This window comes from Acidithiobacillus sulfurivorans (genome assembly GCF_018853815.1).
GTDB classification, from domain to species: Bacteria; Pseudomonadota; Gammaproteobacteria; order Acidithiobacillales; family Acidithiobacillaceae; genus Acidithiobacillus; species Acidithiobacillus sulfurivorans.
The window spans coordinates 115343-166306 of the sequence record NZ_JAAOMP010000036.1 but is presented as its reverse complement, the minus strand read 5'-3'; the positions used below and the strand labels follow the sequence as shown (position 1 = coordinate 166306).

The following is a 50964-nucleotide window of genomic DNA, read 5'->3' as shown; positions in this document are numbered from 1 at the left end:
CTTGTAGAGGCGGCAAACGCTGAATCAGTCCACAATCCGGACAGACCTCCACCCCGTGAGGCGGGTCCAGGGCGGCATCGGGAATCCCAATCAGAGTGGTGGTCCACTTCATATCGTTCATGTCATAAAGCTGCTCATTAGATAACCCAAAAGGCCGGGCGACTGGCCAAAAAATTCTGGTGGTTAATGTGGTTTGTTTGAAGCATTTGCAGAATAAGCATTTAGTTTATTTATAAGCGCACTAAAACCTTCCCGCTTTAAGAGGGTGGTTAATTCAGCCTTTTGCATAGCCAGACTGCTCACACCATCCGTAACCACGTTAATAATCTGCCAACGACCATTGTGTTGACGAAGCAAATAGGCAAAGGTATTCTTCTGCCCTGAATCAGGAGAGATTAAGGTCGTTTTAACTATGACTTGATGACTATTCATACTGCTGGAAGTGGGTAAAGTAAATCGCTGACCAGCGTAGCGATCAAAGTGAACCGCATAATTTGCAACAGAATAGTCTTTCAATGATTGTAAAAATTGATGTCGTTCTGGTGTAGATAATTTATACCAGGAACGACCTAGACTATAACGTGCAATTTCAGTAAAATTAAAACTTTTACTAACTGTCCCATATAGTTTTCTGTAGCGTTGTTGAAAGCTGCTATGCGGACCTAGTTTCATTGTGGCAATGAGTGCATTATTAAGATGGATAATAACCATTTCTGGCGCACTTATTTTGTTCGCCCATGCATCACTATTACCAGATATAAAGATGAGGATACAAGCAGCAATTAAGCGTGATTTCTTAAGCAAAATAGAAGAGTACATAAAACGCCTCCAACAAGTAGGATTGATAGGGCTTGACGCCCATTTTAAGTCAGTAGACCAAGCATATCGCGAGACAAAATAGTAATAAAGCTTTGCACACGAATTAATTGTAAAGTTATATGATAAGGTGTTTAAATAATTTTTAAAACTCGTTACCCACTCATTCTAAAAAAATAGTTGTATGTTTTATAAAAAAAGGCAAGCATAGTAATCGCCCATGCAACCAATGCTAAAAAAAAGAAAAGTGTTGCCACAGGAAGCAAAAATGAGAAGTCAAATAATTTTTCGATATGTAACGTACATAAAGAATACATACCAAGAGGAAAAACCATACCCCAATAGGACGCATCGTAAATGAACTGTACCTTATGCACAACAAAACGCCACCACCCTAAAATAATTAGTAACGGGATCCACCAGGTTGCAGCTGACCAGAACAATAGTGTAAAACCATTTATAAAAGGAATGAGAACGTGTAATGAGGCAGAATTTTTTGAGCACGTTGCAATCAATGAGCCAGCAAGAGTAGAGATAGATGCTGCTCCCATGTTGATCCAATAGGTAGGCGCTAGATCATTTGCAGAAAATTTAAGGAAAACCATACGATAGAATATAAATAGTATAATCAGAATATAAAAGGCGTCTCCCAGAAGCCATAATGACAAATCAGTAAAATTAAAGCATGGAAAACGGGATAGACTTTTTTTTAATTCAAGAACAGAAAGCAAAACAGCGATGGATTGAATGGACACGGTAATGAGTAACCATGACCCGCCAATTTCTTTCTCAAAAGAAGGCTTTTTAATTTTTGTAATGAAGCCAAAAATTAAACCATAGTTTAATATCAACCATAATATCCCCGCGAATCCTAGTAGGATAATACCGATTAAATCCTGGTTATCAAGAAGAATAAATTGACTGCCAAGTATTGCAGAACCAGCGACTATAGTTAAAAATCCCGTGCCGCGCCCAAGATCTCTAAAATCATCCATTATAATCTCTGGAAATTTAATGATGCGCATAGTAAGCATTATCCATAAGAATAGATAGATTATTACGTTAATCCAGAGTAATACATTGGGAAGAGTGGTAACGCCTATAATTTTTGCTGATAAAGCGATAGCTCCTGTTGCCATGACAACGGCAAAATATCCTGGGGCAAGATACTGTATAATTGATATAACTCTATGATTTCTTGAATTGACCCTATCTGTTTTCATTAATGCTCCTGTTTAGGGGATTCAAAAAATATGCTCTATAATCAAAGGTATTTTTCTTTTTAGTTAAATTTATCGCGTTGGAATGCCATTTGACTTAATTCATCCAATGCTGATTTTCTGATTTTGCTCGCTTGCTGCGCGCTAAAACCAAAAATCTCACCAATTTCTTTATTATTTAAAGGCCCTAGTGGATTAATGCCGAAGTACAGCTCCACAATCTCCCGTTGAGGCGACGCTAAGTCATTCATCCATCTATGCACCATAACCTCGAATTCTTTGCTTTGACATTGATCTTCAATGGATATTGTTTCGTGATCAGCAATCACCTCCTCAAGATTTTTCTTATCGTTTGGATCAGTTGAGTAATTTAAAGGGATAACCCGTTCATTGAGATGGTTCTGAGCTTCGTTTTTTGTTTCTTCTGTATCACTGTTTGAATTTAGTGTGGCGCGAAGCTTTTTGATAATATAAATAGGCAGGCGAATCATGCGGGACTTGTCCATAATGGCGCGTTCTATGTATTCTCGGATCCATATCGTGGCGTATGTCGAAAACCTGTAACCGCGCTCCGGATCGAACTTTTTGGCGGCGTGTAACAATCCCAGATTCCCTTCTTCGATTATATCCAACAACGTAAGACAGTTTTTTTCCCCATATCTGCGGGCAATCTGTACAACCAGGCGGAGATTCGACTCTACAAGCTGCTTCCAGGCCTCATAGTCTCCCTGTTGAATAAGCCGACCTAACTGTATTTCTTCCGTTTTCGTTAAAAGGCTATGGTATGATATTTCCTTGAGGTAAGTTTGAATGGCACTTTGAGGCTTATACGTCTCTGGCCCATATTCTGAATGCGTACAATGGTGCTTTGGCTTGGTCATACCAAGAGTTATTTCGGCATCCAACTCGTTCATCCTTTCAAGCTCCTGCAGATTTCAGTGGGACTGACCTTCATCTTGCCGCATGGTGAAGGTCTTACCGTTCATAACTCATTATTAAAACACTTTTTTCTATCTTCTTTCAGCTGTCCAGTAAATCGTTTGGATCTGGGTGTTGACCGAGATGAGATACAATACCGTAGATCATTCTTGAACCCTCCTCCCTCGACACCATACCTGTGGCCTACTGCTCACTTTAATGATATTTTCGATCTGTGGGCAAACGTGTATTTTTGTGATCCTTACCGGAGAAATCGATAATGGTAGACGACGAACAGCTCCTTTCCCTCTTGGCCGTCGCACAGTACGGTAGCATCAGTGCTGCAGCAGATCACCTCAATCGCGGTCAGTCTGCCATTTCTGAGCGGCTTCGAAAATTGACTGAGGAGGTTGGTGAACCGTTATATACACGCGAAGTCAATGGGGTAAGCCTGACTCAGGCAGGTGCACGTTTGATACCGGATATCGAAAGACTTCGCAGAGTTTTGCGTGACATCGAAAGTGTCATCAAACGTCGCAAAACGCTTGCTGAAGGCAATCTGAATATTGTTTCGACCAGCCTTATCACCAATTATTTTTTGATTCCTTACCTATCACGGTTTCGACTTGAATATCCACACATTAATTTGCATATAAAAAGTGGTGAAAGATATATGCATGATGTTGCAGCTGGTGATGTGGATTTATTTTTTTATGAAGGAAATAGCGATATTCCGGAATTGCCTGATTATTTTGATAGCATTCCCTGGCAGGATAATGAAATAGTTCTGGTTACTCCTCTGAACCATTCTTTAGCGCAAAGAACGGATCTCACATTTGAAGAAATAAAAGACTACTCTATTATCTGGCGAGAACCTGGCTCTGGCGTTCGTAATGCTGTGGAAAAGGAGTTCAAAAAACGTAATATCATTTTAGAGCGATATATTGAGGTTGCTGATATTGAGTCAGTCGGTTCTTTGGTTAGTGCCAATCTGGGTGTGGGTTTCATGAGTAAAAAAGTACTGACGCTACGCTCGGATTGGAAGGTATCCACGGCCACGCTGGAAACTCACGATATGATTTGTCTCAATTTTATGGCTGCACCATTACCCGGTAGACGTTCGAGGATTCTGGATAAGTTCCTGGAATGGATTCAAGATCCAGCAAAAACAACCTGAATCTGCTCGTGCCCTTCATCTTGTAGTTGACTTTTCTCCATGTACTCTTGTCAGTTTGATTTTACCGATTAGATAATTTTTTGTTAAATGAATTTAGTGTTTGTGTGGGATTTTTTGCTTACTGATAGCAATAAACGGATTTTTACTTTTTTTACGGCTTTATATTTGGACAAATACGTCCCACTGGAAAATATTATAACTCACACAATCATTTCACACTGACATAGTTAGCACGTAAATAGCCTTGGGTTTTCTGAGCCAGCTACAGCTTGCGAGCACTGTGCAATGCCATAACTTCATGATCTATTTTATATCATGTGCTTTCGGCAAAGTGTACTACAATTAAGCTGTTCGTTATTTAATTTTTTTCACGAGGTTGTCCATGTCGGCTGTACTCTGTAATCTACCTGCCTGGCGACGTTTACAAGAGCATCGCCAGTCTTTGGAACATGTCACTCTGCGTCAGCTTTTTCAGGAAGACCCCCAGCGGGCCGGGCGTTTTTCGGCAGAAGCCTGCGGCATTTATCTGGATTACTCCAAGCATTTGCTGCGTCGGGAAACCCTGAATCTGCTTTTTGATCTTGCCCACAGTCGTGATCTGGAAGCGCGCCGCGACGCCATGTTTGCCGGGGAAAAAATCAACCATACCGAGGGAAGGGCCGCATTTCATGTGGCTTTGCGGGCACCCAGGGGTACGGTCATGCGGACCGAGGGGGTGGACGTTGTCCCTGAAGTGCATCAGGTGCTGGAGCATATGGCCCGTTTTACCCGGGCCATTCATGAACAGTCCTGGCGGGGGGCCACCGGTCAGCCGATTCGGCAGATTGTGAATATTGGTATTGGCGGTTCTTACCTGGGTCCGGAAATGGCCTGGAAAGCCCTGCGTGCCTACCGTAATACTGATGTTCATCTGCATTTTGTGGCTAACGTGGATGGCGCGACGCTCAGCGATGTGACGGCGCATCTGGATCCTGCAGAAACCCTGTTCATTATTTCATCCAAGACGTTTACCACGCTGGAAACCATGACCAATGCCCATGCCGCCCGGCACTGGATTGCCTCTGCTTTGGGCGAAGACGCAGTTTCCCGGCATTTTGTGGCGGTTTCCACCAATGCTGAAGCCGTCAAGGCCTTTGGTATGGATACTGAACATATGTTCGGCTTCTGGGACTGGGTGGGGGGGCGCTATTCCATGGATTCGGCTATTGGCTTGTCCACCATGCTCGGCGTGGGGGTGCAGCATTTTCAGGAAATGCTCGCCGGTTTTCATGCCATGGATATGCATTTCCAGAATGCGCCGCTGGAAAAGAATCTGCCGGTGTTACTGGGCCTTATGTCCATCTGGTACAACAATTTCTGGGGAGCGCAAACCCAGGCTATTTTACCTTATGCTTATGATCTGGCACGTTTTCCGGCCTATTTACAGCAGCTACAAATGGAAAGTAATGGTAAAAGTGTCGATGAAGCCGGGCAACTGCTGTCCGTAGATAGTGGTCCCATTATCTGGGGCGAGCCGGGAACCGATGGACAACATTCTTTTTATCAGCTGATTCATCAGGGTACGCGATTGATTCCCTGCGATTTCATTGGTTTTTGTCATCCCCTCAGTGCTTCAGCAGAACCGCATGAATTGTTGATGGCGAATCTGATTGCCCAGGCAGAGGCTTTGGCTTTTGGCAAAACGGCGGAGGAATTGCGTGCTGAGGGCGTTTCCGAAGCGCAAGTTCCCTTCCGCACGTTTGCCGGAAACCGTCCGAGTAGCGTGCTTCTCGTGGATGCCCTGAGTCCGTATAGTCTGGGTACACTGGTTGCTTTGTATGAACACAGCGTATTCACTCAGGGGATCATCTGGGGCATTGACTCTTTTGATCAGTGGGGTGTGGAATTGGGTAAGGTGCTGGCTCAGCGCATTGTTTCTGATATGCAGGGTAAAACCCAACATCCCCATGATGAGTCCACATCGACCCTGCTGGAACGCTATTTGCGCCGACGTGGGCACTGATTTTTGTATTGCGGTTTACCTGCGATTGAACGGTTCCTTTCCCGAATCCCTCTTAATTGCTGATTGATAAAATGGATATTAACTCCCTGTAAACAGTCAGCACATCAAAACCCACCGATTTTGTGCGCGACGCTCCAAAAGACTGCCATCGGGAGCAATTTGCGCAATAGTGAGCCAGCGATTATCAACAAGCTGGCCCAGAATCGTGCTATTCCCGATGATGCGATCCATCACCTCCGTTGGCGCTTCAATGAAGGCAGACAAACGCAATGGCTCGTGCTGAAGCCCTCCGTTACTATCCCGCAAGGACTGTTCAGAAAGACCGATACGAAGATCCCCCCCGTTCCCTTCCAGAACCCCGATAGTGCCTCCCGCCACGTTATGCAGCACCTTGTTCCCACAGCCCTGGCGCTGGTTATCCACAATAGAGCCGTAATACTGTGTTAATCAGCGTCATTCATTAACCATCTTTCAGCATCAGGTTTTTACCATCTCATATTGCGAAATATAAATCATTAGTGCATTGAAATATTTTGTATATTAGAAGAATACTGATGCTTTCAAGGGTGAACGATCCAGACGCCAATTTCTGCTGAAAACTGGCCAATCACTGGCGCTGTTTGACAACATGTATTGGAATGAGGGGTTTTCGAGGTGTCCGTCAGCAACTGCGCAGACATTTTTGCCAGTTATGCCGGACCAATATCTGGATCCATATCAAGTGGGTCACCCCATTCATGCCGGACCTCACCACGTGTTTTGTTTGGGATACCGATTCCGGTGAATAATTCTTGAAATGGTTTTAAGTCCCCAGATATAGACGACATACTAGCCAATGACTCCATAATCTTGCCGACTTCCCTTTTGCTCATTGTCGCTACAACCATCTTATCCTCAACATTAACCTGCATGAGATGCTCCTTGCCAAAATGACTTTGGTTGACGGAAATTATTTTCCATGGAAAGTACAGCCTCTGCGGAAAGATAGGCAAAATCCAAAGTAGACCGATTAAAGTCTCCAGCCTTTTTGAGGAGTGCATCAGACACCTTATCCGCCTCAGACTTGGTCATACTTAATCGATAATTACCATCGCCCAGTTTTTCTAGCTTCATCAAAATCTCCTTACATGTAGATACGCAAAAATATCCCTAAAGCTATCAGGGGTAGACCGTGAAATATAGATAAAGTTCTGTCGTGGTGGATTTCCTAATGAAATCGAGATCGTGCCCAAGAACTGAATGAACCTATCAGCATTTGCTCTAGAATGATTCTGTAACGACTCTATTCCAGTCAATATTTCATTGGGTTGGCCTACGAGGCTGAACGTATGAGGCGCCTAACAGCCGCTACAGAGATGAGCCTAGCCCTACTGGAAAAATTTCATCGCTTGTATTGAAGCGATAAGTCATGGGGGACTTTCACCCTTACGCGTGGGATCCAGGATCCGTCGATAACCTCAACGTAATAGATTGCCATATCAATAACTATCGTTATGTCTTTACAGACAGTAACATTACAATCACATACAGCACTAGGGTTTTTGGTTGCCACCACGAGGAGGACACCCGTGAATTTGCAACGTCACAAAACAACCGGCAGCTCCTTTTCAACATCCGTTGAGCCATCGCTTCAAAGTGGTCAGGTGTTGCTCGACTTTGGGATCAGCGAAACAGACTGGACGAATCTCCTTGATCATAGGGGCAACAAGACGAAGGCATTAGCCTGGATAGAATCCCGATTGCAGGAAGTGTGCACTTTAAGTCGTGAAGCACAAAAAAGCTATTTGCATGTGATGCTTAAAAATTTGTTGATGGATAGCGATAAGCAATAAATTGGCCCCTTTTTGACCCTGAAGGAAATTAAAGAGTAGTGGCAAGGAAAAACTATCTGTAAGTTCAAAAGGCAAAGATGAAAGAGAATATCGAAGAATCATCTGATACTGATTCCATACATTGCTATCTGAGAGAAATCCGTCGACAAGATTTAATGACGGCAGCAGAAGAGATTGCTCTTGGCCGGCAGGTCCAGGCCGGAGACATGGATGCTAGAAACATGATGATCGTCAGTAATCTCCGTCTGGTGGTCAATTTAGCCAAGCGTTACGTACGACATGATTTTCCCCTTCTGGATTTGATTGAAGAAGGGAACCTGGGGCTGATGCGTGCGGTTGAAAAATTTGATCCCGAAAAAGGCTTTCGTTTCTCGACTTATGCTACCTGGTGGATTCGTCAGAGTATCGAGAGAGCCATAATGGATCAGGCACGCACGATCCGTATCCCTGTTCACGTTATGAAAAAACTCAGCGCGATCTTACGCAGCACTCGGGAATTAGAGACTATTTTACAGCGTACACCTACGCCTGAAGAAATAGCAGAATCTATAAAATGGCCAGTAAGTGAAATTCATGAGTACCTCAAAAAAGACGTGCTGATGACATCCCTGGATACGCCGCATAGTCATGAAGACAGGGCCAGCTCTCTGGCCGACATCATTCCTGATCCTAGCAGTTGGACAGAAGAAGCTTTAACTACGCGTGATTTGTCATCACACGTTCATCAATGGGTGGGGCACATGCCAGAAAAACATCGGCAAGTGATTTTCTGGCGTTTTGGTCTCGATGGGACAGACGAAAACAGCCTTAAAGAAGTTGGGGACCGCATGGGCGTCTCGCGAGAACGCGTTCGCCAGATCCAATCAGAAGCTTTGGAAATATTACGAGACCGCATCAAAGCGGAAGGGCTGACTGCAGATATGCTGTTCGACTAAGTTTTGGGAGATGCAGAATCCCCTAGGCTTGAACAACGGTATCTGACACCGTGAAGGTGAGCGTTGCTCTCCTCTCCCTCGCTGAGAAGATATTCATCCTATTTGGATGTTGACTGTTGCAATTTTATGATGAAAAGCGGAGAGAACGTCTATATGAAGTCTCATGTTGTCGTTCTTGATGGTAATTTTGCCGGCCTGGTTCAATCCAGAAAGTGAGCGAGCTATGTGGAGAGTCGTTGCGTATCACCATTATTGATCGCAAGAATCCGCTGCGAGCCTTATGTAGGACGGACGTTTGATGATCACTTGTACTATCCTTTGTATATCGTAAGCCCAAGGATCCCGATGCTCAACGGAGTATACGGGTGCCAATTATATCACTTAAGCACAAAACTTATCCTTTTTATAATGTTCCTTGAAATCCTCAATACATCCATCCAGGAGTGATTAAATGGAATCAGTCAGTAAGGCACCGGCAGCACAGTGGCGTCATCCGGTATGGTCTACCGCCCGGAAGTCCTGTGTAGGGACAGCACTGGGCAGCAGCAAGCTATGGTTCACCACCGGCAGCGGCATCATTACCGAAGTGTTTTATCCGCGCATTGATATTCCGCAGGTGCGTGATCTCGGATTTATCATTGCCGATGATCAAAGCTTTTGGCAGGAACTGAAAACCCTGCCAGAGCCGGCTCTGGAACTGGATGATCCGCAGGTACCGCTACCGATCATCCGCCATCATCACGCGCGTTTTGACTTTACCATCAAGGTCTGTGCTGATCCTGACCGCGATGTGCTGCTCATCGATTTTCAGCTGGAAGGAGATTCCAGTCTCCGCCCCTATCTGTTGTGTTCAGCGCGACTCGGGGAAGATGCCGAAAACAATCGGGCCTGGGTCGGTAACTGGGAAGGTCGCAAGGTACTATGGGCAGAACAGGGTCCTTTCGGACTGGCTCTCGCCTGCCGGAATTCTGCCGGTTACGCGGCGCTGGAACGCTGCAGCGTTGGGGAAGTCGTCGCCAGCGACTTGTGGCAGGATTTTCATGAGCATGGACGCATGCTCTGGGAATACGGGGAAGCCGGACCCGGTGAAGTTGCCCTGGCCGGACAAATGCCCCGTCAGGGTACTCTGGCTTTAGGACTGGGCTCCAGCAAAGAAGCCGCCGCGACCAATGCCTGGAGCGCGCTGGCGAATGGTTTCCAGGCCACGTCATCCAGTTATACGGATTTGTGGCAGGCCTGGCACAAAAAGCATCCCCGCCCCCGCAATTTCGCCAGCAAACTTCCCGATACGGCCAAAACTCTTTATGCCCGTTCCAAAAATATTCTGAAGGTCCATGAAGACCGGACTTTTCCCGGCGCGCTGGTCGCCAGCCTTTCGGTGCCTTGGGGTGAAGCCAGTACCAGTCGCGGCGGCTATCATCTGGTCTGGTCCCGGGACCTGGTCGAAAGCGCCGGAGCCCTGGTCGCCATGGGGGCTACCCGGGAAGCCCGACAGGTGCTGACTTATCTCATCAGCACCCAGCAGGCTGATGGTCACTGGCTACAAAACCAGTGGCTCGGTGGCAAACCATTTTGGCAAGGTGTTCAACTGGATGAAACCGGGTTTCCCGTTTTACTGGCCGCGCTGCTCCGCCAGCATAAAGCCCTGGAAGACATTGCCGTAGCCGATATGGTCCAGCGTGCCCTGCACTTTATTGCCCACGAAGGCCCGGTAACCGGACAGGATCGCTGGGAGGAAGATGGCGGCGTCAATACTTTTACGCTGGCAGTCGCCATTGCGGCGCTGGTAGAGGGTGCCGAATTACTGGGCGGTAAAACCGCCGAATGTGCACTGATGCTGGCGGACTACTGGAATGCACGGCTGGAAGACTGGACTTTTGTGAAGGATACGGATCTGGCCAGACAGTATCAGGTACCCGGTTATTTTGTGCGAATTACGCCGGAAGATGTGCTGGTTCAGGATGGCGCCAAAGATGAGTGGGTGTTGATCAAAAATCGGGCGCATGATCCGCATCTTCCCGCCAGCGAGCAGGTAGCCAATGATTTTCTGCAACTGGTGCGATATGGACTGCGCAGCGCAGCAGATCCTCACATTGTTACCTCCGTCAGGGTGATGGATGCCCTGCTCAAAACCGACACCCCCAGTGGTCCGGTATGGCATCGTTATAATGGCGATGGCTACGGAGAACACCAGGATGGCAGCCCTTTTGATGGCACCGGAATTGGTCGTGGCTGGCCATTGCTGGTTGGAGAGCGCGGCCATTACGCGCTGGCCGCTGGAGAAAGCGCCCTGCCCTACATTGAAGCCATGGCCGCCATGACCGGGAAAGGTGGCCTACTCCCCGAACAAATCTGGGAAGCCGACCCGATTCCGGAAAAAGGCCTGGAACCGGGCCACCCCAGTGGTTCCGCCATGCCACTGGTCTGGGCCCACGGTGAATATATCAAACTGTGTCACAGCTTCATAAAAGGGGAGCCCGTAGACCGGCCTGCAGCCACCTGGAAACGCTATCAAGGGAAAAAACCGGATATTGACTACCGCCTTTGGCGCTTGCGGCAAAGGCCCCGGCAATTACCGGCAGGTCAGGAGTTACGTGTGCTGCTTCGCGCTCCTTTTACGGTTCATTGGGGTATTAATGGCTGGCAGGATGTGCAGGATCTCCACTCGGAAGACTGGGAACTGGGTCATGTAGCCATTTTGCCCCTGAAACCGTTAAGCGAGGGAGAAAGTGTTCAATTCACCATCCGTTGGCAGGAAAGCGGAGACTGGATCGGAGAAAATTTTCATCTGGATATTACAGGAGCTTTGGCATGATTCATCTTGATTTGCAGGGACGACGGGCCTTAGTCACGGGTGCCAGTGGTGGATTGGGACGGGCTATTGCGGAAACCCTGGCGGCAGCGGGCGCAGAAGTGGCGGTCCATTATCGCAAGGGCAAGGATGAGGCCGATGCCGTAGTCGACAGCATCAGCAAGGCAGGCGGCAAAGCGCAATCATTCCAGGCAGACATCTCTGATCCGGCCGCAGTGGAAAAACTGGTACAGCAAATCGAGCAGGCTTTTGGGGGCCTGGATATTCTGGTCAACAATGCTGGTATGGACGGGCCGCGTGCCCTGGTGGGAGATGATGACCCGCAAATCTGGGAGAAAGTACTGAGCGTTGATCTGCTCGGTCCTTATTATTGTGCCCGGGCAGCCATTCCGCGCATGGAAAAACTCCAGGGCGGTGTCATCATCAATATTACTTCGGTGCACGAATTCATTCCCTGGGAAGGCTATAGTGCCTACACCAGCGCCAAGGCGGGATTATCCATGTTCACCAAAACCCTGGCCCAGGAAACCGCAGACAAAGGCATTCGCGTGGTGGCCCTTGCCCCGGGTGCTATTCAAACACCCATCAACGAATCGGTGTGGAGCGATCCTCAGTCGTTGAAAGATCTCGACAAAAAAATCTCCATGGGTCGCCTCGGCAAGCCCCGGGAAATTGGTAATGTCGTGGCTTTTCTGGCGAGTGATCTCGCCAGTTACATCACCGGCACCACCCTTGCTGTAGATGGGGGCATGTTGATTTATCCGGATTTCCGCCACGGAGGATGACACGATGGATGCCGATGTCATTATTATCGGCAGCGGTGCGGGTGGCGGAACACTGGCCCGTGCCCTGGCGGACTCTGGTTTACAAATTCTGATTCTTGAACGCGGCGATTATTTACCCCGTGAATGGGGAAACTGGGATCCCCAGACAGTTTTCGGCGAACACCGCTATCATACCGATGAACAGTGGCATGATCAGGACGGCAAAGCCTTCTCACCGGTCACCGGCTATCATGTCGGCGGCAACACCAAGTTTTACGGGGCAGCCGTTTTGCGTCGCCGCGCCAAGGATTTTGCGCTTCGCCAGCATCAGGGTGGCGATACCCGAGCCTGGCCCATCACGTATAATGATCTGGCACCCTTTTATGATGAGGCCGAATCCTGGTATTTCACGCACGGCGAGGCCGGTGCCGATCCTACTGAAGCCCCCCGCAAAGCTTATCCCTACCCCCCGTTTCCCCATGATGAAGATATCGCTTTGGTGGATAAGGCTCTGCGCGAGATGGGCTATCACCCCTTTCCCCTACCCCTGGCACTCCACCGTTTGGCCGATGAACCTGAACAAAGCCCCTGCGTGCGCTGCCCGACTTGTGATGGCTTTCCCTGTATGCTCCATGCCAAGGGTGATGCGGAACTGTGCGGTGTCCGCCCCGCATTGCAACACAGTAATGTCCGGATGCTGACCGGCCATCGGGTGCGCCGTCTGATCCATGGTAAAAATGGCAAAACGGTGGAATCTGTCGAGACTGATCAGGGAAGCTTTAAGGCCCGGCTGGTGGTTTTGGCTGCAGGAGCGGTCAATAGTGCGGCTCTCCTGCTGGCTTCTGCGTCGGAAAAATATCCTTCCGGACTGGCTAACCATAGTGATCAGGTTGGGCGCAATTATATGTGCCATCTCAATAGCGCCTGCATGGCCATTAAACCGGGTCGGGAAAATCGCAGCATTTTTCAAAAAACCCTGGCTTTGAACGATTTTTATGAAGACTCCGGAGACCCGGACTATCCTTATCCACTGGGGCATATTCAGGGGCTGGGAAAGGTCACACCGGCCCTGCTCCATGCGCAGCGGCCGCTCATGCCGATTCCCATCAGCGCCTGGACGGCCAGTCATTCCGTAGACTGGTGGCTGACCACCGAAGACCTGCCTGATCCCGACAACCGGGTGACTCTGGATACCGATGGCAACATCTGTTTGGCCTGGAACCCCAAAAACCGCGAAAGTCATCGGCGCCTCTGCCAGAAATGGCGGGAGATTCTGCAGAAAGCCGGGTTCATGGGCGTATTTTTTCAGGCCATGGATATTTCTGCCACCGCCCATCAGGTCGGAACCTGCCGCTTTGGCGAAGATCCTGCCGACAATGTTCTTGATCCTCATTGCAAGGCGCATGATCTGGACAATTTGTATGTGGTGGATGCCAGCTTTATGCCCTCGATTAGTGCGATCAATCCCTCACTGACCATCATGGCCAATGCCTTGCGCGTCAGCGCGCATATTATTCAGCATGCCAAAGGCGCCCTATGAAACGCGGTCTCAGCGCCGTTTATATTGCCGGTTTTTTGCAGGGAGCTGCTTTTGTGCTGATTCCAGCACTGGGTACCACCCTGCGCAGCGCACCTTACGATATGAGTAATGCTACTTACGGCATGTTGTATTTTCCGGAAATCATCGGCGCCATATTGGCGGCTTTGAGTGCGGGGGCCATTCATAAACGCCTGGGCAGCAAGGGGCTGTTTCGTCTGGGAGCCCTTATCAATGCCGTTGCCATGGCTTTACTCGTAGCGGCTTTTTTCAGTACCGGGCTGTTCGTTGTGCTGTTACTGCTGGCTGAAACACTGATGCTCGGTATCGGGTTCGGCTTGACTAATGCCGCCATCAATCGGGCTGCGTCCCTGCTTTTTGCGGGCGCTGCGGCGGCGGCCGTCACCATTCTGAATGCCGTTATTGGCGGAGCAACTGCGGTCTCGCCCATGATTCTGACTGGTGCGCAAAGCTGGTTGAGCTGGGTGGCCTGGCCTGCCCTCATTCTTTTGCTTTGGTTCGTTCTCCTCTTATTTCCACTCGCGGAGGATACAGATACGCACGAACTGGGCGGCTTACGTGCCTGGCGACGCTCCATGATGCCCTTCGCTTTTGCGGTGGTGATTTATGCGATCTGTGAAGGCAGCTTTGGCAGTTGGGCCAATGTATTAGTCAGTGTCGACCATCACCTTCCCGCCGCGACCGGAGCCCTGGCACTATCCCTGTTCTGGGGAGGTATGACCGTTGCCCGCTTCATTTTGGGCAGCATTCCCGACCGCTTTCTTTCCCGACGCTGGGTTTATCGCCTGGCACCTATCGGTTTGGCGGCCTGCTTTATCATCATCCCCCATCTGCTCAGTGCAACGGCGCTGTTACTGGCATTTGCCCTCGCCGGTGCGGCTTGTGGTATATACTACCCCTACAGCATGGCTTTCGGAGTAGCCGCACACGGCAAAGAGGGCACGCAAATGGCTGGACTATTGGTTGGAGCGCTGATGATTGGCGAAGGCATCGGCTCTACCGGACTGGGACCACTGCAACATTTCATTTCACTGAATCAGATTTATACTTTTTCCGCCCTATGGGCGATCCCACTGCTCTGGCTGGCCTGGCGCAATAGCCGGCAGCACCAGGAAACTTCATAACCATGAGGCAGAATTCAGAGAAAATAGTGATTATCGGTGCAGGATTTGGCGGATTACATGTTGCCAGGCGTCTTGCCAAATCTGAGCACCAGGTATTGGTTATAGATTGCCACAATTATCATCTATTTCAGCCACTGCTCTATCAGGTTGCCGTAGGTGATCTGGAAAGCAATGCTATTGCATCTCCGCTGAGGCCCTTGCTGAGGGCACCGAATATTCGCTTTCATTGGGGCTGCGTTGAAAAAATCGACTGGAATGAAAACAAAATACATTGCACCGATGGCATTGAGATTTCTTGGGATAAATTAATTCTTTCCTTTGGAACCGTAACCAATTTTTTCGGAAACAAGGAAATTGCAGAGAATGCGCTTCATTTAAAAAATATAGAAGCTGCGGAGCATGTTCAAAGCAGAATTATTGCGGCCCTGGAAAAAGCCAGCTCATCTGTTTCTGAAGAAGAACAGAGGCGCCTGTTACATTTTGTCATAGCAGGAGGAGGCCCTACGGGGGTCGAATTTTGTGGTGCCCTGCTTGAATTGTTACGCATTATTATTCCTCGAGACTATCCTGAGCTTTCCCATTCCACATACCAAGTGACTTTGGTTCAGGGTGGAGACGCACTACTTCCTGGTTTTGATGAAAAATTACAAAAAAAGGCTTATGAGAAGTTGCAAAATCTTGGTGCCGATATTTTATTAGGAAAGCATGCAGATGGGTTTGATGGAAAAACAGTGCGGCTCGGAGACGTTCAAATACCAGCTGCAACGCTGATATGGACAGCCGGGGTCACTGCCCATCCTCTCATTCATCAAATACCGGGAAAAAAAATGCATAATGGGAGAATTCCTGTAGATCAACATTGCAGGCTAATAGATCACGCAAACGTCTATGTAATAGGTGATCTTGCCTATGGGGAAAATCAGGATAAGGTATGGCCACAAGTAGCCCCTTTTGCCGTTCAAAGTGCAGAACATGTAGCAAAGCATATAACTAGTGGAAAAAAGAGTGATCATCTTTCTCCATTCATCTACAAAGATCCAGGGAGTATGGCCGTACTCAAGGCCTTTGATGGCGTATGCCAAATACCCCGCTATCATCTGCAGTTGACAGGACTGCCTGCTTGGCTACTCTGGCTATTTGTACATCTCTACGGAATTATTGGTGGGCGAAACCGGATACTCGCATTATTGGACTGGGGAGCTGACTACATTCGTCACAATGCTGCAGTTACCTTGATTAGAGAAGATAAAAATAAATAACAATCAAAAAGTTAACAATAAAAACCCCTTTCAATGTATATACCGAAACATTGAAAGGGGATAATTTAACTTTTAAGAAAATCAGAATACCAGTTTTTTACGCCATTGCCCCTGTTCCATCATGGGTCCAAAAAGCATGTAGTAAGGCCCCTTATCCAAATGGGCAAGTACGCCCTCATTGTGAATCTGCCGCAACTCGTAATCCAGCATCGCATGGGCTATGCCCATATGTGCATGTTCAGGAGACTCCCATTCCATATGCACCAAGTACTGCGTTGGCTTCTGTCCCGGAATCAGTGGCTTATCAGGCACCTGACTGCCATAGTTGGTGTTGTACTCCGGTGGATTGGCACCCAGCGTGGCCTTCAGCATCCCTTTGGGATCAAACTGAAAGGATCCTATGGCAGAAACGCCAAACTGTTTCATGACCATCCAGCCGATCATGCCCGGAACATTTTCCTTCATCCAGGTGAGCGTCTCTATGGCGCCTTTTTCAAAAGCTTCCTCATGCCCGTCCATCACCCAATGGTCACCAATGGCAATACTCCGTTTTGCCGATAATGCCACTTTAGGTACGGGCTTCTGCTCTGCGAAAGACTTTCCTAAAACTGCAGGGATATCGGTCATACCCATAATCAGGGGGAGATCGGAACGAATGACTTCATAATAGGGTTCCCAGGGTCCCTCTATGACCATATCCAGACAGCTTCCACATAATTCAAAAATCTCCTTGAAGTTTTCATGATGCATCTCTTCATGCGACTTCACGTCTTTCCATACGGTGTACTGAAACATGGAAATAGGATTCAGGGTTTCATGCATATCTACAGCGCCACCACCATATCTTCCGGCCATGGGATGAATGCCCGTCTGCAATAATTGTTCAAAACCTAAAAACCCGGGATGCGAGGCCGTAGTGATACAAACCTTAGGCCCAACCTTCATCATGGTTTCATAACTTTCCGGCCGATTGGCTACTTTTGACTGATTGATGGCAATAATAGGATTTTTACTCATATATTCACCTCCAGTTGTTACTCATGGAACAATTTGGACAAGAAAATTACCGATTAGTTCATTAATAATTTTCACAATAAAGAGCGACAAGAAAACATTTAATCGGACAGCTTCTCTTTGAAGTCACCCCATTTTTCTTGTACTTCTCCTGCTTCCTTTGTGACTTTACCTTCAGCCTCTTGCTGAGCATTTCCGGTAATTTTACCGGCGACTTCTTTGACAGTACCTTTGACCTGTTTTACCCGACCTTTCACCTGTGTTTTATTCATCATAATCTCCTTTATGGATAGCGCCATTCATCCAATGAACGGAGCTATTATCGTGCTGCGTGGGCCAACATTTCCGAGCGTTTATTGATGCCATTCATCAGTGCATGGATCCCGCCTTTTTTCAGAGCACCCGTAAATTCGGCTTTCTGCATCGCCAGGTTGCTGACGCCGTCTGTCATTACATTGATAATTTTCCATTGGCCATGGTTTTGGCTGAGCAGATAATCAAACGTATTGTTTTTACCGCCATTGCCGGACTTCAACGTAGTGCTGACCATCATTCGGTGGCCAGGCACGCTATTGGAGATGGGGCTACTAAACTTTTGACCGGCGTAATGGGTGAAATGCGCGGCATAATTTGCCACAGAATAATGGGTCAGTGCCTGCACAAACTGCTTCTTTTCCGGAGCAGACAGTTTATCCCACGCGGTCCCCAGGCTGTAGTGCGCGATTTTTGAAAAATCATAGGCGTGGATCATTTCGGGATACAATGCGTGAAAACGACTCTTATAGCTACTGGATGGTCCCATTTTCATGGAGTGAATGAGCGCCATGTTGAGCTTGGCCACGACGCTGTCAGGCGCATTACCTGTTGACGCAATAGCGCTTCCTGTACCCAACATGAATATCGCTATACAAGCACCCAAAAACTTTTGGTTTTCGGTAAGTTTTGAAAATTGCATCCACATCTCCTTTATCATTTAACTACCATCAAATAGATGGAGCCTTTACGGCAGCCTGGACACCCAGCTTCTGGTTCAACAACGAGAAAAACTGTCTGGAGAGTGTCAAGCAGCGCTGATGATCCGCTAGCTTAAAGCAGATATTAGCGTCTGGATGGCTCATCTCTGAAAACCCTGAAATTTTTCTAAAACAAAAATATTTTCAACGATCTAATAATTAATTTTAGCGATATAGAGTGGTAAAAACCTGATGCTGACAGTTGGCAAACGAATGATGCTCATAAACACTCCTAATGGATTTATGTAGATTGCAGGCACCGGCTGGAGTTATTCAAGGGTCAAAATGCGTTGTTCTTCCGGTACCCTTTCCTGAAACAATAAAAAGATTAATCTTTGTGCTTGGGCAGAACACCCGCTTTTTCGAGATAAACGGGCAATACTGCCACCACGCGCATACCCCGTTGCACATCGGGATCTTTGAGCATGTGATACAGACCGGATAGTCCTCCGGCTTTGCCGGTGGCCTCATGTTCGGCAGCATCCGCAAGGGCGGCAGCCATTAATTTTCCGCTTTGCATCAGGCTCGCGGCGGAATTGACCAGCGGATTGCCTTCGCTTTTCTGCACGAATTGCCCCAGTAAGCTTTCCAGGTCAATAGTTTCAGCAAAAAGACCGATCTGACGACTGAGGTCTGCAACGCGCTGCAGGTTGCCGTCATCCTGCATCTGTTTCAGCAGGCGCAAAGCCTCGACAATGGTGGTATCAGCTGAGGTTTCCTGCCAGATATCACCCAGTTCCTTGATTTTGGCCACCACAGCACTACCTGCGGGCCCCTGAAGAAAGTCCATAAAGGCATTTATTTTCGGGATGATTTCGCCAAACATCTGCAGGGCAGATAACCATTCCGCCAAAGGCATTTCATGGAGTTTACTCAGCAGACCGGGGATGAAAGGCTTCATTAATGCTATGCTTTCAGTCACAAAAGCGGCATTTTCACGAATGAGAGACAAAAGACCGCTTTCACGCAGGACTTTAAGCGTATCAAGCAACTCTTCAATGCTCCCTTCCAGATCGTAGCTTTCATTCCATGTGCCGGCTTTGAGCGCCAGGTCCATGGGAAGGTTTCCTGCCGGGCTACCCATAAAGCTTTCGCTACCATGGGCAAGGTCGCCCAAGCGGGCAAGACCTGCCCATTGTTCTGGTGTGAGTTGAGGGGTGAAAGATTCTTGTGCTACCATAATGCATCTCCCTTGATTTATATCATGCCAATAGTAAAAGAGGGCCTCGCGGCCCTCGTTTTTCAGGCTGCGAAGAGTTTTTCGGCCAGTAATTTAGAAGCATCAAGCCCCCATTCCGGCATTTTACCTTTCGTCTTGAAGAAGAGATTTTTGTACTGCATTTTCAGCAAGAAGGGCATATGGCCCATTTTCAGAACCTGATCAGGACCACCAAACCAGCTGTTGGAACGAATATAAAAGGCCTGATTATTCCCCATGTCACCAATACAATAGACTACGGGTTCCAGAGGCTTGTCGGCTTCCGCCGGAGCCATTTTCCCCAGATCCTTGGCGATTTGCTTGGCGACAATTTCGCTTTGGGCGTGACCAATTCCGCCCAGCTTCGGCACCGTAATGGCAGCCGCGTCACCTGCTGCAAACACATTGGGATACTTGGGATTACGCATGGTCACATCGGTTACCACAAAGCCTTCATTATCACTGATGGGCAGTCCCTTCATGAAATCATGAGGAACCCAGTCCGGGAAAACCAGTTTTAATTCGGCTTCAATATTTTTACCACTGGCCAGTTCAATACCGTCCTTGGTTATCCGAGTAATATCTTTGGCTTCATTAACATAATTAAAACCCATGCCCCCGGCGATTTCGAGAAGCTTGCCCACTACTTTTTCACCAGCATCTTCAGCAATCAGGGAAGCTGGGGTAAACACCGTGACTTTATCGGGACCACCCTTGCCGTGCTGACCTAACCAGGTAGCCATGGACAACATGGTTTCCACGGGCGGGCCTTCACAGGCGGCTTCGGCAGTGGGGAAAGCATGACCACCATATAACTTGATGTCTTTGGTCCCATCGCCTTGATGGAAACGGGCAGAACCAATGGCTACCGGACCACCTTTGTATTCATGGGCCAGGAAGTGACGTAATTTGTTACCGTAGTAAAAATCGCTGACCGTATGGCCGTGTTCGGCAAAACCTTCGATTTTATCATAGGCCAGACGATTACCTACGGCGACAACCAGATAGTCATAAGACATGCTTTCGGGCGCAGCACCGGGACGCTCATTCGGTACAAAATCCACACGCTTGGCATCCGGATCAATGGCTTTGATTTCGGCCTGAATAAAACCAATATCATCTTCATCCAAAGTGCTCGGGATATCCATCGCCAGGGTTTTACTGGGATCGCGTCCCTCAAATACTTCGGCGGGCACATTAGGCACAAATAACAAGAAATTCTTACGATCAATAACGGTGATACGCACCGACTCTCCACACAGTTCACGCACTTTTTGTGCTGAAGCGAGACCAGCAAAATTACCACCAAGAACGACAACATGAGGCTTCATAGGTGTTCCCTCCGTTTTTTCGTCGTGAAATTGCAATAATCAACATCCAAATTGAATGAATGTCTCCTTATTGAGAGTAGTAGATAATCTCAAAAAATCAACAGTGCTTATCCGGTTGTCGCAGACATCCATGAGATGCTGAACAACCAGTTTATTGAATCTGTCCGAATCATTCCGTATACTCGCCTCTCGGTTAAGCAGTTGTGAATTTCATCAATTACTGCTAAGTTTTGCCAATCATTGATGCACTCGATGATAATAAAGAGCATCAGAATCAACATGGTATGACACTCTTGCACAGTTCAATCTGTAGAACTACTGCTGGAAGGCATTGATGTTAACAGACCCAAAAGCATTACCTTGGACAAGTTATTTTGATCTTTGGCAGCCATGCGCACGCTAATGGCTCAGGCTGAAGCCGAAGTCGCTGCCGTTGCCGCCATTTGCACCGAGGGCAATGCAGAGCAATGGGCAGAAGTCATCGCGCTGGCCCACCTGCCCGTTTTTCCACTAAGCGCCTGAACGCCTTCCCATGAAAAATAATGCCGTACATGTACTGACGCTGCGCCAGCGTTGTGATCTTGAGTTGCTGCTGACGGGCGCATTTGCGCCACTGACGGGCTTTCTGGATCAGGCCGACTGGCAATCCGTGGTGGAAAATATGCGCCTTCGGGATGGTACACTTTGGCCCATCCCTGTTGTGCTGGATGTAGATGATGCTCTGGGCAGCACTTTGCGTGCGGGTGACCGTTTGCGCCTGGAACGCAGCGACGGCACACCACTCGCCGCCTTGACGGTCTCGGAGTGTTATCAACCGGACAAAAAACTGGAGGCCGAGGCAGTTTATGGCAGCACGGACAGAAACCATCCCGGGGTAGCGGAGCTGTTTGACCGGGGTTCCTGGTATGTGGGGGGTACGGTCACACCCTGGGATGCCCAGACGCTCAGCCGGGCTGCTGCGGTGGAGTTTCCGCCTGAATATCAGACTCCCGCGCAACTGCGTGCCCAGTGGACGGGACAGCACCCGGTGGTTGCCTTCCAAACCCGTAATCCTCTGCATCATGCCCACATTGCCGTCACCCGGGCGGGTCTGGAGCAGGCCGGAACGGGTGCCAAACTCTTGCTGCACCCCGCCATCGGGCCCACCAAACCCGGAGACATAGAGGCCGCCTATCGCATGCGGGTGTACCGCGCCGTACTGGATCATTATCCGCAGGGGCAGGCGTTGCTTTCTCCCCTGCCCTTGGCCATGCGCATGGCCGGGCCCCGCGAGGCTCTGTGGCACGCTCTGATCCGGAGCAATTTTGGTGCGACTCATTTTATTATCGGGCGGGGCCATGCAGACCCTGGTGCTTCTGCTGGTGGCCTGTTTTATCCCACTTTTGCTGCCCAGGAACTATTTGCCCGGCACGCACAGAAAATGGGTATTTCCGGCATATTCCTCCCGGAATTCGCCTACTCTCCCACCCGACGCCAATACGTTCCGGTCAGTGAAGCCAATGGTGAAGCCCTGGCAGGCATCTCGGGGACCGAATTGCGCCGCAAGCTCGCCAACCGCGAGGAAATTCCCGAATGGTTTTCTCCCCCGGAGGTGATCAGAATTTTGCGTCAGGCTTATCGTGGCGCGGATCGACGCGGGTTGGTCATCTGGTTTACGGGCCTTTCCGCCAGTGGCAAAAGTACGCTGGCGGGGATGTTGGTGCGACAGCTCGAAGCGGAGGATGAACGTGCGGTAACCATGCTCGACGGCGACATTATCCGCCGTTTTCTGTCCAAGGGCTTAAGCTTCAGTCGCGACGATCGCGATGAAAATATCCGCCGTATTGGTTTTGTCGCCAGTCTGGTGGCACGCCACGGCGGCATTGCGGTGGTAGCAGCCATTTCTCCTTATCGACAGGCACGCGCTGAAGCCCGACGCCTGGTGGAAGAAGCGGGCGGGCTTTTTCTGGAGGTGCATGTAGCGACGCCCCTGGCGCTCTGTGCCGAACGTGACCCCAAGGGGCTTTACGCCAAAGCTTTGCGCGGAGAAATCAAAGGATTTACGGGCGTAGATGATCCCTACGAAGAACCCGAACACCCGGATTGCGTGGTGAATCACGCCCAGCAGGAGCCTGCAGCAGCCCTGGCAGCCCTGATGGATTTGCTGCATCGTTCCGGAGCCGTGAGCGACCACGTTGCCGGGCGCTGAATTCTCACCGCATGGATACCCTGCAACTGGCCGCCGCTGCGCAATTTTTCCAGCAACAGCTGGCTAGACAATGCATCCATATATGACTTGCATCAATTGCTGCTGCCTTCCACGAATTGTTGCAACATCCAATGATGTAAACCCTTTTTTCTGAATGTCAGTCAGTTTGGTAGCAACCATTCTTGGTATTATGTAGTAACGATCGTTGTGACAGACGCCGACCATGTAATTCCAATTATTAATTCGGCCCTTAAATACCCGACATAGCATAGCGGGCAGAAGGGTGGCGAAAATAGCTGGCGACCTTTTGTGGCATTTGGCACAGACGATCCATGAAAGCCGTTGCCTTTGCCATTAAAGAGTTTTTGTCCGTACTGACTGCACCTGTGCGCAGAGCAGTTTTGAAATCCCGATTCAGTTATTCGTCGGGGTTGGATTCTGGCGCATAGGGCGGCAGAAAGGCCAGTTCAATGCGGTCTTTTTTATCTGCCAGCCAAACCGTTACCACTTTGGCATGATGGGCCCGCAGATTATCGACGACCAGATAGATTTTCTGGGGCGCGTCCTGAATCAAGGCGGTGAGAAAAGAGATGAAACGCTCCGCATCAATGCTGCCTTCGACAATCTGGAAAGCGACTTTGCCCTGCGGAGAAATCGCCGAGATCATGGAGAGCGTGGTCCATCGGGCGGGAACCGCCAATACCAGCGTTTGTCCCCGAGGCGTATACCCGCGCACCCAATGGACATCTTCCTTGACGGTCGTCTCGTCCCCCCAATAAATCACCGCTGCCTCTTGGGCCGCTTGTGCGCGCAGGCGGGGATAATCCTGTTCCAACCACTGACGGACTGCTCCTGGATTCTGCTCCAATGCCCTTTTGACAGGGCGTTGCGGAGTGAAGCCCCAACGTTTGAGACTGAAGTTTCACCGTTTGAGACTGAAGTTTCACCGTTTTTCCGCGAGGAAAATCGGCATGGTTAACAAAAAGGCCGGTCATTAAATATTATTATTTATATATGAATTATACTTATTAACGCGCTATTTGGTTACCCTGTTTTTTTGTTTTATTTCTTGTGAATCAGCCAGATAAGAATGAACAGAACCGCCTTCCGCGATATAATGAATGTTCATTAACTCACTGATTATAAAACGCAAGAGGCCCTGTTCGATGTCCATGCTACGCGATTTACTCCTCCCTTTCCAATCGGCATTTTCGGATTCGCGACTAGGGCGCGAACGGGCTCACTGGTTCCTCTTTATCCTGTTGGCTATCATGGTCCCCTTCACCTCCTCCATGAGCAGCAATCTGCTGCGCTCCCTGCAGACCCTCTTTGGTCTGGATGTGAACGCCCGCCGTTTCTACCTCTTCATGGCCTCCACCCAACTGGCCTGGGATCGCCTCTGGCCGATTGCCTGGAATCTGATTCCGTCCCCGCTGGTCGATGGGCGACTGATCTTGGCCCTCGATGACACCCTCAACGACAAAACCGGCAAGCGGATCTTCGGCTGCGGCTTTTTCTTCGATCATACCGCCAAGGTGAATCATCCCACTTATCCCTGGGCACAGAATATCGTCATGCTCGGCCTGCTCAAGCCCATCAAAGGCCGCTGGGCCTGTCTGCCGCTGGGCTGTCGCTTCTACCATCGGCAGAAGGACATTGCGGCCGGCAAGATTAACGTCCGCCGTCATGGACGGGTGCCGGTCTTTCAGTCAAAAATGGCCCAGGCTGCGGCCATGATCCTGCCGGTGGCTACCCATTTCAGCGGCCACTCTCCTCTGATCGTCTGCGACAGCTGGTTCGGGAACAATGGCCTGTGGAAACCCCTGAATGCAGCGGAACCATCCATCCACCTGTTGTCCCGCTTGCGCAGTAGTACGGTCCTATATGCAGAGCCAGCGGATGCGGCCCGGACCGCCAAGGGTCGGCCCCGCAAATATGGGGATCGTTGCGGTTCAGTGACCGAGCTGGCGACGTCTTTGCGGGCGCAGGCGCAAAAGTACACGGCCCAGCTTTATGGCAAAGCGCGGGAGATACGCGCCTATGATCAGATCTTCCTGCTCAAAACCCTGCGCTGCCCGGTACGGGTGGTCTGGGTCTTTCGCAAAACCCAGTGGGTGGCGTTCTTCACGACAGATCTGACTCTCTCTGTCACCCAAATCGTCGAATACTATGGGGCCCGCTGGAAAATCGAAGCCGGCTTCAAAGAAATCAAACAAGAAATCGGGAGCGCCCGCACCCAGACCCGGACCGCTGATGCCGTCACCAACCATCTCCATTTCTGCTTGCTCGCCACCACCCTGACCTGGATTTACGCCGACCGGATCACGGCCGATCCCAAACGCCGCCATATCGTCAAGGGACGGACCAGTTTCGCCTTCTCCGATGTCCGCAAACTGATTGCAGATGAAGCACTCTCCGACCATTTTCTGGGACTTTGGCCCCATCTCTGCCAACCCCCTCATAAATCATTCACGCAGATGCTCATGCGTATGGTGGCGTAGCATTCGGCAAACTGTATCTCATGGAAATTGGTGAAACTTCAGGTTTGAGATACTTACCCACCAGACGCTCCCGTAGATCCACCCCAAAATGGTCTCGAATCAGCGCGCGTATCGCCGGTCGCGTCCAGAGCGCAAAAGGCAACTTTATTTGCTGAGGGTTACCCTTGACGATCTGATCGCGTATCCAGGCCTCGGCGGCCAGGGTCAGTTTGCGACAGGCACCTACCGGCCGACCCCGGCGCTTCTCTCCCAGCCCTTTTTCTCCTTCTGTACGCGCCCGCGCCAATCAGCCTTTAATGGTCGTGGGATGTGCGCCAGATACCTTGGTCAACTCTTTCACGCTCATCCCGGATTGCTTGCGCAGACGAACCACCATCTGGCGAAGCATCCGCCTCCCTTCCATCGTCAAGCTGCGCACGTCGATCCTTTCCATGCTCTAAGTATTATCACAGGATGGTCGTGTATTTAAGGGCCGGGTTAATAATGAAGCCGTGGACCATGTCCACCGCTCGGAAGCGCTCACCCGGCCAGATCTCAAAAAGACGCGCTGGGTATGGCTCAAGAATGACCGCAACCTGAAAGCGAAACTGCAGGAATCACTCCAGAACCAGAACCTCAAGACTGAGCAGGCCTACCAGTATCGCCTGGCCTTCCAGGACATCTATACGATCAAGAATCGCCACCAGGGTGCCCCACTTTTGAAAGCCTGGTTGGAAAGCGCCAAGTCCAGCTGCTTGACGCCTATCGTCAAGTTCGCCTACACCATCATGAACCATTGGGATAGCGCACTCCGCTGGTCTGAGAGCCAAATCAATAACGGAATTTTTGAAGGTTTCAACAGTCTCATCCAATCCGCCAAGGCGAAAGCGCGGGGTTACCGTACCCACAAGAACTTTATCAGCATGGCTTATCGATCCTGGGTAAACTGGATCCTAGGCTACCCACTTAAAATGTCGAGAAACCAGCTTTCTCCATCCATTAAGGAGTGATTTTGGACACACAGAAGCCTGATTTAGTAACCGCCCGTACCAGTACTCCCGCTATTCCCGTCAAAGGGCGTTCCATTGGAGTGGTTACGCTTACGATGATGACGGCCGCATTGTTTTTTACGTTACGGAACATGCCAATGATGGCCGGCACTGGTCTGCAAATGGTTTTCTTCAATATCGTGACCGTGTTTGCCTTTCTGATTCCCATTGCCCTGGTCGCAGCTGAACTGGCTACTGCCTGGCCCAAAAATGGCGTATTCCACTGGATTGAAGAGGCCTATGGCACTTCCTGGGGATTTACAGCGATCTGGTTGCAATGGGCCCAAAGCATATTCGGCATTGCCTCCATTCTGGCCTACGTTGCTGTCAACTTATGCTATGCATTCGATCCGCAGCTGGCCACCAATCGCTGGTTTATTTTTGGGATCATTCTTGTGGTTTACTGGGGAGCTACGGCCGCTAACATGCGTGGGACGCGAACATCCGGAATGATTTCCACAGTCTGCCTCAGCAGTGGCGTCCTCTTACCCAGTGCAGTACTGATCATCATGGCTGTATTCTATATCATTCAAGGAAACCCCATTTATCTGAAGCTTGCACTCACTGCAGATAACTGGTTGCCATTGGTGAATCCTGAACATCATCTGCTGCTTTTTCTCAGTTTTATTTTCGGGGTAGCCGGTATTGAGGTATCTGCCGGGCATGCCCGGGAAGTCAGAAATGTACGGCGCAACTATCCCATTGCGGTCTTTTCCGCCGCAATTCTGGGCTTTGTCGTAACATTGTTGGGAGGCCTGGCTATCGCAGTAGTCGTACCAATAGCTCATTTAAACATGGTCTCTGGAACTATCCAGGCTTTACAGGCATTGTTTAGCACCTGGCATTTGAGTTTTTTGCTGCCCCTGGCCGCTTTTCTTGTGGCTTTTGGCGCTGCGGGCCAAGTCAGTACCTGGATTTTAGGACCGATTAAAGGGATGTGGGCCGCCTCACAAAGCGGTATTCTGCCTGCCTCTTTCCAGGAAGCCAACCGGCATGGAGTACCGCGTAATCTCCTTTTGTTGCAAGCCGTTTTTATGAGCGTGGTAGCCCTGCTCATTCTGGTGATGCCGGTCAATACAGCCTTTCTGCTGCTGACCTCTCTGGCCGTTGTACTCTATTGCTTCATGTATCTGTTACTTTTTACGGCTGCCATCCGATTGCGTTACACACATCCAGATGTGCCGCGACCCTATCGCGTTCCGGGTGGCCGCAACTGGGGGCTCTGGCTGGTTGCCGGAATTGGCTTTATGACTTCACTCGCCTGTCTGTTTATCGGCCTGATCCCTCCGGGACATATGGCAGAGAACATTTATGCTCCCTCCATGATAGGTGCTTTAATTCTCATGATTCTTATCCCGTTGGGTTGGTATCGCTATCGAAGGCAAATTGTGCCAGCTTAATGGGTTGTAGATCGATATTTAACTCTCTATAAGGAGATTTCCCTATGCCATCCTCCCTTTCTTCACAAACCATTTCTTTCTGCACGACCGATAGCGTAAAACTGGAGGCAGATATTTATCCTGCGCAGAATCCCTGGTGTGTGCTGGATAGCCTGAGTGTCGAGACTCTAGATGGCCGGAAGCTCATATTTGACGATCACATAACTACCAGAAGATGAGCTAGATGGTAACTTTTTTGGGACCCCGATGAAGTTTTTGTTCTGGCGTCGGGTCCTTCATGCCTGAACTGGAGGCTTCAATGATCGTGGCAGAAACGTTGTCGGCATCGAAGTAAAGGAGCGGATTTCGGCCCAATCTTCAACTCCGTGCCGGGCAAACTCAATCTCTAAACCCCACACCATAACAAAACTTTGCTATAATCTGGGGTGTTTAGTGGTTTTTGACGTCCACCTAAAGATATAAGGTCTATGATTATCAAAGCAATATGCTGCGCCTGTGGCGCCGAAGCGATTTCTTTACCAGAATTAACTCAAATTCAAGTAGAGACTTTGTGTATTCAGCCTCTGCATTGGTCTGAATGCGCAACATGCTCATTCTTTGGGCTGTTCTCATGCTGGCGGCCTATAACTCTGCGTTATTGCGAGGGAGAATCAATGCTACATACTGAATTGGTGTCTACAGGAAAATTATCTAAGGAACAGGTTTCTACTACCGAAAAGAATAAAAAATATTCAAAGCAGACTCAGGCGTGGTCAGAAAGCATGTTGTGCGCATGAATTAAGTTTATAAGCCTATCCTATAGGCTGAGGCGGCTGAAACATTATCGAAGGAGTTCTTTATGAGTCATTTGCTGGATCGCCTGAAGTATTTAGTTCGTTACCACGAATCCTTCTCGGATGGACATGGTGTCAAATTGCAGGATGATCGCCTCTGGGAAGACGCATATCGGCATCGCTGGCGGTATGACAAGGTAGTACGCACGACGCATGGTGTAAACTGTACAGGCGGTTGCAGTTGGAATGTCCATGTCAAAAACGGACTGGTTGTTTTTGAGATGCAGGCACACGATTACCCGCAAACGCGTCCAGACCTACCCAACCACGAACCTCGCGGTTGTCAACGTGGTGCCAGTTTTTCCTGGTATTTATATAGTCCTCATCGTATCAAATACCCCATGATCCGTGGACGGTTGCTGGAGCTATATCGCCATGAAAGAGCCACGGGGAAAGATCCAGTAGAAGCTTGGAGAGCCATTCAGGAAGACCCAAAAAAACGCAGTAGTTACATCGCAGTGCGTGGATTGGGTGGTTTCGTCCGCAGTAGCTGGGATGAAATCAACGAAATCATTGCGGCTGCGAATATTTATACCATATTACGTTACGGACCTGATCGTATCGCCGGATTCTCCGTCATTCCTGCAATGTCGATGATCAGCTACGCTGCTGGAACACGGTATCTTTCATTGATTGGGGGCGTACCACTGAGTTTCTATGATTGGTATTGCGACCTCCCACCATCTTCACCTCAAGTCTGGGGAGAGCAGACCGACGTACCAGAATCAGCCGATTGGTATAATTCTACCTATATCATCGTAGCTGGAACCAATATTCCGGCGACACGTACCCCTGATGCCCATTTTTATTCTGAAGTCAGATATAAAGGTACCAAAGTCGTCGCGATAGCCCCAGATTATGCGGAATACGTAAAATTTGCCGATGAGTGGTTACCTGTACGAGCGGGCACCGATGCTGCTTTATTTTTAGCAATGGGTCATGTGGTATTACAGGAATTCTTTTTGCAAAAAAAGACATCCTACTTTCAAGATTATGCAAGACAATTCACTGACCTGCCGATGCAAATACTCTTAAGACCGTTGGATGATACCCGATACACCAGCGATCGCTTTTTACGGGCCTCTGATTTTGATAATCAGCTGGGTCAAAATGAAAATCCCGAATGGAAAACTATCGTTTATGATTCGAAAAGCGAGAGTTATCGATGCCCCAAAGGATCCATAGGTTTTCGGTGGAGTCAAACTGAGGGTAACTGGAACCTGCTACAAGAAGATGCGACAACGAATGAATGCATTGAAGCAGAATTATCCTGCTTAGGGTTACAAGATATCGTGCTCCAAGTGGTTTTCCCTGATTATGGCAATAGTGACGGCCAAGCAAAGCTGGTTGAACGCAAGATCCCGGCGCGCCGTTTACAAACTACGCATGGTGAACAATTTGTTTGTTCCGTCTTTGATCTGTTGCTTGCACAATATGGCGTCAACCGTGCCGAAATCGAAGGCACGACCGATGCAAACTATACAGATAGCAATCAGCTTTTCACTCCAGCTTGGCAGCAAGGCATTACCGGTATTCCACAAGAGAATTGCATAAGAATCGCGCAAGAGTTTGCGGAAAACGCCGTGCTTACACAAGGGAAGTCCATGGTGATTGTCGGTGCCGGAACCAATCATTGGTACCATAACGATATGAATTATCGGTCAATTATTAATCTTGTGCATCTTTGTGGATGTGTTGGTCAAAGTGGTGGAGGCTGGGCACATTATGTTGGTCAGGAAGCACTTCGACCCCAGGCTGGGTGGTTACCTTTGGCTTTTGCCAGCGATTGGCATCTACACTCGCGCCAAGCAGCGGGGACTAGTTACTGGTATTTACATACGGACCAATGGCGCTATGAGCGCGTCACCGCTGATAGCCTCATGCATCCTGCCGCAAAAGCCAGCTACAAAGGCCATACCTTGGCAGATTACAATATTGTGGCCGAGCGTTTGGGATGGCTTCCCGCCGCACCCCACTTTCAAAGTAACCCATTAGATATCGCCGAAGCCGCCAGCCAGGATTCAAAAGGTGTTGCGGATTATGTTGCTCATGAACTTCATAACGGACATCTCACTTTTGCCAGTGAAGATATTGACCACCAAGAGAATTGGCCGCGCAATCTGTTCGTCTGGCGCAGTAACCTGATCGGTACCAACGCGAAAGGTCATGAATACTTTCTCAAGCATCTTCTCGGGGCCGAAAATGCCGTGCTGGGAGAAGATGGCTCGGGCAGAGCTTCGCAAGAAATCCAGTGGCACGAGAAAGCCCCCGTTGGCAAACTGGACTTAATGATAGATATCAACTTTAGGTTAAATAGCACTGGGGCCTATGCGGATATTATCCTGCCAACGGCTACATGGTACGAAAAGGACGACCTGAACACCACAGACATGCATCCCTTCATCCACCCTCTTGGTGCTGCAGTGGATCCAGGTTGGGAAAGTCGCAGCGATTGGCAGATTTTTCGGCATTTAGCCAAAAGCTTTTCAACACTTGCTGAAAAACATCTCGGGAAAAGAAAGGATTTGCTTGCTATTTCACTACTTCACGATACCCCTAATGAGCTGGGACAAGCTGTGGGAGTCAGCGATTGGAAACGTGAAGGAAAAATTCCAGAGCCTGGACGTACTTGTCCAAATTTTGAAATTGTGGAACGTGATTATCCGCATATTTATGAACAGTACAGCAGCATTGGACCGCTGCTGGCCACTCACGGCAATGGTGCAAAGGGCGAGCATTGGGAGACCGGGCAAGAAATTTCGGAATTGCTGGCGATTAACGGAACATTCCCTTCTTCAGGAAAGGGTAAAGAAGACGCTCGCCCCTCCCTTGAGAGTGATATCAACGCATGCAATATGGTTCTTCATCTCTCCCCGGAGACTAACGGAGAAGTGGCGCATAAAGGATGGCTGTCGTTGAGCACCAAAACTGGACTTTCTCTAACCAAACTTGCCAACGATCGCCGGGGTGAGAAATTTAGCTTTCATGACTTGCAAGTACAACCCCGAAAGGTGATTTCATCTCCTTCATGGAGTGGGCTGATGTCGGAAGAAGTCAGTTACAATGCTGGATATGTAAATGTGCACTATGCCACGCCCTATAGAACACTCACCGGACGTGGTCAGTTTTATCTGGATCATGAATGGATGTTGGATTTTGGTGAAGGTCTTTGTACCTATCGCCCGCCCTTAACCACACACGCCGTCGCAGGCTTGCCTGAGGCCATCGCCCAACTGGGTGGCATCGTATTACGGTTTCTTACGCCACACGACAAATGGGGAATTCATAGCACCTATCATGACGATTTGCGCATGATGCATCTTTCCCGAGGGGGTCCCCATATCTGGCTCAGCGAGAAAGATGCCGATCAGCTTAAAATATCTGACAACGACTGGTTAGAAGCAGTTAATGAAAATGGTGCCCTTATGGCACGTGCGGTGGTGAGCCAACGCATTCCAGAAGGGGTGGCCATCATGTATCACCAACAGGAAAAAACACTGAATGTTCCAGGTGCGCCAAGCACAGGTAAACGTGGTGGCATCAATAACAGCGCTACACGAGTAATTGTAAAGCCGACCCATATGATCGGTGGCTATGCACAACTCGCCTGGACACTGAATTATTATGGACCTGTCGGAAGTCAGCGCGATGCTGAAGTACTGATCCGCAAGGTAGACGATGCACAAATCTCGTGGATGGAAAAGCAGTTAGGCTCGGATCTAGAGAAAGAACTGCGTCAAACAGTGGAGGAAAGTCAATGAAAGTACGTGCACAATTTGCTCTCGTTTTTAATCTAGATAAGTGCATCGGTTGTCATACATGCTCGGTGACCTGCAAAAATACCTGGACCAACCGTCGAGGAACGGAATATATCTGGTTCAATAATGTCGAAACCAAACCAGGAATAGGTTATCCCAAAAACTGGGAAAATCAAGACCAATGGCATGGCGGGTGGATATTGAAGAATGGTAAGTTATCCCTAAAACAAGGTGGTCGTTTCTGGGAGCTGATGACTATTTTTGCCAATCCACATTTACCCGAGATTTTGGACTACTACGAACCTTTTACGTACGACTATGCACATCTCCTCAATGCACAATTATCAGAAACAGCACCGGTCGCACGCCCAGTTTCACTGGTGAGCGGTCAGGTTATGGAAAAAATTGAATGGAGTGCGAACTGGGAAGATCAATTGGGTGGTACTTATCAAACGCGATCTGTAGATTACAATCTTAGAGATGTCCCAGGCAAAGACCTTTTGGGGGAATTCGAGAAAACCTTTCTTTTTTATTTACCACGCATGTGTAACCATTGCTTAAATCCGGCCTGCGTTGCTGCGTGCCCTTCTGGGGCCATTTATAAACGAGAAGAGGATGGCATTGTTCTTATTGATCAGGATCGCTGTCGCGGTTGGCGTATGTGTATCTCTGCGTGCCCATATAAAAAGGTATATTTCAATTGGGACTCCGGTAAATCGGAAAAATGTATTGCTTGCTATCCCCGAGTTGAATCAGGATTGCCAACTATCTGCTCAGACACCTGTGTGGGACGTATACGGTACAATGGCATTATGTTGTACGATGCGGACCGCATTGCTGAACTGGCCGGCACGACTGAAGAACAGGATCTTTATGAAGCACAAATGAACATTTTTCTTAACCCGCACGATCCAGAGGTAATCGCACAAGCACGCCTCGATGACGTTCCTGATTCCTGGATTGATGCAGCACAGCGCTCGCCTATTTACAAAATGGCGATGGACTGGAAAATAGCACTACCTTTGCATCCTGAATTCCGAACCCTCCCCATGGTCTGGTATATCCCACCTTTATCACCTATGGGGCGCGAAATATCACCACGAAATATTCCGAGTAAGGCAGAGGACATAATCCCCCGCTTGGAATCATTGCGTATACCAATCGACTATCTAGCCAGTCTTTTTACGGCGGGGAACCATAAGCCAGTAATCGCATCGTTGAAAAAACTCATTGCAATGCGAGCCTATCAGCGCAGTCTACATGTTCAAGGCGTGCCTAATACAGAGGTTTTAGACGGAGCCGATTTGGACGAGGCCACCGCTCAGGATATGTATCGGTATCTGGCCATAGCCAATTATGAAGATCGGTTTGTGATCCCTACCAGCCATCAGGAAACCATGATGGATGATCCATACGATTTTCAAGGACAAAATGGCTTTGTGTTTGGTAACGAAAGTAGTGTGGGTATCAGCGCTGGAGAGCTATTCCCAAGGCGTCGCAAAGAAACACCAGCGGCGAACGTGCAGCCGCTCCATTTCGTTCGGCACCGGGGAAACGTATGAGTATCTTTCATCAACCCATTTTGCACGTTGTGGCACTGCTACTGGATTATCCAGACGACGAACTCCTACAGAACCTACCAGAGATCGCCTTCGCACTAGAATCACTAGACAATGCGCACAAGAAAGAAGTTATTATGTTGCACGATCATATAAAGTGGATGCAAAGTCTGGCCCCTTTGCAATTAGAAGCTTTATATGTGAATACATTTGACTGGAATCCCAGTTGCGACCTGCATCTGAGTAATCACATCCTTCCTGAGGATGATCGTGGCCGAGGCGACGTTCTCGTCCGACTTCTTGAATACTACTCTACTTATGGATGGGCTCCAGGTGCTCGGGCGTTGCCAGACTTCCTACCTGTTGTTTTGGATTTCGCGGCAACCTTAGAGATAGAGGAGTCTTACATCTTTCTGAGCAGCGCAGACGAAAGTATTCAGATATTGCGAAACAATCTTTCAGAAATACAGAGTCCCTATGCCCGTTTATTAGAACCAGTACTGTATCGCAGTCATTTTCTTTCACCTATTTCATCAGGAGTTTCTGTATGATCTGGTCTTGGAATACCTTCTTGTTTGGCATCTATCCTTACATAGCCGGAACAATATTCTTGTTGGGTTCAATTATTCGCTATGAACGTGAGCAAGCCGGCTGGACTAGTTATTCCAGCCAAATTTTGGCATCGAAACGCTATATGATGTGGGCGAGTAATCTCTGGCATATAGGCATACTGACGCTTTTTCTCGGTCATTTTACTGGACTTCTGACCGACATTCTGGAATGGCTAGGTTTAGATCCTGTCGAGCATCAATGGCTTGCTGCTAGCGCAGGTATCACAGCCGGAGTGGTGGCAATGGTTGGTGGAGTCATGCTTTTATTACGCAGAGTGCTTGATCCAAAAGTGCGTTACGCTAGTCGCCCTATGGATATTATTATATTAGTATGGTTATTGATAACACTTTGCTTTGGTTTGGGCACCCAATTCATCAGTGTGCCCGAAGTGATTCATGATCATGTCCAAAATATGGAAATACTTATTCATTATGTTCGAAGCATTGCCGAGTTTCAAGCCAATCCGCAACTCATTATAAACATTCCATTGATCTATAAGGTGCACATGTTTTGTGGATTTACTGTATTTCTCCTTTTTCCTTTCAGTAGGCTTGTGCATATATGGACCGTACCATTAAATTATGTTGTCAGGCCTTATCAGTTGGTACGCTCAAAGATTCGTTCCGTCGTTTAATAGAGAGAATACATCTTCTATTAAAGCGGAATCTTTTGGGAAAATTCGATTGATCATTATTATTATAAAATGGAGGTAACGTGGGAGCCACCCAACCCACAGTAACCGGATCGGCCAACCGCGCATTAATTGGCGCAACCATAGGATTTTTTATTGGTGCAGGGTCTGTTTCCCTGTTTGGGCCAACCGCACACATCTTTCTGAAAGCTATGCACCTGTCTCCCCAACAAGTGGGACTACTGGTAGCTATGCCTATGCTCACTGGATCCCTGCTGCGCATACCCTTTGGTGCATCTGTTGACAGGAATGGTGGTCGATTACCCTTTCTTGTATTGCTAATAGCATCTGTTATTGGTATTGCCGGGCTTTATTGGATGCTTCTGACGCTATATCCGAATCATCTTACGGCAAAATACTATCCGATGCTATTAACCTTTGGTGCACTAGCAGGGTGTGGAATTGCCACATTCTCTGTTGGTATTGGACAGGTATCGTATTGGTACTCAAAAAAGAAACAAGGATGGGCGCTCGCCGTTTTTGGTGGACTCGGTGATTCATCACCGGGATTTGTTGTCTTGATATTGCCGGCTGTTATTATGACCGTCGGCCTTTGGGGTGGGTATTTGTTTTCCTTGGCAATTATTATCGTTGGAATAATAATTTATTACCTCATGGGATTGAATGCACCATATTACCAATTCTATAAACGAAACCATGATACTGCTCGTGCTACTGAGGAAGCCAAAAAGTACGGTCAAGAGCTTTTTCCTACTGGCGGAACCTGGCATACGCTCCTTTTATCGGCAAAGCATTGGCGGACCTGGCCTCTAGTTATTCTGTATTTTACAAATTTTGGCGGATTTCTTGCGTTAACTGCATGGTTGCCTATTTTCTGGCAAACGTATTTCCATGTGGGTGCATTTCATTCCGTAGTGCTTACTGCGGTATTTTCATTAATTGCAGCATTTATTCGTGTTTATGGTGGAAAATTGTCTGACGAGATGGGTGGCGAAAAGACCGCAGTTATTTCGCTGATTGTATTGCTAGTTGGATCTGTAATTATGACTTTTTCCAGCTTGTTATGGTTAACCATCATTGGGGAAATATTGGTTGGTGCGGGTATGGGGGTGAATAATGCTGCAGTGTTTAAACTGGTCCCACATTACGTACCAGATGCTGTAGGTGGCACTGCGGGTTGGGTCGGAGGATTGGGGTGTCTTGGTGGTTTCGCAATTCCTCCGATACTAGGAGATATCGTTGCATTAGTGGGTATCAACGGCTACGCCTTAGGTTTCGGTATATATATTATATTATCTATCTTATGTTTGTTATTGGTTTGGTTGCTGTATAGAACCAGAGCAAATCTCACGGCACATCTCAGTCGCTGATATTTCTCGTGATTGAGTATCCTTTGCTATCATTCTGTCTGCCCACTACCGCTAAAGAACAAAATGAAAATTTTCTCTCTCGTTGAGCCATGGGTTTCCTGGTACAGAAGAGCCAAAACGACGCTTACTATTGATGTATTTGATTAATCTTTTACCGAAACTGCCCATTAACAATGGAGCCTTAAGATGATATGGAATAATTACTTACTATACAGCCTGCACAGAGTTTTTACTTTTGAGGTATTGAATCAACCGTTCACACGTAGAAGCAGATCTGCAACGACAATCAAAGCCGCAAAAGAAAAGCCTACGAAATGGCTTATAACCATACTGCTTTGTTATTTTCACTATTGCTCAGTTATGGGGTGGCGTGGGCTGCCAATAAGCCTGCTTGGGGCCACGGACCTTACCGAATGCTCTTTGAAGTCGACTCAGCAAAACCATCAGCGTTGACGATGACTCTTGGTGCAGTCACTCACATCGTCCACAAGGTCGGCATTCCACCTGCCCGGTTGGAAGTGTTGGCCTGGGGGCCTGGCCTGCAAATGCTCTTGAAGAATGTTCCAGATGCCATGGAAATTACCATTTACAGATGCGTGGAGTTCGTTTCGTATAGCCTGTCAAACATCCATGCGTCGACTGCATATTACGGCGCGTCAATTGGCTCCCGGAGTGAATGTAGTGGCTGGAGGCATGGCAGAGCTGATGAAACGTCATAATGAAGGTTGGGCCGAAGTCAAAATGTAGAGCCTGGTTGCAATGTTCCCAAAACCTACGTAATCACCACCCCCCTGCCGCTAGCACGATTAAGAATCGTGACGCAGGGAGAAACACAGACGTCTTCCTTCTTTCCCGACGCAAAGGAGTACCTTTATCATGTCACTTTTTGTTACTGCTCCTGACTTTGATGATCCTATTGGTCTACTGCTGGCCTGTCATAACAAAATTTTGAGCCATTGCGAAACGCTTGAACAGTTGCCTGCACATCTGGTCAGTCATGGACAAGATGAGGAAGCCAGGCAGGCTGTTAGGCGTGTCCTCAAATATTTCAGTCAGGCTGAACGCCTTCATCATGACGATGAAGAACAAAATCTTTTCCCTTTACTCACTGCTCACCCCGATTTTCCAGAAAACCTACGTGCTCCCTTACATAATCTGAGCCTACAGCATCGTGATCTAGAAAAAGCATGGTCAAAACTTTCTCAAGATTTGGAAGCGGTAGTGGCGGGAAAAGAAGTTCATCTTTCTCCAACCGCTTTCATCGCCATGAATCGCGCCCACATTATCCTCGAAAACAATGAAATCTTTCCCGTAGCCCTACAATTGTTGTCGAGGGATACCCTGGTCGAAATTGGTGCGGCCATGCGAGCACGTCATATCGGGCCACTCACATAATCCATGTTTAACGAGAAATCGTCTCTATCAACACAACAAGGTAAGGAATGCGAACTTGATCAAAGTCAAGGAATGTCCAATGATAGCTCGTTACACTGGGGCCGTAGCACACAAGTAGGTATCTGTCTTCATTTGTTTCATATAGTAGGAGTAACTAATAAATGAGCATCAATATTCAACTGATCCAGTCCAGTGGTGCAGCTGTGAAAGACCTGGGTGTTCCGGTTGCCGAGCACTTTTATAATTATATGTTTACGCATTTTCCGGAAGTCCGGAAAATGTTTCCGGGAGACATGACCGAACAACGTATTCGGCTTTTTAATTCGGTCATTCTGATTGCGACCACTATCGACAATCTGGAAGTGTTGGTCCCCTATCTGAAAGAACTGGGCATTTCACACATCAAATATGATACGCGTCCGGAACATTATCCCATCGTCGGTAAAAGCCTGCTCAATACCCTGAAACATTTTCTGGGCGCTGCATGGACTCAGGAAATGGCAGAATCCTGGATTGAGGCCTACAACCTCGCGTCCACGGTTTGTATTGAGGCAGCCTATGAGGCGATGGCTCCTTCCCGTTTTGTCCCGGTCACCATCGACGACGTTCCGCCTGCTGTGTGATTCGAGCATACCGGTGGCGCAGGGATATTTCCGCTGCGCCACGCTGATGAGGTGACGCCATGGAATACGAAATTTGTCTGGAGCCCTCCGGTATCCGCTTCAAGGCGGATGAAAACCAGAATATTGTCGAAGCGGCAAAAGCCCATCATGTGGCCATTAAACATGGATGCGCCAGCGGTTCCTGCGGAGATTGCAAGGGCACCATCCTGTCCGGAGAAAGTGAGCAAGGACCCTTCATGCCCCTGCTTTTATTGCCAACCGAGCGCGCTGCGGGCATGGCCATTTTGTGCAAGCTATATCCGCGCAGTAATCTGCGGCTGCAAGCTGAAGTGATTTCCGGGGACATCTGGAATACTGAAATTGTGGGGTTGAGCAAACTGGCCTGGAATGTGCTGGAACTGCGGTTACGGCCGGAAAAACCCTATCCATACCGAAGCGGGCAATATGCACGGATGGCCGTGCCGGGACAGGAAAATCAATGGCGTTCTTACTCCATGGCCACCCCTCCGCAGGACCGGGGCGAGTTGGTTTTTCATATTCGTGAACTTCCGGGTGGTCTGTTCAGTCGCTGGCTTTTTTACCGGGCACAGCCCGGCGAAGTAATCACGCTCGGACCGCCACAAGGAGACTTCGCCCTCCAGGATAATACGCGGCCCCTGCTTTGTATTGCCGCAGGAACGGGATTGGCACCCATTGAAGCCATCATTCAGGAAAGTATGCACACAGGGCAAACCCGCCCGATTCATCTTTTTTACGGCGCCAAAAAAAAGCGGGATTTTTATCATCTGGAAACACTGCAGCAATGGGCCGGACAGTATGCCCATTTCACTTTTACACCCACCATTTCCGATGGCGAAGATACGCAGTGGAAAGGTGCCCGCCGTCTTCTGCCCACGGTGGCAGCCAACGGCCACTGGCAGGATCATGAAGTGTATTTGTGTGGCGGACCCGGCATGATAGAAGCGGCCATCGATCTCCTGCGTTCTCACGGTGTGCCTCATGCGCACATACATTTTGATTCTTTTGCACCCAACGGTTAGCGCGATTGGAGGAGATGAAGATGAAAGTACAAATTCTGGTCTCGAAATGGTGCCCGGTTTGCCCGCAGGCTGAAGCAGTATGGAAACAAGCTGCGGAAAAGGTGCCGATGGAACTGCAGGTACTGGATGTGGCGGATCGCGAAGGGCGCGAAATCGTCAGCAATCTGCGCATTAAAACGGTCCCGGCCATTGTCGTGGACGGTGCCCTGAAGACAGTGGGCGCACAGCCTCTGGGCGAAGTGCTGAAAATGCTCGGCGCCCAATGAATACAAGCTCCTGAATGCGCCTGAACAAAGCTTCGGCCACGTTCATGTCCCGTAGAAACACACCACAACCTTTTTGGAGAATGCCATGACACCCATAGATCAGATCATGCAACAGGACCATGAACGCCTGGATCAACTTTTGGAGCAAAGTGCCCAGGCTGTCCGCCAAGGCGCATGGCAGGAAGCTGCGCAGTTCCTGGAAGCCTTCCGCCACGGCATTGTTGATGGTCATATGGTCGTGGAAGAAGGCACCTTATTCCCTGCCTTCGAGCTACAGGAAGGTAGCGAAGATCATCCTCTGACTGCGCTACTCCGCAAGGGGCATCAGGATCTGCGAGTGTTTTTTGAAGAAATGGCGGAGGCCATTGCAGACCAAGACGCCGAGACCTTTGACGATCTGCTGAGTACCGTCCAAACCATTCTCAAACAACACGATGCCAAGGAAGAAACCGAACTTTATCCCTATCTGGCTAGCGCGTTGGCGGATCAGGGTGAAGCTGCGGGAAAACGTATTCTCGACTTTGAGGCGGAGGCCACATCATGAGTGAATATAATGGTTGTGAACTGCCTGAAGACCTGTTTTATGATCTTGATTATGTCTGGGTGCGCCCGGAAGAGGACGGGACGCTGACGATTGGCGTCACAGACCCGGCGCAGACCATGTCGGGCCGCCTGCAAAAAGCCCGCATTAAAAAAATCGGCACACATCTGGAGGCCGGACGGCATGTGGCTACGCTGGAAAGTGGCAAGTGGGCAGGCGGCGTACCCGTGCCCTTTGCCGGTGAAGTCATTGCCCGCAACGAGCAATTGTTGGAAGACCCGCACCTGATCAATATTGATCCTTACAAGGACGCCTGGATTGCCCGCGTCAAACCGGATGATCCCCAACATGCCCTGGACAATGTGAAAGCCGGCAGCGAGGCAATTGAAGCACTGGAGGCCTGGATCAAACGGTATGGGGTGCAGTGTATGCGCTGTTCGGAATGATCCATGAAACAGGCCGCAAGCCGTTTTACGCTCAGCCCGCCCGCGCCCTTTCGCCTGGGCCTGATTGACTGGGGCGCTCAGGTGGCGGGATGTGTATGCATACGTAGTCGCGGACGATGATAGCGGTCGAATCTCCTCGCGCTACAAACTGACTGACGTTCACCCCGGTGCGGCTAGCCAGATGGATTACGATGAATAGCTATTTACAGATTATCGAAGATGACCTGACAACACCTATATATCGTTTGCTGACACAATCAATCACTGGCATCTCGGAAAAATAAGGTTGATCAAGAAGATCGATGACCTCTTTACGGCTCTGATCGGATCGAATAGCGGTAATTGGTGTTTTCAAATCGTCGGCCGCTGCAACATTCAAGGTACGCGTCAGCAAGTCCGCAGTTCTTAGATTTTTCGAAAAAATCATACCGGCGAGTTGACCGCTGTGATCCACCACATAGAAATTGTGCGGGGGATCGTCAGTACTCATCAACTTTACAAGGTGGCTGTAGCTGGCAGAGATCGGCACGATATTCTGAAATGACGGCGTGATCAGGTCATCAAATGCAGTATGTACTGGGTGCGTAGAGACTTGCTCAATGAATGGCTCAATACCGGCAGGGCCAGAATAAATAGACCGCTTATCTAACAGGCGAGCAGTGAAAACAGCGGATACTATGGCTAACAGAACAGGAATCATAATGCCCATAGTATTGGCCGTGAGCTCCAGCAGCAAAACTATGGCGGCCAGAGGCGCTTGCATCGTGGCAGCGAGTAAAGCACCCGCGCCAATTACGGCGTAACTTCCAATAGCCGCTCCAGGCCAGATCAAAGACCACAAATCACCCATTGATCCTCCTAACACCGCTCCATAGGTAATACTGGGTGTGAAAAGACCACCCGGAGCACCACTTCCAAGACACCCTGCCGTCACCAAGGGTTTTAACACGACAAGAGTAAGCATTAGAAGTAAAGGAAGTTGGCTATTAAAAGCAAACTCAGTGACATCCTTTCCATTTCCTAAAAGTTGTGGATAAGGGATGGACAATATCCCAAGCAGGGTAAACATAAGCAGGGGTGCCCACATAAACCATCCCGACTGAGGCTTATGGAGATCCGCCCATATAATGAGACGAACAAACAAAACAGACATAACGCCGGCTAATGGTCCAAATAGGAGCGACCAGTACAGTTCTCCGATATGAAACGTATAAATCGGAAGTGTGTACGTGGGCTGGTCAGGAAGAGTGATCCAGGATACTGCAGTAGCAATCAATGCCGTGGTGATGGCGGGCAACAGAAGAGGTAAAGTCACTGAACCCAGCAGGACTTCCAGCGCAAAAAGCGCGCCACCGAGTGGAACATTATAAACCGCTCCCATCCCTGCGCCGGCTCCACAGGCGGCGAGGAAACGCGTCTCTGTCGATGAGAGCCTTCCCCACCGTGAAAGCAGGCTAGCGATTGCCATTCCTACCTGTTTGGGTGCTCCTTCCCTGCCAAGGGAAGCGCCCATGCCGACGATGGTCATAGAAAGTATCGCCTGAGCGATGGTATGCCAAAAATTCACGCTTCCAGATTGAAACCATATAGTGTGAACTACATCACTATTGGCACCATGCGACAATTTGCGTAACAGCCAGACTGCAAAGGTAGCTAATACTCCGGCAGAAATTAATACGCCCAAGCGATGTAAGCCGGAGACATGCTCTGCCGCCACCTGAAAATATCCATGTGCGTAGTGGTAGCTGAGATGTTGAACCATGGAGAGTAGGAACATCAAAAAATCTGCACCCAACCCAGCACCGATACCAGTAAAAACAATAAGCAGCCAAAATTTTGGACTGAAACTGATGCCTGATGAATCGAGAGTGTGAGCGTGCGGATAAAAAAGTTGCCGCAAAATACGAACAAGTTTATTCATTGGCCCAGATGCAACAATGGTTGGTTATTCTTCAGGACTTCGTTAGCCCGATGATACCATTGCGCACTATTATCAAGATTATTCCATCAAAAATAAGGTTCACCCCGACAAAAATACCGACCAGTATCAGTGAACCTTGCGGCCAGGTGACGATAAAAAGCAACGCAATCAACACATCGATAATACCGCTGAAAAAAAACCAGCCACGTCCGACTCCACTCAACACCTTGGGCCGCGTAAAATTACGGTAAGCGTCAATAAAGAAATACAGAATAAAAAGCAAGCCAATGCTGGCGATGCCAGCGGCCGGAAGGGCTACCATAATAGCTCCGGTTATCAGCAAAAGAAGCGGTCTGAGCCAGTCTCCAAGCCCATGCGCATGCAGTTGATAGCTATGAGCTATCCATACTGCGCCACCAAGAATAAGAATCCCCGCCAGGATGCCATCAGTTGCTGCGGAAAGAATCACGGGACTGAGCAAGCCGAAAATGCCGATTACAATCAAGATTAAACCTACCACTAAAGTATATTTTCCGAGATAATGTTGTTCTGTCTTGATAATCGTCGTTAAATCTGGTGGTGTTATGTTCATGATGCCATCCTTTTTTAAAATAATGAACAATACCTAAATAAGGAGCAACTAGTGTATGTAAGCAACCGAAATTATGATGCTTAAATTTGATATTCAACCATCTCGAAAAATTTTTCTATTTCCTGTACTATTTACAAATGAATCCTACTATCTATGTGATGATATGTCTACGTTGAAAAGCCTCATATACGAGGCGCATGAAGCAATCCATGGGATGATGCCCAACGAGCTGCATCATCTGATCCTCTGCAAAGCCATAATCGTGATAGATGTCAGAGAAGCGGATGAGCTATCTCATGGGAGTATTCCGGGTGCTATAGCAATTCCCCGAGGTATCATAGAGATGGCCGCTGATCTAAAATTCATAGGTCACCACAAATTGCTTGCTTCCGCGCGTCAGATGAAAATCTGTTGCATCTGTGACTGTCCATCTGCAGGAAGATCTTCATTGGCAGCGTTGGCGCTCAAAGAGATGAAATTTGTCGATGTCAGCTATTTAAAGGGAGGGATTCCTCTTTGGGTAGCAGACGGATATAACCTAAATAAAATCCAGACTGATATTTTTAGCGTTAAAAGAAGATGATTATTTTAATTGATTAATTATAAGCCAACTATCAGCTTCAGTTCTACCGCACCATGTCGTGGAATAAAGATATTTAAATTACTGGTAGATTAAAAATACAATATTATTGATGCAGTCAAAGGTGGAGAGTTCTGATGCTGACTTCTACGGAATTGGGACCAATCATAGCCGCTGTTTGACAGGTATGATATCGATGATATTAAAGAATAATAACGATTATATGATTCTTAAAGAGTTTGCTATTGAGGCGTAGTCGGGAAATATTCTTGATTTTGCACGGCTAGGGATCAGCAATTGTGAATTGCAGCCGCTGATTGATTGGGTTTAGACAGATGATTAGGAAGCATTGACATTAGGCCAAAATATTGATTGCATCCTGGCTGGTATGATCGTAGGTTTTTCCTTGGGACTGATAGGTGGCTCCATTCTGGCGGTTCCGTTGTTGCTCTATAGGGTCGGTGTACACAATCCTCATCTGGTTATCGGCACGATGGCGCTGGCTGTGTGTACCAATGCTTTCATCCTAGAAAAAGCAGTTACGGCCCGCCAAGGGCTGGAAAGGCCCCCGGTGGGGACCATGGTTTTTGGATGATTTGCGCGATGATATAGCTGACGAGAAGTGTCAAGGGGGAGCGTCCAAGGGACTGCTCCGCAGTCTGCCGGACCATCCGTAACACTTGCTAATATTCTCGATTCCGCGTTCTACCTTGTTGTGTGGGGCATGCATGGGTGTCAGGTAAATCCGGATCTGACCCGCATGCATGTTTCATGCTCTCCGGCCTATGGCGGATAACAGCAATAGGCGGCTGGTGATGGCTTCTTTGCGGATATCCGGGAATGAATGACCGCTATCAGTCTGATGCCGCCATTGAGAATGGTAATCGACGAATTCAGCGCCACTAGTGCTTTATTCATATACGAAAGCGCCCCCAGTGTTAATCTGCTTGAAACAAACCAATTGCCGATCTATGTTTGATTCCAGGGATCAACCACTGGAACTTGGCATCGCTGTAACTCCATAATATTTCGCGTGGCCACTGTGAGATGGTGAACCAGAGCCGTAGCTGCTAGTAAGCTATCTATCGCTGGTAACTTCTCTCCGCGTTGTTCAGCAGCACCTGTTATACTTCCCCATGCGCTGGCGATATGCTCGTTAACAGGAAGAGACGATCTCGTTCGACTTCCAGATCAATCTCTCGCAGTGGAGAATTCGCGAAGAATTCGGATAACGTCTGGTTCGGCCGCGTCAACGTCCGAAATTGTTTTACGGAAAGCACTACAACTGCGGGCTCACCATGTAAGGTGATGGTTTGCGGACCATCGTTGCGGGCACGCTTCACGAAATCGCTCAAATGATTGCGCGCATCCTGTAAAGGCCACTGAGTATTCATGGCAGATCCCCTTCCAGACTTCTGGCGTGCCTAGCAGCTTGTCGGACTTTCCCTTTGCGTCGAATTATCATATAAATACTTATAATTCAATGTGATGAGTAATTTTATGGCCCGCCTCCTCGATACTAACCGCAAGACCGATTATCTTCTGCCCCCCTTCATGGACGACTGGCTCCCGGAAGGGCACCTGGCCCGTTTTATTGTGGAAGTCATTGATCAGCTCGATCTCTCGCTACTGGTCCAACAATATGCAGGTCGTGGCCATAAGGCCTATCACCCGGCCACCCTCCTGGCAATTCTGGTCTACGGCTATGCCAACGGGGTCTTTTCCAGCCGTAAACTGGAACAAGCCACCTATGATTCCGTGGCTTTCCGTTACCTCGCGGCCGGCAGCCATCCGGATCACGATACACTGGCCACCTTCCGTCGCCGTTTTCTGGGCGAACTGCAAGGATTGTTTGTGCAGGTCCTGGAACTGGCGCAGGAGATGAAACTGCTGAAGATCGGCCGGGTGTGTCTGGATGGCACCAAGATCCACGCCAACGCTTCCAAACATCAAGCCCTGTCCCATGGGCATATCGAACAGATGGAGCGTCATCTCCAGGCCGAAGTACAGGAACTCTTTGCACTGGCAGAGCAAGCGGATCAGTCCGGGATTCCCGAAGGCGTGAATCTGCCCGAAGAGATCCAGCGCCGCACAGACCAGCTGGCCGTGATGGCAGCGGCCAAGGCGAAGATTGCCGAGCGGGCACAGGCCTGTTATGCCAAAGAGAAAGCGCAGTACGACACGCAAATGGCGCGCCGTGCAGAACGGGAAGTCCTGGGACAAAAGCCCCGAGGCAAAGCCACCCAGGCACCGGACCCTACGCCTAAAGCGCAAGACCAGATCAATCTCACCGATGAAGAATCCCGCATCATGCCGGTCTCAGGCGGTGGCTTTGAACAAACCTATAATGCCCAGGCCGCCGTAGATGACCAGACGATGCTGGTGGTAGCCACCGGAGTCAGTCAGGCCCCCAATGACAAGGAACAGGTCATTCCCATGCTGGAAACCCTCCAGGCACAAACAGCGCAACTGGGACCTATAGAAGCGCTGGTGGCCGATATGGGTTACTGCAGCGAAAAGAATGTGGAGGCCTGCGAAGCCCTGGGGATAACCCCTTTTATTGCCGTGGCCCGAGAAGAACACCATCCCGACTGGCGACAACGGCATACAGAACCGGAAGACCTCCCTGAAAATGCAACCCGCATGCAGGCGATGATACATCGTCTGAAGACGCAGGCAGGCCGAAGCGTTTATCGTCTGCGCAAACAAACGGTAGAACCGGTCTTCGGGATTATCAAATCCGTGATGGGGTTCCGGCAGTTCTCCTTGCGCGGCCTGCGCCAGGTTCAGGGAGAATGGAGTCTGGTCTGCCTGGCGTGGAACATAAAACGCATGGCCGTATTGCGTCTGTAGGGCAGGAAAATGCAGATAAACAGCAAAAAACAGGGCAATAATGACCAAAAAAGACTCAAAACGAGCGATTTCAAAAAATTCGTGGCGAAATTTGACGGTGGTCTGAAGTTAAAACCGACGGGCTGCTAGGCAATCTCAAAACGAGTCTTTCCGGTGCTTATCATGCCTTTAAGTTTCGGAAATATGCGCAACGTTATCTCTCCACCGTGACTTATCGCTTCAACCGCCGCTTTAATCTGGCCACCTTGCCCATGAGTTTGCTTCGTGCAGCCGTCAACACCGGACCACGACCCGAGCACTGGCTGCGCTCAGCTGAATCATCGTGCTAATCAGGAACATTTATTGCCGGTGGTGTTATGGGACGTTATATTGTAGCCTTGAGTTCTACGCTGCACAGTCAGTGCACTCGACTTAACGTCGTGCAGCAACTGCAACTTGCGTTTATGGATGCCATCAAAGACGCAATTACTGATGCTGGTGACGAATGTTATGCCTGTGAGAAGATGAAACGTGAATAGCTTGTTACTATTCGAATGATGTCATTTAATTTCCGCTGCTGAATGTCTGCAATATTACGTTATGCGCCAAGTGAGGTTACCAAGTGAATGCCCGCGAAGAAGCATTTCTGCGTAAGCAACGGCATGGATGGATAGTGAAATGATATCCAGTTGTCGCCTTGTCCAGTCAAGCCCGCTGTGAAGGCGGACTTGGAGTCCATTCTCATACTGGTTGAGGTTCGCCGTCTTCTGCCGCGCTGCCATTTACTACCCGCATGGTCTCTTTTGAAACCAGCATTTGATCGGAAGCTAAGGCATTCAACTTCAAGTAACTCGTGATGTCTTGTGGGGATACTTCCTCACCAGTTTCATCACCCACAATCCCAGCGACAGTTGAGTCGCTCAAATTTTGCCCCTTCAACCTCTTGATGCGGCTGTAGTTTCTCTCGCGAAACACTGGACTCATCATACCCATTTGACACCTCTCATCACGGTTGTGATATGCAAATATGGGGATCATTGATGTGATTTCAAGGGTGTCGATGGATCGAAAGGCGAGAAAGCGTAGGCACAACCGGACGCGATCACAACGAGTGAAAAGACGGCCCGCTCCTACCGTCTAATTACCCAACCCCCAATTGATATAGGAGAAGAGAGAGCGCTTGTGTGTGGACTGCCAACAGCCATTGAGGGTAAAGCGGAGCGCCGAAACTAATATACCTCGGCTGCGCTTCTCGTCCAGCTCTTTCCCGAGATCGAATTTATCTCCCCAAGCGGTAAACCAGTGATCGTTGGAGGACTGAACAGACGAGAGTCCTGCTGCATCCAGACCAAAAATCTGTCCGATGTCGTCTTTGGTGGCGGTGCTGATGTAAGGACAGACCACAAGATCGAGCAGCATGATCAGCGTCTCGGCGTCATTAGGGCAATAGGCCTTCATATCTTTGAGTTTGGCGATGATGTGTGCCTCCACGAAGGCCTTCAACTTTGCGTAACGAACCTTGTCTTTTATGTAGGACAGCAGGGTCGTGATCGAAAAGTGGCTCATGTAGCCCGTCGGGCGAACATAATTCCCCGTGCCTTCTTCCTCCTTGATCAAGAAATGCCGAAGAAGGACGGAAACGGGCAGCCAATATTCCCGACCGACGACTTTCGTGTCTGGAATGTCGCCCCGGCAACAACCCCTCTCGAGTTCATTCGAGCCTGCGAAGCCCTTCTCCCCCAAAGACATACCCGCCGGGCACCCTACGCGTCGATTCGGCCAGCTATCAAACCCGAGATAAAATGAGGTGGCGTACGCCATCCGCAGCGCCTATTCAATTCAATTGTGGATTTGGGATAATTGACAAGATACCGATTGGTCGGCATCTTCTAACTTTTTGATAACTATGAATCGACGTAACATTCGCAATCCGGAGCAGACCCGTAGCGATCTGCTGGATCCCGCTTACCACGAAATTTTGAAATACGGTTTTCAGACCGCAAGTCTGGAACGTACTCTTGCCAAGGCTTCTGTGAGCAAAAAGGGGCGCTTTATCATCATGTTGGTACCAAGCACGATCTCGGCCTCGCAGTCATTACAGAAGTGATCAGGCCACAATTGGAGAACCGCTGGATTACCATACTGGCCCAGCATGACAATCCCATTAAAGGACTGTGTAATCTCATTGCAGAAGAAATTTCCCATGCCGATGAGTCTGTCATTCGCTACGGTTGTCCGCTCAATAATCTGATTCAGGAAATGAGTCCTCTGGATGAATCGTATCGGCAGGGGCTGCAAAAAATTTTTGAACGTTGGGTGGAAGTGGTTGCAAAGGCACTCAAAAAAGGTCAATCCGAAGGGCAGGTCCGCTCGGACATGACTCCCGAAGATATTGCACTTTATCTTGTCGCTTCCATTGAGGGTTGTGTCGGGCTGGGAAAAAATACCCAATCAGTCGATGCTTACCAACGCTGCCTACGGCAACTGCAAGTATATATTCAATCTTTGGCTGTCTGACCCTGAAACAATTTCTCTTCCCACAAAAATAGCGGGACAACAAGTCTTTACTATAAACTGAATATTATCATGATTTTTTACTCATACAGACTTTTACCCCCGGAAAAACGGCATTGAGACTTCAGATTATTCCATATCCATGTAAACTCTCTCTGCCCAACGCAGTATGGCGTCTTGATCCAAAAGCGATTTGTTTTCAGCCGAGGATATTGGATGAGTAACGCGCTTTCCTCCATTACCAAAGATTTTTTTTATAAATTTGCTTGGCCAGACTAAAGAACCCTTTATTAATCGTATTTCTAATTCTCGAATAGTCCGCTCCCAGTCAAACTGCATATCCCGCTGCCTCAAGAGCAGCGTTGATAAACTGTTTTTATTATCGGAAGTATCAACCTCCATCAAAGCGTACACCTGATCATTTTTTCTAATTATATGGAAAGTAAAATATCGTGGATTACCATCCGAAAGGATGTGTTTCGAGTATCCGTCAATAGCGGGAAGTTTTCTGGTCTCCTTATGGATATGGTGACAATTTGACTTACTAACCAGTTGCAATATCATTGTATTAAAGGCTTTAAACTTGCCTACATAGAAACCCGTATCATCGCTCCTATCCCTGAGACCATCATAGTCTGCTGACGGTACAATACCTTGTGTACTGGCTTCGTCAGTGCTCACCTGTAATCTCTTATTTTCTGGAAAGGCTGACTGAGTTCCTCCTTGTCCTCGGCCAGTGGCCTGACCTTTACCCTTGGCTATGCGCGTGGTCTGAATGGGATTAACAAACTCAAATGTAACGGCGGGTGTTTCAATCCGGAATTCGGTTTTATCCGTTTTGGGTTCTTGTTCGTCATCGATTTCCAATTCCGGGCCCGTTTGTAAGCCGGATGGAACAGCTCGGCCCTGGCCTGGTCGCTTCACGGCAAATCGGGGATCAACAAAATCGACGCTGGCGGGGCAATGACAAGTTAAATTGGAAACACAATGAATTTCATACACAAAAAAAGCTTCCAGTTCCTGACGGTAGTGGCCTCGAAGTGTCAGTGCAACACCGGCGAGCGGCGGCGGTTCAAACTGAAATTGCCACAGACGATACTTGTCTGTATCGTATCCGTTCTGCAGTTGGTAACGGGCAATACTTTCAAAAGATTGCCGTGCATCATCATCCAGCAATATCCAGGCTAACGCCCGCCTTAACTCATGGTCTCCTCTGACATACAGTGGCAGAGTGCAGTTTGGCAAAATATTGATAAGCGCTCTGCTCAAGTTATCGATGCGCTGAACATCGAACTCATGCGAGAGTCCGCCGGGAATTAATGCTAAACGCGTTATATAGG

The 50964-nt window shown here is 48.8% G+C and carries 46 protein-coding genes and 4 pseudogenes (1 of these 50 running past the window's edge); 30 read left to right on the top strand and 20 right to left on the bottom strand.

All coding sequences use genetic code 11. The annotated features are described in order from the left end of the window. Positions 1-183 precede the first annotated feature (183 nt). The 3 genes from HAP95_RS04450 to HAP95_RS04440 form a co-directional block, all read right to left on the bottom strand. The gene (locus HAP95_RS04450; protein ID WP_077273588.1) at positions 184-819 is read right to left on the bottom strand and encodes an ABC transporter substrate-binding protein; all 636 of its coding nucleotides are present in this window, start codon (positions 817-819) and stop codon (positions 184-186) included. A 152-nt stretch (positions 820-971) separates the two neighbouring features. Continuing rightward, on the bottom strand, positions 972-2039 hold the full coding sequence (locus HAP95_RS04445; protein WP_065974450.1) for a tellurite resistance/C4-dicarboxylate transporter family protein: 1068 nt from the start codon (positions 2037-2039) through the stop codon (positions 972-974). Positions 2040-2098: 59 nt separating this feature from the next. Further along, complete coding sequence (locus tag HAP95_RS04440) at positions 2099-2950, bottom strand: sigma-70 family RNA polymerase sigma factor (RefSeq protein ID WP_065974451.1); 852 nt, start codon at positions 2948-2950, stop codon at positions 2099-2101. Between the two features lie 284 nt (positions 2951-3234). Here HAP95_RS04440 and HAP95_RS04435 point away from each other — a divergent pair, with 284 nt between their 5' ends. Both HAP95_RS04435 and pgi read left to right on the top strand, forming a co-directional pair. Further along, a complete protein-coding gene (locus HAP95_RS04435) occupies positions 3235-4131 on the top strand; it encodes a LysR family transcriptional regulator (protein ID WP_215883116.1) in 897 nt (298 codons plus the stop codon). A gap of 382 nt (positions 4132-4513) precedes the next feature. Continuing rightward, a complete protein-coding gene (pgi, locus tag HAP95_RS04430) occupies positions 4514-6133 on the top strand; it encodes a glucose-6-phosphate isomerase (protein ID WP_215883115.1) in 1620 nt (539 codons plus the stop codon). Positions 6134-6229: 96 nt separating this feature from the next. Here pgi and HAP95_RS04425 read toward each other — a convergent pair. The 3 genes and pseudogenes from HAP95_RS04425 to HAP95_RS04415 form a co-directional block, all read right to left on the bottom strand. Beyond that, positions 6230-6562 (bottom strand): annotated as a pseudogene (locus tag HAP95_RS04425) (putative inorganic carbon transporter subunit DabA); the annotation flags it as partial. 260 nt (positions 6563-6822) lie between these two features. Continuing rightward, the gene (locus tag HAP95_RS04420; RefSeq protein WP_024895501.1) at positions 6823-7044 is read right to left on the bottom strand and encodes a hypothetical protein; all 222 of its coding nucleotides are present in this window, start codon (positions 7042-7044) and stop codon (positions 6823-6825) included. Continuing rightward, a complete protein-coding gene (locus tag HAP95_RS04415; RefSeq protein ID WP_024895500.1) occupies positions 7034-7246 on the bottom strand; it encodes a hypothetical protein in 213 nt (70 codons plus the stop codon). The genes HAP95_RS04420 and HAP95_RS04415 overlap by 11 nt, the downstream gene beginning before the upstream one ends. 455 nt (positions 7247-7701) lie before the next feature. Between HAP95_RS04415 and HAP95_RS04410 the strand changes: the two genes are divergently transcribed. The 7 genes from HAP95_RS04410 (at position 7702) to HAP95_RS04380 (ending at position 16417) form a co-directional block, all read left to right on the top strand. Continuing rightward, positions 7702-7965, top strand: coding sequence for a hypothetical protein (locus HAP95_RS04410; RefSeq protein WP_215883114.1), 264 nt, complete (start codon positions 7702-7704; stop codon positions 7963-7965). A 77-nt stretch (positions 7966-8042) separates the two neighbouring features. After that, entirely contained in the window at positions 8043-8900 is an 858-nt protein-coding gene (locus HAP95_RS04405; protein ID WP_077272973.1) for a sigma-70 family RNA polymerase sigma factor, read from the top strand. A gap of 451 nt (positions 8901-9351) precedes the next feature. After that, on the top strand, positions 9352-11715 hold the full coding sequence (locus tag HAP95_RS04400; RefSeq protein WP_215883113.1) for a glycoside hydrolase family 15 protein: 2364 nt from the start codon (positions 9352-9354) through the stop codon (positions 11713-11715). Continuing rightward, positions 11712-12497, top strand: a complete 786-nt coding sequence (locus tag HAP95_RS04395; protein WP_010638581.1) for a glucose 1-dehydrogenase — start codon at positions 11712-11714, stop codon at positions 12495-12497. The genes HAP95_RS04400 and HAP95_RS04395 overlap by 4 nt, the downstream gene beginning before the upstream one ends. Before the next feature lie 4 nt (positions 12498-12501). After that, entirely contained in the window at positions 12502-14016 is a 1515-nt protein-coding gene (locus tag HAP95_RS04390; RefSeq protein WP_215883112.1) for a GMC oxidoreductase, read from the top strand. Next, positions 14013-15158, top strand: coding sequence for an MFS transporter (locus HAP95_RS04385; protein WP_215883111.1), 1146 nt, complete (start codon positions 14013-14015; stop codon positions 15156-15158). The genes HAP95_RS04390 and HAP95_RS04385 overlap by 4 nt, the downstream gene beginning before the upstream one ends. A 2-nt stretch (positions 15159-15160) precedes the next feature. Further along, entirely contained in the window at positions 15161-16417 is a 1257-nt protein-coding gene (locus tag HAP95_RS04380) for an NAD(P)/FAD-dependent oxidoreductase (RefSeq protein ID WP_065973824.1), read from the top strand. Positions 16418-16498: 81 nt separating this feature from the next. Here HAP95_RS04380 and HAP95_RS04375 read toward each other — a convergent pair whose 3' ends face one another. The 5 genes from HAP95_RS04375 to HAP95_RS04355 form a co-directional block, all read right to left on the bottom strand. Continuing rightward, positions 16499-17434 (bottom strand): sulfur oxygenase reductase family protein, encoded by a 936-nt coding sequence (locus HAP95_RS04375; protein WP_065973825.1) that lies wholly within the window; start codon positions 17432-17434, stop codon positions 16499-16501. 98 nt (positions 17435-17532) lie between these two features. Next, positions 17533-17703, bottom strand: coding sequence for a CsbD family protein (locus HAP95_RS04370; RefSeq protein ID WP_024895511.1), 171 nt, complete (start codon positions 17701-17703; stop codon positions 17533-17535). Between the two features lie 47 nt (positions 17704-17750). Then, complete coding sequence (locus tag HAP95_RS04365; RefSeq protein WP_024895510.1) at positions 17751-18386, bottom strand: ABC transporter substrate-binding protein; 636 nt, start codon at positions 18384-18386, stop codon at positions 17751-17753. 386 nt (positions 18387-18772) lie between these two features. Further along, complete coding sequence (locus HAP95_RS04360; protein ID WP_215883110.1) at positions 18773-19624, bottom strand: DUF1641 domain-containing protein; 852 nt, start codon at positions 19622-19624, stop codon at positions 18773-18775. 62 nt (positions 19625-19686) lie between these two features. Then, positions 19687-20973 carry an NAD(P)/FAD-dependent oxidoreductase gene (locus tag HAP95_RS04355; RefSeq protein ID WP_010638587.1) on the bottom strand — a complete coding sequence of 429 codons (1287 nt, stop codon included), beginning with the start codon at positions 20971-20973 and terminating at the stop codon, positions 19687-19689. Positions 20974-21505: 532 nt separating this feature from the next. On the opposite strand from HAP95_RS04355, the gene sat reads away from it, so the two are divergent. Beyond that, entirely contained in the window at positions 21506-23161 is a 1656-nt protein-coding gene (sat, locus tag HAP95_RS04345; RefSeq protein WP_215883109.1) for a sulfate adenylyltransferase, read from the top strand. Between the two features lie 418 nt (positions 23162-23579). Here the strand turns inward: sat and HAP95_RS04340 are convergent. Next, positions 23580-24062: pseudogene (locus tag HAP95_RS04340) on the bottom strand (IS630 family transposase); the annotation flags it as partial. A gap of 265 nt (positions 24063-24327) precedes the next feature. Between HAP95_RS04340 and HAP95_RS04335 the strand changes: the two are divergent. Continuing rightward, positions 24328-25662, top strand: coding sequence for an IS701 family transposase (locus HAP95_RS04335; protein WP_215883108.1), 1335 nt, complete (start codon positions 24328-24330; stop codon positions 25660-25662). On the opposite strand, the gene HAP95_RS17050 is transcribed toward HAP95_RS04335, so the two are convergent. After that, positions 25643-25948, bottom strand: coding sequence for a winged helix-turn-helix domain-containing protein (locus HAP95_RS17050; protein ID WP_024894287.1), 306 nt, complete (start codon positions 25946-25948; stop codon positions 25643-25645). The genes HAP95_RS04335 and HAP95_RS17050 overlap by 20 nt on opposite strands. After that, positions 25949-26080 (bottom strand): hypothetical protein, encoded by a 132-nt coding sequence (locus HAP95_RS17265; protein ID WP_264318813.1) that lies wholly within the window; start codon positions 26078-26080, stop codon positions 25949-25951. Positions 26081-26144: 64 nt separating this feature from the next. Here HAP95_RS17265 and HAP95_RS04325 point away from each other — a divergent pair. The 13 genes and pseudogenes from HAP95_RS04325 to HAP95_RS04265 form a co-directional block, all read left to right on the top strand. After that, positions 26145-26611, top strand: a pseudogene (locus tag HAP95_RS04325) (transposase); the annotation flags it as partial. Positions 26612-26653: 42 nt separating this feature from the next. Then, on the top strand, positions 26654-28090 hold the full coding sequence (locus HAP95_RS04320; RefSeq protein WP_215883107.1) for an APC family permease: 1437 nt from the start codon (positions 26654-26656) through the stop codon (positions 28088-28090). Between the two features lie 838 nt (positions 28091-28928). Further along, the gene (locus HAP95_RS04315; protein ID WP_215883106.1) at positions 28929-32684 is read left to right on the top strand and encodes a nitrate reductase subunit alpha; all 3756 of its coding nucleotides are present in this window, start codon (positions 28929-28931) and stop codon (positions 32682-32684) included. Beyond that, entirely contained in the window at positions 32681-34243 is a 1563-nt protein-coding gene (gene narH / locus HAP95_RS04310) for a nitrate reductase subunit beta (protein WP_065957866.1), read from the top strand. The genes HAP95_RS04315 and narH overlap by 4 nt, the downstream gene beginning before the upstream one ends. Continuing rightward, the gene (gene narJ, locus HAP95_RS04305; protein ID WP_035219302.1) at positions 34240-34791 is read left to right on the top strand and encodes a nitrate reductase molybdenum cofactor assembly chaperone; all 552 of its coding nucleotides are present in this window, start codon (positions 34240-34242) and stop codon (positions 34789-34791) included. Before narH ends, narJ begins: the two co-directional genes overlap by 4 nt. After that, positions 34788-35486: a respiratory nitrate reductase subunit gamma gene (gene narI, locus HAP95_RS04300; RefSeq protein WP_215883105.1), complete on the top strand. Its 699-nt coding sequence runs from the start codon at positions 34788-34790 to the stop codon at positions 35484-35486. The genes narJ and narI overlap by 4 nt, the downstream gene beginning before the upstream one ends. 80 nt (positions 35487-35566) lie before the next feature. Continuing rightward, entirely contained in the window at positions 35567-36874 is a 1308-nt protein-coding gene (locus HAP95_RS04295) for an MFS transporter (protein WP_215883104.1), read from the top strand. 876 nt (positions 36875-37750) lie between these two features. Beyond that, positions 37751-38269, top strand: coding sequence for a hemerythrin domain-containing protein (locus tag HAP95_RS04290; RefSeq protein WP_215883103.1), 519 nt, complete (start codon positions 37751-37753; stop codon positions 38267-38269). A gap of 161 nt (positions 38270-38430) precedes the next feature. Next, positions 38431-38892 carry a globin domain-containing protein gene (locus HAP95_RS04285; RefSeq protein ID WP_153940836.1) on the top strand — a complete coding sequence of 154 codons (462 nt, stop codon included), beginning with the start codon at positions 38431-38433 and terminating at the stop codon, positions 38890-38892. A gap of 59 nt (positions 38893-38951) precedes the next feature. Next, positions 38952-39932: a 2Fe-2S iron-sulfur cluster-binding protein gene (locus HAP95_RS04280; RefSeq protein WP_215883102.1), complete on the top strand. Its 981-nt coding sequence runs from the start codon at positions 38952-38954 to the stop codon at positions 39930-39932. A 20-nt stretch (positions 39933-39952) separates the two neighbouring features. After that, entirely contained in the window at positions 39953-40198 is a 246-nt protein-coding gene (locus tag HAP95_RS04275; protein WP_142087284.1) for a thioredoxin family protein, read from the top strand. 85 nt (positions 40199-40283) lie between these two features. Further along, positions 40284-40742 carry a hemerythrin domain-containing protein gene (locus HAP95_RS04270; RefSeq protein ID WP_031574122.1) on the top strand — a complete coding sequence of 153 codons (459 nt, stop codon included), beginning with the start codon at positions 40284-40286 and terminating at the stop codon, positions 40740-40742. Beyond that, complete coding sequence (locus HAP95_RS04265) at positions 40739-41185, top strand: biotin/lipoyl attachment domain-containing protein (RefSeq protein ID WP_031574124.1); 447 nt, start codon at positions 40739-40741, stop codon at positions 41183-41185. Before HAP95_RS04270 ends, HAP95_RS04265 begins: the two co-directional genes overlap by 4 nt. Before the next feature lie 199 nt (positions 41186-41384). Here the strand turns inward: HAP95_RS04265 and HAP95_RS04260 are convergent, their stop codons facing one another. Continuing rightward, the gene (locus HAP95_RS04260; RefSeq protein ID WP_215883101.1) at positions 41385-43106 is read right to left on the bottom strand and encodes a chloride channel protein; all 1722 of its coding nucleotides are present in this window, start codon (positions 43104-43106) and stop codon (positions 41385-41387) included. Positions 43107-43137: 31 nt separating this feature from the next. After that, positions 43138-43698 carry an HdeD family acid-resistance protein gene (locus HAP95_RS04255; RefSeq protein WP_215883100.1) on the bottom strand — a complete coding sequence of 187 codons (561 nt, stop codon included), beginning with the start codon at positions 43696-43698 and terminating at the stop codon, positions 43138-43140. Positions 43699-43771: 73 nt separating this feature from the next. Between HAP95_RS04255 and HAP95_RS04250 the strand changes: the two genes are divergently transcribed. After that, a complete protein-coding gene (locus HAP95_RS04250) occupies positions 43772-44281 on the top strand; it encodes a rhodanese-like domain-containing protein (RefSeq protein ID WP_081576662.1) in 510 nt (169 codons plus the stop codon). A gap of 346 nt (positions 44282-44627) precedes the next feature. Continuing rightward, positions 44628-44873, top strand: coding sequence for a TSUP family transporter (locus tag HAP95_RS04245; protein ID WP_215883125.1), 246 nt, complete (start codon positions 44628-44630; stop codon positions 44871-44873). Positions 44874-45402: 529 nt separating this feature from the next. Here HAP95_RS04245 and HAP95_RS04240 read toward each other — a convergent pair. After that, positions 45403-45672 (bottom strand): type II toxin-antitoxin system Phd/YefM family antitoxin, encoded by a 270-nt coding sequence (locus tag HAP95_RS04240; RefSeq protein ID WP_215883099.1) that lies wholly within the window; start codon positions 45670-45672, stop codon positions 45403-45405. Positions 45673-45778: 106 nt separating this feature from the next. On the opposite strand from HAP95_RS04240, the gene HAP95_RS04235 reads away from it, so the two are divergent. Then, positions 45779-47131 (top strand): IS1182 family transposase, encoded by a 1353-nt coding sequence (locus tag HAP95_RS04235; RefSeq protein ID WP_215883098.1) that lies wholly within the window; start codon positions 45779-45781, stop codon positions 47129-47131. Positions 47132-47253: 122 nt separating this feature from the next. Beyond that, positions 47254-47460, top strand: a pseudogene (locus tag HAP95_RS04230) (transposase); the annotation flags it as partial. Positions 47461-47851: 391 nt separating this feature from the next. On the opposite strand, the gene HAP95_RS04225 reads toward HAP95_RS04230, so the two are convergent. Continuing rightward, a complete protein-coding gene (locus HAP95_RS04225; protein ID WP_215883097.1) occupies positions 47852-48103 on the bottom strand; it encodes a hypothetical protein in 252 nt (83 codons plus the stop codon). Between the two features lie 144 nt (positions 48104-48247). Further along, positions 48248-48931 carry a hypothetical protein gene (locus tag HAP95_RS04220; protein WP_215883096.1) on the bottom strand — a complete coding sequence of 228 codons (684 nt, stop codon included), beginning with the start codon at positions 48929-48931 and terminating at the stop codon, positions 48248-48250. 85 nt (positions 48932-49016) lie between these two features. Here HAP95_RS04220 and HAP95_RS17045 point away from each other — a divergent pair, with 85 nt between their 5' ends. Next, the gene (locus HAP95_RS17045) at positions 49017-49217 is read left to right on the top strand and encodes a hypothetical protein (RefSeq protein WP_226832541.1); all 201 of its coding nucleotides are present in this window, start codon (positions 49017-49019) and stop codon (positions 49215-49217) included. An 11-nt stretch (positions 49218-49228) separates the two neighbouring features. Continuing rightward, positions 49229-49627 (top strand): TetR family transcriptional regulator C-terminal domain-containing protein, encoded by a 399-nt coding sequence (locus HAP95_RS04215; RefSeq protein ID WP_226832539.1) that lies wholly within the window; start codon positions 49229-49231, stop codon positions 49625-49627. A 126-nt stretch (positions 49628-49753) separates the two neighbouring features. Here the strand turns inward: HAP95_RS04215 and HAP95_RS04210 are convergent, their stop codons facing one another. Then, positions 49754-50964, bottom strand: partial view of a Tn7-like element transposition protein TnsE gene (locus tag HAP95_RS04210; RefSeq protein WP_215883095.1) — the 3' portion only. Its footprint extends 382 nt past the window's final position; only the last 1211 of its 1593 coding nucleotides appear in the window; its start codon lies off the right edge, out of view; the stop codon is at positions 49754-49756.

Bases quoted from the DNA above. Each gene is read 5' to 3' on its own strand.
- HAP95_RS04450 (WP_077273588.1), bottom strand. From the start codon at position 819: ATGTACTCTTCTATTTTGCTTAAGAAATCACGCTTAATTGCTGCTTGT.
- HAP95_RS04445 (WP_065974450.1), bottom strand. From the start codon at position 2,039: ATGAAAACAGATAGGGTCAATTCAAGAAATCATAGAGTTATATCAATT.
- HAP95_RS04440 (WP_065974451.1), bottom strand. From the start codon at position 2,950: ATGAACGAGTTGGATGCCGAAATAACTCTTGGTATGACCAAGCCAAAG.
- HAP95_RS04435 (WP_215883116.1), top strand. From the start codon at position 3,235: ATGGTAGACGACGAACAGCTCCTTTCCCTCTTGGCCGTCGCACAGTAC.
- pgi (WP_215883115.1), top strand. From the start codon at position 4,514: ATGTCGGCTGTACTCTGTAATCTACCTGCCTGGCGACGTTTACAAGAG.
- HAP95_RS04420 (WP_024895501.1), bottom strand. From the start codon at position 7,044: ATGCAGGTTAATGTTGAGGATAAGATGGTTGTAGCGACAATGAGCAAA.
- HAP95_RS04415 (WP_024895500.1), bottom strand. From the start codon at position 7,246: ATGAAGCTAGAAAAACTGGGCGATGGTAATTATCGATTAAGTATGACC.
- HAP95_RS04405 (WP_077272973.1), top strand. From the start codon at position 8,043: ATGAAAGAGAATATCGAAGAATCATCTGATACTGATTCCATACATTGC.
- HAP95_RS04400 (WP_215883113.1), top strand. From the start codon at position 9,352: ATGGAATCAGTCAGTAAGGCACCGGCAGCACAGTGGCGTCATCCGGTA.
- HAP95_RS04395 (WP_010638581.1), top strand. From the start codon at position 11,712: ATGATTCATCTTGATTTGCAGGGACGACGGGCCTTAGTCACGGGTGCC.
- HAP95_RS04390 (WP_215883112.1), top strand. From the start codon at position 12,502: ATGGATGCCGATGTCATTATTATCGGCAGCGGTGCGGGTGGCGGAACA.
- HAP95_RS04385 (WP_215883111.1), top strand. From the start codon at position 14,013: ATGAAACGCGGTCTCAGCGCCGTTTATATTGCCGGTTTTTTGCAGGGA.
- HAP95_RS04380 (WP_065973824.1), top strand. From the start codon at position 15,161: ATGAGGCAGAATTCAGAGAAAATAGTGATTATCGGTGCAGGATTTGGC.
- HAP95_RS04375 (WP_065973825.1), bottom strand. From the start codon at position 17,434: ATGAGTAAAAATCCTATTATTGCCATCAATCAGTCAAAAGTAGCCAAT.
- HAP95_RS04370 (WP_024895511.1), bottom strand. From the start codon at position 17,703: ATGAATAAAACACAGGTGAAAGGTCGGGTAAAACAGGTCAAAGGTACT.
- HAP95_RS04365 (WP_024895510.1), bottom strand. From the start codon at position 18,386: ATGCAATTTTCAAAACTTACCGAAAACCAAAAGTTTTTGGGTGCTTGT.
- HAP95_RS04360 (WP_215883110.1), bottom strand. From the start codon at position 19,624: ATGGTAGCACAAGAATCTTTCACCCCTCAACTCACACCAGAACAATGG.
- HAP95_RS04355 (WP_010638587.1), bottom strand. From the start codon at position 20,973: ATGAAGCCTCATGTTGTCGTTCTTGGTGGTAATTTTGCTGGTCTCGCT.
- sat (WP_215883109.1), top strand. From the start codon at position 21,506: ATGAAAAATAATGCCGTACATGTACTGACGCTGCGCCAGCGTTGTGAT.
- HAP95_RS04335 (WP_215883108.1), top strand. From the start codon at position 24,328: ATGTCCATGCTACGCGATTTACTCCTCCCTTTCCAATCGGCATTTTCG.
- HAP95_RS04315 (WP_215883106.1), top strand. From the start codon at position 28,929: ATGAGTCATTTGCTGGATCGCCTGAAGTATTTAGTTCGTTACCACGAA.
- narH (WP_065957866.1), top strand. From the start codon at position 32,681: ATGAAAGTACGTGCACAATTTGCTCTCGTTTTTAATCTAGATAAGTGC.
- narJ (WP_035219302.1), top strand. From the start codon at position 34,240: ATGAGTATCTTTCATCAACCCATTTTGCACGTTGTGGCACTGCTACTG.
- narI (WP_215883105.1), top strand. From the start codon at position 34,788: ATGATCTGGTCTTGGAATACCTTCTTGTTTGGCATCTATCCTTACATA.
- HAP95_RS04290 (WP_215883103.1), top strand. From the start codon at position 37,751: ATGTCACTTTTTGTTACTGCTCCTGACTTTGATGATCCTATTGGTCTA.
- HAP95_RS04285 (WP_153940836.1), top strand. From the start codon at position 38,431: ATGAGCATCAATATTCAACTGATCCAGTCCAGTGGTGCAGCTGTGAAA.
- HAP95_RS04280 (WP_215883102.1), top strand. From the start codon at position 38,952: ATGGAATACGAAATTTGTCTGGAGCCCTCCGGTATCCGCTTCAAGGCG.
- HAP95_RS04275 (WP_142087284.1), top strand. From the start codon at position 39,953: ATGAAAGTACAAATTCTGGTCTCGAAATGGTGCCCGGTTTGCCCGCAG.
- HAP95_RS04270 (WP_031574122.1), top strand. From the start codon at position 40,284: ATGACACCCATAGATCAGATCATGCAACAGGACCATGAACGCCTGGAT.
- HAP95_RS04265 (WP_031574124.1), top strand. From the start codon at position 40,739: ATGAGTGAATATAATGGTTGTGAACTGCCTGAAGACCTGTTTTATGAT.
- HAP95_RS04260 (WP_215883101.1), bottom strand. From the start codon at position 43,106: ATGAATAAACTTGTTCGTATTTTGCGGCAACTTTTTTATCCGCACGCT.
- HAP95_RS04255 (WP_215883100.1), bottom strand. From the start codon at position 43,698: ATGAACATAACACCACCAGATTTAACGACGATTATCAAGACAGAACAA.
- HAP95_RS04250 (WP_081576662.1), top strand. From the start codon at position 43,772: ATGATGCTTAAATTTGATATTCAACCATCTCGAAAAATTTTTCTATTT.
- HAP95_RS04240 (WP_215883099.1), bottom strand. From the start codon at position 45,672: ATGAATACTCAGTGGCCTTTACAGGATGCGCGCAATCATTTGAGCGAT.
- HAP95_RS04235 (WP_215883098.1), top strand. From the start codon at position 45,779: ATGGCCCGCCTCCTCGATACTAACCGCAAGACCGATTATCTTCTGCCC.
- HAP95_RS04225 (WP_215883097.1), bottom strand. From the start codon at position 48,103: ATGGGTATGATGAGTCCAGTGTTTCGCGAGAGAAACTACAGCCGCATC.
- HAP95_RS04220 (WP_215883096.1), bottom strand. From the start codon at position 48,931: ATGGCGTACGCCACCTCATTTTATCTCGGGTTTGATAGCTGGCCGAAT.
- HAP95_RS17045 (WP_226832541.1), top strand. From the start codon at position 49,017: ATGAATCGACGTAACATTCGCAATCCGGAGCAGACCCGTAGCGATCTG.